Origin of the sequence: Fodinicola feengrottensis (assembly GCF_010993775.1) — a bacterium.
GTDB classification, from domain to species: Bacteria; Actinomycetota; Actinomycetes; order Mycobacteriales; family HKI-0501; genus Fodinicola; species Fodinicola feengrottensis.
In genome coordinates this window covers 1-54,283 of record NZ_WOTO01000009.1, presented here as the reverse complement: position 1 = coordinate 54,283, position 54,283 = coordinate 1, and the positions used below count along the sequence as shown (strand labels likewise).

Genomic DNA, 54,283 nt, shown 5'->3' with positions numbered 1-54,283 from the left:
CCCTCAGAGCCGCCCGAGGCAGGCTTCTCCTGCGCTTGTACGGGCTCCGGCTCAGCCTCAGCGGCGGGGGCCGCGGGTTCGGGCTCGGGTTCCGGCTCGGCGGCGGGCTGCTCGGCGGGAGCGGCCTCGCTCGTACCGGCGTCGTCCTCGCCAGCGTTACCGCCGTCGTTGATGATGGCCAGCTCGGCGCCGACCTCGACGGTCTCGTCCTCGGCGACCACGATCTTGCTCAGCGTGCCTGACACCGGGGACGGGATCTCGGTGTCGACCTTGTCGGTGGACACCTCCAGTAGAGGCTCGTCGGCCTCGACCTGATCGCCCTCCTGCTTCAGCCAGCGGGTGACGGTGCCCTCGGTCACGCTTTCGCCAAGCGCGGGCAGTTTGACGGAGACCGGCATGTCGGTTGCGACTCCCTTTGATTCCTACAGGTTTGTTTTAATTGTGGCTGCGTCTAATTGTGGAAATGTAGCGGTTTGCCGGCCAACGCCAGATGCGCTTCGCCGATGGCCTCGGACTGCGACGGGTGGCCGTGGATGAACTGCGCCACCTCGGCCGGGAAAGCTTCCCAGTTGTAGATCAGCTGGGCCTCGGCGAGCAGCTCACCGACCCGGGCACCGACCATGTGTACGCCGACGACCGGACCATCTTTCGCGGCGATCACCTTGACCGCGCCCTGCGTCTGCAGGATGAGCGACTTGCCGTTCGCGGCGAGGTTGTACGACACCTCTTTGATCTCGCCGTACTTCTCCGTCGCCTGCTCGGACGTGTAGCCGACGGAGGCGACCTCCGGGTCGGAGTACGTGATCCGTGGGATGCCGGCATAGTCGATCGGCATCACCTGCAGGCCGGCGAGCCGCTCGGCGACCAGGATGCCTTCCTGGAAGCCGACGTGCGCGAACTGCGGGGTGGCGATCAGGTCACCGACGGCGGAGATGGTCTCGACGGCGGTCTGGCAATACTCGTCGACCTTCACGAAACCGCGGTCGAGTTGGACGCCCTGCTGCTCGTACCCGAGGTCGGCGGACACCGGCCCGCGACCGACCGCCACCAGCATGATCTCGGCTTCGACCTCTTTGCCGTTCTCCAGCGACACCTTCACACCCGAGTCGGTCTTCTCGACCTTGGACGCCTTGGTGCCGGTGTGGAAAGCGATCTTGCGCTTACGGAACGCCCGCTCCAGCAGCTTGGAGGAGTCCTTGTCCTCCAGCGGTACGAGATTCGGCAACGCCTCGACAATCGTGACGTCCGCGCCAAAAGACCGCCAGATCGACGCGAACTCGACGCCGATCGCGCCGGCGCCGAGGATGACCACGCTGGCTGGTACGCGGTCGAGCTTGAGCGCGTGCTCGCTGGTGAGGATCCGCTCGCCGTCCGGCTCGAAACCGGGGAACCACTTGGGCTGCGACCCGGTCGCCAGGACGACGTGCCGGCCCTCGTACCGCTGGCCGTCGACCTCGACGGCGGTCGGCGAGACGAGCTTGCCGGCACCCTCCAGATACGTGACGCCACGCGACTTCAGGGTGCCCTGCAGGCCCTTGTAGAGGCGCCCGACGATGCCGTCCTTGTACGAGTGGACGCCACTCATGTCGATGCCCGAAAGTGTCGTCTTGATGCCGAACTGGATGCCGTCGCGGCTGAGGTCGGCGACCTCGCCGGCGTGCAGCAGAGCCTTCGTCGGAATGCAGCCGTAGTGCAGGCAGGTGCCGCCGGCCTTGTCTTTCTCGACCAGCAAAACGGACTTGCCCAGGTCGACCGCGCGCAATGCGCAGGCGTACCCACCGCTGCCGCCACCGAGGATGACGATGTCGTACACGGTGTTGCCGTCTGTCACGGGTTCTCCTGACGTTTGACGTGGGACGATCCCCATCTTGGCACTCCGTTCGGGCAAGCGCCCTCGCGAGGTCCCCGCGCGCTCGTTAGTGTTGCTCATCACCCGACTTTGACTGCCCAGTCAGGGAGCAGCGATGGCCAACGCGTCGACCGAAACCTTCCGTACCGCCCGCGATTTTCTCCTCGCCCACCGCGAGGACTACGACACCGCGTACGCCCAGTTCCGCTGGCCGGAGCTGACCGAGTTCAACTGGGCGCTCGACTGGCTCGACGTGGTCGCGAAGGACAACGACGGCATCGCGTTGTGGGTGGTCGAGGAGGACGGCTCGGAGCGCAAGCTCACGTTCGCGCAGATGTCCGAGCGGTCGAACCGGCTGGCGAACTGGCTGCGCGGCCACGGCGTGGGTCGTGGCGACCGGCTGATCCTGATGCTGGGCAACCAGATCGAGCTCTGGGAGACGATCCTCGCGTGCATCAAGCTCGGTGCCGTGCTGATCCCGGCCAGCACCCTGCTCGGGCCGGCGGACCTGCGTGACCGGGTCGACCGCGGCAACGCCCGCCATGTGGTGGTCGGATCCGTTGATGCCGCGAAGTTCGCGGAGGTGGCCGGTGACTACACCAGGATCGCGGTGGGGGAGCCGGTCGAGGGTTGGAGCTGAGCTACCGCGACGCGTACGACTCCTCGCCCGATTTCGAGCCCGATGGGCCGACGCAGGCGAGCGATCCTTTGTTGCTCTACTTCACTTCTGGTACGACCGCGAAGCCCAAGCTCGTCGAACACACACACGCGTCCTATCCGGTGGGGCATCTGTCGACGATGTTCTGGATCGGGCTGCAACCGGGAGACGTACACCTTAATATTTCGTCGCCAGGTTGGGCAAAACATGCTTGGAGCAACGTTTTCGCGCCGTGGAACGCGGAAGCGACCGTGCTGATCTACAACTACGCGCGCTTTGACGCCACCGCGTTGTTGGATCAGTTGGTACGGTGCAATGTGGCGAGTTTCTGTGCGCCGCCAACGGTGTGGCGGATGCTGATCCAGGCCGACCTGAGCAAGGTCAAGGTGCCGGTACGCGAAGTCGTCGGCGCCGGTGAGCCGCTGAACCCCGAAGTTATCGAGAAGGTCAAGCAACATTGGGGGCTGACGCTGCGGGATGGCTTCGGGCAGACCGAAACCACCGCGCAGATCGGTAATTCTCCTTCGCAGCAGGTGAAACCCGGCTCGATGGGCCGCCCGCTGCCCGGGTACGTCGTCGAACTGGTCGACCCGATCACCGGCCAGCCGGCTGAGGAAGGCGAGATTTGCCTGGATCTGGCCCATCGTCCGGTGGCATTGATGACTGGCTATCGCGATGACAACGAGCGGACCAGCGAGGCAATGCGCGGCGGCTACTACCACACCGGTGACGTGGGATCGCGTGATGCGGATGGTTACGTGACCTATGTGGGGCGTACGGACGACGTGTTCAAGGCTTCGGACTACCGGATTTCGCCCTTTGAGCTGGAAAGTGTGCTGATTGAGCATGAGGCCGTGGTGGAGGCCGCGGTGGTGCCTTCGCCGGACCCGATCCGGTTGGCTGTCCCCAAGGCGTACGTAGTGCTGGCGGCCGGATTTTCGCCGACCGCCGAGACCGCTGAGTCAATCATGCGATTCGCGCGGGAGCAGTTGGCTCCGTACAAGCGAATCCGGCGACTGGAGTTCGCCGAGCTGCCCAAGACGATTTCCGGCAAAATCCGCCGGGTAGAGCTGCGGGGGCGGGAACGGGACGTACACGGCGACTCCGACACGAAGGTCGACGGCGAGTTCACCGAGGACGACTTCCCGTCCCTCAAGTCCTGACCTACCACTCAGGATATACCCGGAGTGGCTGGTATATACTCGTCCTGTGAAGCATCTCGTGGATCTGGATGAAGGCGCTCTTGCCGCTGCTCAGGAGCATCTCGGCACCAAGACGATCAGGACACGGTGAACGCCGCTTTGAACCTCGCGACCGGGCGGACGCTCAGTGGCGACACGATCGATGCGGCTCTCGACGTCTGGTCGACGATGGACCTCCCTGACAGGGAGGACATGTGGCGCTGACGCACCTGGCAGACACCAGCGTGCTGGCTCGCATCGCCAAACACGATGGTGTTCGCGCGGCCGTACGTACGTCGGTTGATGACAACGTCGAGTCTGGCTCGGTGCACGCTCTCCGACCTCGAAGTCGGAGCTTCTGCTCGCAACGCCGACGCATGGGATGCGTTGCTGAGAGCGAATCGCACGCTCGTGGCCGTGGATGTGGAGCCAGGCGACCTGGCGCGAGCCGGGGGAGTGCAAAGAGCCTTGGCCGCTGCCGGCCGACGTGGTCGAAAGCTGCCAGACCTGCTGATCGCCGCCGCTGCCGAGCGCCGCGGACTGACGATTCTGCACTATGACCACGACTTCGACCTGATCGCGGATGTCACTGGCCAGCCGCATGAGTGGGTCGTCCCGCGCGGTTCCATGGACTGACCACTCGCCGGAGCCTGGATCCACCGCTGGGTGAAGGGCAAAGCTCTTCACCTCCACGCAGAACCGGTGGATCCAGGTCTCGTGCAAGCGAGTCGTTGCGGACGGACGGCGGTCAGCCGCTGCCGTTCGGGCAGTAGCTCACGTCACCGTTGGCGTGGGTGTAGGCGATGCTCGAATAGCCGCTTACACCTGTCGTGTTGTCGCGTAGCTGGTAGAAGTTGCCGTTCGCGTCGGCGTTGAACAAGCAGTAGACGGTCACCGAATGACCGCGGTAGCCGAGCCCCACCACGTTGTTTGGATCGAACGGGTTCGGCTGGGACCGGATGCGGACACCGTCGTCGGTGAAGTAGCCGGACACCGCGGCCGGCGCCGCGTAGCTCGCCGCAGGCGCCACCAGCGCACCGACTGCGCCGAGGAGAACCGCCGCGCGGGCGGTCGTACGGAACAGGCTCATGCGTTCCTTTCCGTTGCTCAACAGGGAAACAACGGCTCAGGTAAGCATGAGACCGGACATCTTGAGAAATGTCACGTAGGAAATGTCCGATTGTTGCGGCACTGAGCGCTAGTGCTGGTCAGCGGCACCCGACGTGCACAATCGGAATCCGATTGTGCACGCGGCCCTCAGCCGTTCTCGGCGATGTCGTCGAGCAGGTCCAGGATCGTACGCACCGGGACGCCGGTGCCGCCGCCGACGATGTGGCCGTACGCGCCGCCGGAGTGGTAGCTCGGGCCGGCGATGTCGATGTGCGCCCAGGGCAGACCTTCGGGCACGTACTCGGCCAGGAAAGCGCCGCCCTGCAGCATGTGGCCGGCCCGCTCGCCGCTGTGGTTGGTCTGCGAGAGGTCGGCGATCGGGGAGTCCATGCCGTGTCGTACGTCGTCGGGCAGCGGCATCGGCCACATGGCCTCGCCGACCCGGCCGCCGGCCTCCACGACCCGGGACCGCAGGTCCTCCGAACCCCATACGCCACTGGTCTGGTTGCCCAGCGCGACGACCTGGCCGCCAGTCAGCGTGGAGGTCTCGATCAGGTAGTCGGGGTCGTCCTCGGCGGCCCGCGCGATCGCGTCGCCGAGCACCATCCGGCCTTCGGCGTCGGTGTTGATGATCTCCACGGTTTTCCCGCCGTACATGGTGACCACGTCACCCGGCCGGTACGAGGCACCGGAGAGCATGTTCTCGGCCAGCGGCGCGTACGCGGTGATCTTCACCTTCACCTTGAGGGTGGCGGCGGCGATGATCGTGTTGACGATGGCGGCAGCGCCGGCCATGTCGCTCTTCATCTTGCCCATGCCGGCGACTGGTTTGATCGAGATGCCGCCGGTGTCGAAGGTGATGCCCTTGCCGACCAGCGCCACGTGTTTCTTGGCGCCGCGCGGTGAGTACGTGATCCGGACCATCCGGGCCGGCGCGTCACTGCCGTCGCCGACCGCGAGGATGCCGCCAAAGCCGGCTTTGCGCAGCGCGGCGTCGTCGAGCACCTCGACCTTGGCGCCGCTGCCGGCGACCGCGTCCCGCATCGCGTCGGCGAGCGACGGCGGCCGCATGTAGTTGCCCGGGGTGTTCACCCAGTCGCGGGTCCGCCGGACCGCCTCAGCCACCGTCTGTGCGCGCTTGACCTCGGATTTCAGGGCCTTGTCGGCCTTGTCCAGCGCGTCGCCGACGAGCAGGGTGAGCTGGGAGACCGGCTCCTTGCGGCCGTTCGCCGACGGCGTCTTGTACGCGATGAACTCGTACCCGCCGAGCAAAGCCCCTTCGAGCACCCCACGAACCGCGTCGAGGTCGCCCAGCGGCAGGCCGAGCGCGACCCGCTCGTTGCCCTTGAGCGCCCGTACGGCCACCCCTGCGGCCCGCCGCAGGGTGTCCTGGTCGATCGGTTCACCGTCCGCCGGTTCGCCGCCGAGCCCGACCGCCAGCACCACCGGGGCGGTAGTGGCGCCGAGGGTGGCCAGCTTGGTGACCTCACTGGCCGAGCCACTCGCGCCGAGCTGGCGCAAGGTCGCGGCGAGGGCGCCGTCGAGCGCCTTGTCGAGGCTCTCCGCACCGGCCGCGAGCACCGGTCCATCCTCGTCGGGGCTGCTGTGGATCCCGATGACGACCGCGTCCGCGACGGTCGTGGCGGCGGAGTCGGCGGAGAGGTCGAGTGTGATCACGTCAGTCAGCTTATGGTGTGTTGCCGCTGGCCGGGCCCCGGGTCGCAGACGTTAGGTTCCTGTTATGAGTGAGAACCCGCTGCGACGGTCCCCGCTACACGCCCGGCACGTTGAGGCCGGCGCCAAGATCGCCGATTTCGGCGGCTGGGAGATGCCCATCGAGTACGCCGGCGGTGGGGTCATCGCCGAACATACGGCCGTACGGGAAGCCGTCGGGATCTTCGACGTGTCCCATCTCGGCAAGGCGACCGTGCGCGGCCCCGGCGCCGCCGACTTCGTGAACAGCTGCCTCACCGCTGATCTCGGCAAGATCGCGCCGGGCCAGGCCCAGTACACGCTGTGCTGCGACGACGTTTCGGCGGGCGTGGTCGACGACCTGATCGCCTACCTCTACGGCCCGGACCACGTCTTCCTGGTCCCCAACGCGGCCAACACCGCCGAGGTGGTCCGCCGGCTCACAGCCGCCGCGCCGGCCGGCATCGAGGTCGTCGGTCGGCACGAGTCGTACGGCGTCGTGGCCGTGCAGGGACCGCGTTCGGCCGAGCTGCTCGACCGGCTCGACGTGCCGACCGACCACGACTACATGTCTTTCGTAGACACCCACGTGGCCGGCGCCGAGGTGGTGGCCTGCCGGACCGGCTACACCGGCGAGCACGGATACGAGCTGGTCATCCCGGTGGAGCACACCGTCCAGGTGTGGGACGCGCTGCTCGCGGCGGGCCAGGACCTGGGCGTACGCGCCGCCGGACTCGGTGCTCGCGACACGTTGCGTACCGAGATGGGCTATCCGCTGCACGGCCAGGACCTGTTGGACATCACTCCCGTCCAGGCCCGGTCGGCGTGGGCGGTCGGCTGGGACAAGCCGGCGTTCTGGGGTCGGGACGTGCTGGTCGCCGAGCGGCCGGCACCGCGCCGCCGGCTGACCGGGTTGAAGGCGACCGGCCGCGGCATCCCGCGGGGCGCACATGCAGGTGCTCGCCGGCGACACCGTGGTGGGCGAGGTCACCAGCGGAACCTTCTCGCCGACCCTGCGAACCGGGATCGGGCTGGCTTTGCTGGACACCGCCGCCGGGGTGAAACCAGGCGACGAGGTCGAGGTGGACGTACGCGGCCGCCGGCAGGCGATGATTGTCACCACGCCGCCTTTTGTGCCTTCACACGTACGCTAGTTTTTTCGGCCACCGGACGGCAAAAAGTGCCAGCCGGGAATGGCCGGGGTACGGTGCCGGTGGTGCGCTCACTCACATCCTGGAACACAGCGGGTGCTCCCGATCGATGAATGAAGAGAGAAGGGTCAAAGAAGACCGGAATTTCGACCTCGTAAGGACTAATGACCGCCCCGCATTCGCCTGACCGCGATGATGAAACCCAGCCGAAGCCGTCCATCAAGGCGCGGCTGGACCTGAGTTTCACCCAGGTCATCGCCGGAGCCCTCGCGGCGGTCACGTCGGCCGTCGCCGCGTCGTATTTCGGAGTCGCCGGCACCCTGATCGGCGCGGGCTTCGGTTCGGTGATCATCACCGTCGGCACCTCCGTCTACAAAGCCTCGCTGCGTCGTACGAACGAGACCCTGCGCAAGGTGATTCCGGTGCAGGCCATCTCGCAGCTGCGGGTAGTGCCCGACGACACCACCGTCGTACGGTCCGGCGGGCCGGAGCCGACTACTGATCCAGCCCGGCTCGGGCCGCCGCCTCCACGGCCTCCGCGGCCGAGCACGGTGCCGGGCGCGGGAGCGGCTCGACCAGCCGACGAGACAACGCTGATGAAGAAGGTCAGCGACTCGACGATCGGCTTCGGCCAAGGCGGGCGAGGGCACCGCCCAGCTGCGCCCCACCGCCGGGCCGATTCGGGCAACTGCCCGCGTCGAGGGTTCCGACCTGGCGCAACAGTCGACTCCTCAGGTCGAATCGGCTCCCGCCCGATGGTTGGACTTGTTGCGCCAGCTGCGCTGGGGCCGGGGTCGCCGTGCTGGCGGCGTTGGTGTTCGCGCTGGGCACTGGGGTAGTGGTCGGGGTCGAGTTGGTCGGCGGCGGTTCGCTGACCTCGATCCTGCATGGCAAGCCGGACGGCGGCACCAGCATCGGCGGTGGCAGCGGCACGCCCAAGCGCCCAAGCGCGGCAGCGACCGGGAGCCTGGTGGTGGCAGCTCTGGTACGCCTTCGCCGCATCCGTCGCCGAGCATCGGCCCGTCGTCGCCGGTCACGCCCTCGCCGTCCGCGAAGCCGACGCCCAGCCCGTCCCCGTCCGCGCCGCGCCGCCGACCAAGGAGCCGACCGCACCGCCGTCCAAGCCGGCGGACCAGTCCAGCGCGGAGCCGACGCCGCCAGCATAGGTTTTGTTCGAGCGCAAGGAATGTGGCATTTTCGGCAGTCCGGCGCGCGGTGCGTACGACGGACGCAGAATTGATTGATGGATGTGGCTGAAGAAGCGGTAGTTGACCTGCTTGTCTCCCACGGCGCTGACCGGATGGAGCACCCGGGTGGCACGCTGCTGGCCCATTTACGCCGGGTGTCGGAAGAACTGCGCGGCTGGGGTGCTCGGCCAGCGCTCCAGCTCGCCGGTCTGGCGCACGCTTTCTACGGCACCGACGGCTTCGCGGAGTCGCTGCTGCCGCTGGAGCGGCGGGAGCAGCTTCGTACGTTGACGGGCATCGAGGCGGAGGCGCTGGTCTACTTCTACGCGAGCTGCGACCGCGCCGCCACGTACCCGACCCTGTCCGCCGAGAAGGTGCTGTTCCGGGACCGCTTCACCGGCGAGACGTACCAGCCGCCGGCTGACCGGCTGCGTGACTTCGCCGAGCTGTCGGCCGCCAACGAACTGGACATTGCGCAGGTCAGCCCGGCTTTCCGAGTGGAGCACGAGGAGGCCCTCCGGCGCTTCTTCGGCCGCCTCCGGCCGTGGCTGAGCCCGCTCGCCTGGCAGGCCTGCGAGTCCCTCGACCTCGCCTGAAGCCCCTTTGGCCGCAACGCCGACTCCCCGTAACCACCCACGCCTGCCATTGCGGTCAACACCCACTCGCTGGGCGGTTACTGGGAGTGGGTACGGGCGGCGAGGCGGAGCATCGACTGGAAGAGCGGCAGCACCGCGAGAGCGCCGGCGCCGTCGCCGAGGCGGAGCCGGAGGCGGGCGGTGGGCGCGGTCAGGTGCAAGGCCTCGGCGGCCTTCAGCTCGGCCGGGTCGTCGCCGAGTTGCGGCGCCCACCACCAGTCGGTGCCCGCGTACGAGACCTCGGACGCCACCAGTGCCCCGGCCAGTACGGCCACGCCGTCCAGCAGCACCGGTGTGCGCCGGTTGGCGGCCTGCAACACCAGCCCGGTGACGACCGCGATGTCGACACCGCCGGCCGCCGAGAGGATGCCGGCCGGGTCGGCTGGCCGGGACCGGGCCCGGCGCAGGCCGTCCCGTACGGCGGCGCACTTGCGCATCCACGCGTTGTCGTCGATCCCGCTGCCGCGGCCGGTCATCGCGGCCGGCTCGTCGCCCAGCACCGCGGCGACCAGGGTGGCCGCCGGCGTGGAGGCGCCGACGCCGATGATGCACGGCACCAACAGGTCGGCACCGGCGTCCACGTACTCGTCGGCGAGAGAGCGGCCGAGCGCGATCGCCGCGGCCACCTCGCTGGCGGTGAGTACGTCCTCGGAGCCCAGCACACCGCTGCCGCGTCGGACCCGTCGCGCGGACGGCTCTCCCAGCGGCTCGGAGTCCAGCCCCACATCGATGACCGCCAGCTGCGCGCCGGCGGCCTCGGCGAGCAGGTTGAGCGTCGAAGCGCCGGACAGTGCTGCCTTGGCGCGTTCGGTCGATGCGCGGCCGGCTCGGCGGTGGACACTCGCTGCGCGGCGATGCCGTGGTCGGCGGCCAGCACGATCGCCTGGATCTGCTCGAAAGGCGCTCGGGCGCCGGATCGTACGGTGGCCACCCACCGCACACCGGCGGCCATCTCGCCGTACGGCCGGTCCGCTACGGACGCGGCGGCGGTCTGGCCCTGCAGCACCGCGAGATCCGGCAGGTCGATGGCGAGGTCGGCGAACGGGTTGTCCTGGATCTGATCAGCGCTCACCCGATCAACGTACTCACCTCACCGCCGCCCCAGACAGGACCTATGCTCGCCAAAGGACATGGTGGCGAGCTGGAGGGGTCGATGAACTGGACTTGGCGGTACGAGTCAGCCGACGGCACGGTGCTGGAAGGGCCGGAGGCCGGGCTGTTCACCAGCCAGTCCGACGCGGAGACCTGGCTCGGGCTGAATTGGAAGCAGCTGTCCGAAGCCGGGGTGACCCAGGTGTCACTGCTGGCCGACGACGACAAAGGTCGAATACACGATGCCGCTGACGGCTGAGGTGTAGCCGACTTAGAGCGGTGGGCTCCAGATCTGCTGGAGTAGTGAGAATGCTGGCCCACCCGCAAAGAGCGCGGGTGGGCCAGCATTCTGTTTTTCTGGCGCCGTCGAACTAGGGCCAAAGAAAGTCGGCTATGGGGGGCGTCGCGGAGGGGTCAGGGGCGGGTTTTGGGGGAGGCGTTGATGGACGGGTCGCCCTCGACCACGTCGCCGAGGGCCTCGTCGATGGCCTTGAGGAGGTCGTCGTCCAGGGTGACGCCGGAGGCCTTGACGTTGTCGGCGACCTGTTCGGGGCGGCTCGCGCCAATGATGGCGGAGGCGACGTTTTCATTCTGCAGCACCCAGGCGACCGCGAGTTGTGCCATGGACAGACCTGCTTCGGCCGCGAGCGGTTCGAGTTTTTCCACCCGTGTAAGGACGTCGTCGCGCGCATCCAGCGCGAGATCATGTTCGCGCCGCCCTTGTCGTCGGTGGCCCGCGAGCCGGCTGGTGGCGCCACGCCAGGCTTGTATTTGCCGGTCAGCACGCCCTGCGCGACCGGTGAGAACACGATCTGGCTGAGGCCGAGGTCGCGGCAGGTCGGGACGACCTCGGCCTCGATGACCCGCCACAGCATCGAATACTGCGGCTGGCTCGACACCAGCGGAATCCGCAGCTCCTGAGCCAGTTTGTGGGCCTCCCGGATCTGCCCGGCGGTCCATTCGGAGACACCGATGTAATGCGCGCGGCCGGAGTGCACGATGTCCGCGAACGCGCTCATCGTCTCCTCAAGCGGCGTCGCGAAGTCGTACCGATGTGCCTGATAAAGGTCGAGATGGTCGGTCTGCAGCCGGCGCAGCGAGGCGTCGATCGACTCCATGATGTGCTTGCGGGACAGGCCCCGGTCGTTCTTGCCCGGCCCGGTCGGCCAGTAGACCTTGGTGAACAGCTCGTACGACTCGCGGCGAACGCCGTTCAAGGCCTCGCCCAGCACTGACTCGGCCTTGGTGCCGGCGTAAACGTCGGCGGTGTCGAAGGTGGTGATGCCGGCGTCCAGAGCGGCGTGTACGCACGCGATCGCGGCGTCCTGCTCGACCTGGGAGCCGTGGGTCAGCCAGTTGCCGTACGAGATTTCACTGATCAGCAGGCCGGAACGGCCGAGGTGTCGAAATTCCATGATCCCGAACCTACTCGAAGGGTCAGAGCGCGCCAGCTGTGAAGGTCGGCACGGACCGCCGAGATGACATTTGCAACGTTGTATAGATTCCTGGGCTCGCGTAACGTGCTCCCGCGCGAGATGTCGCTTATTCGAGCTCAGGGAGGAAATCGGTGAGAATGAAACTCTTCGTCCGGGTCGCTGGCGTGGCCGCGCTGGTCGCCGGCTCGCTGACCGTCGCGGCGGCGCCGGCCGCCGCTGACTGCCAATACCCGTACTACTGCTCGTCCGCGGTCAGGGACACCACCCTTTACGCCACCTCCAACCCCAACGGACAGGTCTTCGACCACATCCAGCAGGGGTGGCATGTCGAGGTCACCATCGACTCATGCCAGAACAACATGGTCTGGGGCGACGTGATCGAGCTGAACCGGGCCGCCGGCTGGATGAAGAACGACGACCTCACCTTTAGCCCGTGCAACCTCAAAGCCTGACCTGACTGTCCACAGTGGATTCGAGCCCGCGGTATTCCAGGTGCCGGCCGGGCCGGTGCGCTGGTACGCTCGCCACATGATCTGAGCCGCTTCCGTTCTGTGAGCCTGCAAGCTGGACGTGCGTGTTTCGTACGTCCCACCAGCTGCATCCCAGCCCGTTCGGAGGAGAAAAACATGCCCGCCAACCCTGAATCCCAGCCCGACGAGACTCCGCAGGACGCCACCGCGCCCGAGGAGCCAATGAACCGGGCCGCCCGGCGTGCCCAGAAGAAGGGCAAGCAGATCACCCACACTCAGGTGCCCGGAAACATCCAGGCCCGGGGCTCGAAGAACACCGGTGGCGTGCCGCGCCAGTGGAGTTCGCGCCGAGCCGGCTAGGCAGAGTCAGCTAGCCCAGAGCCAGCCAGCCCTGAGTCAGCGCAGCAGGGCTGGACCCGTCCACGAGAGCCGCGACCCAGCCGGGTCGCGGCTCTTTCCGTACCAACTTAGCGATCGCTCATTCAGCTCGATCTCTTGACATCGGGAGGGCGGTTGTCAATGCTCGGCCCAGGAGACGCCCCGGATGCCGGGGTGCGACCGTTTTCGGGAGGCGCGGATGTCCATCCAGATGCTGGCCCCGGCACCGGCTGACAGCGAGCTGCGACCAGTCCCGGGCGACCCCGGCCTGCCGCTGCTTGGCAAGACGCTGCAGGTGCTGAAGGACCCGCTCGGTGCCAGCCGGCAGCGCTACGACCAGTACGGACCGGTGTCCTGGGCCAATCTGTTCGGCAAACCGACTGTTGTCCTGCTAGGGCCGGACGCGGTCGGGACCGTGCTGGCCAACCGGGACCGGGCGTTCGCGAACGGGCCCGGATGGGGCCGTTTCCTGGACAACTTCTTCTACCGCGGCATCATGCTGCTCGATTTCGAGGAGCACCTGCACCACCGGCGGATCATGCAGCAGGCCTTCACCCATGAGCGCCTGGCCACGTATTTGCGGGACATCAACCCGGCGGTCGCGGTCGGGCTGAGGCAGTGGCCGGCGCGCGGCGAGCTGAAGTTCTACCCGGCGGTCAAGCGGCTCACGCTGGACCTCGCGACCGACATCTTCATGGGCGAGGAGAACCTCGGGGCCCGCGCCGAGCACATCAACCGGGCCTTCATCGGCTGTGTCCAGGCTGGTACGTCCCTCGTCCGGTTCCCGGTGCCAGGCGGCCGGTGGCGCCGGGGTCTGGTAGGGCGCAAGGTCCTGGAGGATTTCCTGAAGGAGTATCTGCCGAAGAAACGGGCCGGTGACGGCAGCGACCTGTTCACCGCGCTGTGCCATTCCGAATCCGAGGACGGCCACCGGTTCAGCGACGCGACGTCATCAACCACATGATTTTCCTGTTGATGGCCGCACATGACACGACCACGATCACGCTGACCACGATGGTCCAGTATCTGGGCCAATATCCGCAGTGGCAGGACCGGTGTCGCGCCGAGGTGCTGGCGTTGGAGAGTGAGACGCTCGGGTACGAGGACCTGGACCGGCTGCCCTCGGTCGACCTGGTGATGAAGGAGGCGCTCCGGCTGGTCACCCCGGTGCCGGCGCTGCCCCGGCACGTGGTGAAGGACACCGAGGTGCTCGGTCATTTCCTGCCGGCCGGCACCGAGGCCAGTATCGGCCTGCATTTCACCCAGCACATGCCCGAGTCCTGGCCGGAGCCGGAGAAATTCGACCCGGGCCGGTTCGCTGAGGACCGGCGCGAGGACAAGATCCACCGGTACGCGTGGACCCCGTTCGGCGGCGGCGTCCACAAATGCATCGGCTTGTATTTCGCTGGTATGCAGGTGAAATCGGTCCTCAACCAGCTGCTGCGCCGCTACCGGTGGCACGTTGATCCGGCGTACGTGGCGCCGATGAACTTCATGGCTCTGCCGTATCCGACCGACGGGCTGCCCATTCGGCTGGAGCCGCTCGGCTAAGACAAATCGGGTGGAGTTTGGCCGGTGAGGTCAGGTACTGTCCCGTCAAATGAGCACGGGGACCCTGACCGCACCCAGTGGCGGCTCATTCGTGGCGGGCCTGCGATGCGCGGCGGCGCTGGTCGGCGCCGGGTTTCGGCGCTTCGCCACCTACCGGCAGGCCACCGTGGCCGCGCTTTTCACCAACTCGATTTTCGGTTTCATGCGTTGTTACGTGATGCTGGCCATCGCCGGCACCGCGGGCGCGGTGGCCGGCTACCGCGGCGAGCAGTTGGTTGGTTTCGTGTGGATCGGCCAGGGCCTGCTCGGAGTGGTCTCGATCTGGGGCTGGACGGACCTGGCCGATCGAGTACGCACGGGGGATGTCGCCGCCGATCTGCTGAGGCCGATCAATCCGCTCTGGTCGTATCTCTGCGCCGACATCGGCCGCGCCCTGCACGCGATGACGATTCGGATGATCGGGCCGATCATCATCGGCGCGCTGGTTTTTCACATGTACGTGCCGAAAAAACGTGTGGACGTATCCGGCTTTCCTGGTGAGCACGTTGCTGGGCGTGGTGGTCAGCTTCGGCTGCCGATATCTGGTGAACCTCACGTCTTTTTGGCTGCTCGACAACCGGGGCGTACAAACCGCGTGGTCACTGATGTCCGGACTGTTCTGCGGGTTGAGCATGCCGATCGGGTTTTTCCCGGTCTGGGCCCAACATGTGCTGTGGCTGACGCCGTTCCCGGCGATTATGCAGGTCTCGTTGGACACCGCCCTGGAGCGTCGTGGTGCGGTGGCGACTTTCGCGCTGCTCGGCGCCCAGGTTCTCTGGATCGTGTTCTTGCTGGCCCTGTGCGTTTTGGTGCAGCGGCGGGCCGTTCGCCGGCTGGTGGTGCAGGGCGGATGAATACGGTCGCGGTCTACGCCAAGTTGATCGGTGCCCAGATCCGGTCCCAGACGAGCTATCGCCGTTCATTCGTCATCGACATGATCTCGCAGGCCGCGGTCACGGTGTTCGAGGTCGTCGCGATCGTGGTGCTCTTCAACGTGACCCACTCGTTGGGCGGTTTTTCCTTCAAGCAGACCATTCTGATCAGCGGGCTGGCGCTGACGGGCTTTCGGATCGGGGATCTGGTGGCCGGCGGCCTCAACAGCCTGTCGTCGTACGTACGCCTCGGGCAGCTCGACGCGCTGCTGGTCCGGCCGCTGTCGTCGCTCGGCCAACTGATCGTCAACACCTTGGAGGTCAAGGTGATCGGCTCGCTGCTGCAGGCCGCGGTGGTGCTGGCGATCGCCCTGCGGATCAACGATATTTCGTGGACACCGCTCAAAGTCGTCGTGCTGATCGGGTCGATCGCCAGCGCTGGCGTCTCGATCTCCGCGGTTTTCGTGGCGGGCAGCAGTTTGACCTTCTGGTTCATCGACGCGCAGCAGGTGAGCAACGCCTTCACGTTCGGCGGCCGCGACTTCACGTCGTACCCGATCACCGTCTACGGCTCGGCGTTTCGGGTCGTTTTCGCGTACGTGGTGCCTTTCGCCTTTGTCGCGTACTACCCGGTCCTGACGCTGTTGGACCGGCCGGACCCGCTCGGCATGCCGTCGTGGTTCGGCTACTGCTCGCCGCTCGCGGCCGCCGTCCTGGCCACCGCGGCGGCGCTGCTGTGGCGGACCGGCATCCGGCACTACCGAGGAACGGGATCATGACTGTCATCGAGGCCCGCGGGCTGCGCAAGACGTTCTCCATCGCGAAGAAGGTCGGGCGGGTCCGGCGCAAGCGGGTGGACGTGCACGCTGTCGACGGCATCGACCTGACCGTCGAGACCGGTGACATGCTCGGATACATCGGGCCCAACGGTGCCGGGAAGTCGACCACGCTGAAGATGTTCACTGGCGTGCTGACGCCGCCAGCGGGCACGTACGAGTGTGTGGCCTGCGGCCGGTGCCGGACCGGGTGCGGCTGGCCCGCCGGATCGGCGTGGTGTTCGGGCAGCGCAGCCAGCTCTGGTGGGACCTGCCGCTGCGGGAGTCTTTCGCGCTGCTACGGCACATCTACCGGGTGCCGGCGGCCGAGCACGCCCAGCGGCTGAAGAACTACGTCGACCTGCTCGATGTCGGACCGCTGCTGGACACCCCGGTCCGGCAGCTGTCCCTCGGCCAGCGGATGCGCTCGGAGGTCACCGCGGCCCTGCTGCACGCCCCCGAGGTGCTTTTCCTCGACGAGCCGACGATCGGTCTCGACGTGGTCAGCAAGGAGGCGGTCCGGTCCGCGTTGGCAGCGTTGGCCGCGACCGGCGAGGTCACCGTGGTGTTGACGACCCACGACCTGGACGACATCGAGCGGCTGTGCCGCCGGCTGGTGGTGATCGACCACGGCAGGGTCATGCACGACGGCACGCTGGAGGAACTGCACCGCGCGTACGGATCGCGGCGCCGGGTGATCGTCGAGTTGGACGGCCCGTACGGGCGACTTGAGGTGCCTTCCGCGACGGTGGACCGGATCGAGGCCGAGGGCCGTCGGCAGACGCTGTCCTTCTCGCCGTCGGACACCACCGCGGCCGCGGTGATTGGCGCGGTCGCGGCCGCCGCACCGCTGCGCGACCTGCAGGTCGCCGAGCCGGACATCGACGAGGTCGTCCGCCGGCTCTACACAACCCCGAGCGGGGTGCCGTCCGGCACCCCGCTCGGTGAATCGCTGGAAGGTTAGGCCTTGTACAGGCAGTAGACCTTGTGCTGGCCGAGGTTCCACTGGGTCTCGGTGGGAGCGGCGTAGACGAAGTTGGTGGCGCCGGACGGGAGGCCGGGGGCCGCCTGGCAGAGCGACTGGGACAGCTGGGTGACCTTCGCGTCGCCGGGGAACTTGCCTTCCGGAAGTGCGGGGGTCGCGTACACCTTGCCGTCATTGTCTGACCGCAGTCGACGACCTTCGACAGGTGCGTCTCCGGGTCCTGCGAGAGACAGTCGCCGACCTTGACGTTGCTCAGGGTCAGCTTGTCCGAGCCCGCCTTGGCTAGGGTGTACCCGCCGATGCCGAGACCGACGGCCCACAGGAGCGCCAGCAGGATGCCGATGACGGCCAGTGGCTTGAGCTTCTGGTTGGAGCGAACCAGCGCGACGATGCCGAGCACGATGCTGATCGGAATGGTGACGACGAGGATGCCGAGCAGGCCCAGCACGAACGTGACGACGGACAGTACACCGGAACGCTGCGCGGTCGGCTGGATCGGCGCTGACCCGTACTGATCTGTGACTGACATTGCCTTACGTGTGCCCTTCGTTGGGTAATGCGCCTGCGTTGGCGCCGGGTGAGTATGCCTGACTTGACCCCGTCTTGACTGCCGTTCCGCTGCCGTCGGTGTTTGTGCTGCTCATAAGGGCAGCGGTAGACGGCGGTGGCGGTCGGGGTCGAGCACCGCGGCATGCAGGGTGCCGACCGAGATGACCGCCAGCCAGATCAGCATCGGCACCGGGTCGGGCAGCAGGGGTGTGTTTCCGTCACCGAGAGCGATAATCATGAAGGCCGCGCCGCCGACCAGATAGCCGCCGGCGGCCAGTGCCAGCGAGAGACTGCGGCGCCGGAAGGCGTAGTACGCGGGCACCGTCCACGCCGCCAGCCCGACACTCGCCAGCGGGACACTGGCCCGGAAGATCCGGAGTGCGATCGACAGCCAGCCGGACGCCGGTCGGGCCGGCGTGGTGGTTAACAGGGCCGCATGCACCACTCCTGCCAACTCGACGAAGATGGTCAGCACGAAGATCGGCGGGCCGATCCGGCCCGGACTCACCTTCACCGCGAAGACCATCACCACCAAGATCGCGCCGTAACCGACCGCGGCCAGCCCGTTGAGCCACCCGTACGGCCGGCCGCGCCGGACTTCGCGGAGCGTGAGAGCGCCGACCACCGCCCAGGTGGCCAGCCCGATCGTGAGCAACGGGATGGCGATCACCGCGATCCTGATCAGCCACTGCATCCAACCGGCGGCCTCGGGCGGTGGGGGTCGACGGCCGTGATCGCCAGTCGCGGCGGAGCCTCGGCGGTCTGCGCCAGTGGCTCCGGTCGTACGACCGTCGGTGCCGGCTGCGGGGCGGGATCGGCTCGCAGGATGCGCAGATGCAGGTCGCGTACGAGGTCGCCGGGCTCCACGCCGAGCTCGTCGACCAGCTGCCGCCGGTAGTCCTGGTAGGCGGTCAGGGCTTCGGGCCGGCGACGACCGGATTCGGACAGTGCGAGCATCAGCAGGTAGCGCGGCCGCTCCCGGAACGGAAAGTCGGCCACCAGCCGTACCAGCTCCGGCACCACCGTCCGGTGCCGGCCGGCGGCCACCTCGATCTCGGCCAGCGTTTCCTGCGCGGCGGCTTTCGTCTCGCCGAGCCGGATCCTGGCGGACTCGAAGACCGGACCGGTCAGCCCGGCCAGCACCTCGCCGCGCCACAGACCCAGCGCTTCGGCCAGCTGGTCGGTCGCCTCCGGCAGCTGGTCGTGCGCGTGTGCGGCCTGCGCCTGGTGTTCCAACGCGGTGAAAACCTCCGCGTCGAGACTGCCCGGCGCGACCCGCAGCAGGTAGCCGTCGCGGGTACGGGTCAGCAGCCGGCCAGGGGACCGCGGCTCGCGGTCCGGCTCCAGCACCCGGCGCAGTCCCGCGACATATTTCTGCACCACGTTCGCGCCGTTGTTCGGTGGCTCGCCGAGCCACACCGCTTCGACGATCTGGTCGGTGGAAACGGCGGTGTTGGCGTGTACCAGCAGAGTAGCCAGCACGGCTCGCTGCTTGTTGGGGCCGAGCGTCAGCTCCTGGTCGCCCCGCCAGGCCCGCAGCGGCCCGAGAATCTCGAACCGCAGTGCGGTGCCAGCCCCGTTCCCCGTGGTCACTGATAGCTCCCTTCCCCGGACCGGCTGAAGTCCAGGGGGAGATGGAGCGTACCCAATTCGGTAAGCCGTTTGTCTGCGTAAATCCAGGTGTGACCTAAAGGGCTGGCGGTTTCGTACGACTTAAAGCGGGCCGAAAACCCCATCGTCCTGGGGGTTGGCGCGGTTTTGGAGATGGTGCAGAGTGCGGGCCCGCTGCGGGCGAGCGGGTGCGGCGACGCCGCCGTAGGTCGGGTGCTCGGGTGCGCTGGCGAGGTGGTGCAGGGTAGCGATCGGCGCCAGCTCGGCCAGCGCGGACGTCCGGAGCTGGTCCTCCCAGTGCGCGGTGAGAGCGGCCGAGTCGACGCCCACCGCGTGCGCGCCGCGGTGGGAGCCGATAAAGCCGGCAGCATCGTCTCGTACGGACGCCCACAGGTAGCCCACGAGGGTGCCGTGGCGGGCCACCGGGACGGCGAACACAGCGCTCCTGCACGGCGTGTTCAGATAGCGCGAACCGCCGGGTTTTCCCACGCTGGCTAGACTTTGTCGCCCAGGCTGACCTGCGGCCGGGGGGCCCGCATCCGGCGGAACACGGTCGCCCGCATCGCGCCGTAGACGTAGAGGCCCATCATCCGCTCGTGGTAGTCCGGCAGCCGCTCGGCGACCAGCTTCTTGATCTTCCGGGCGATCAGCAAGGAGTCGATCAGCAGGACGATCAGCAACGCGGCCCACAGGAGGGTCGAGTAAAGCCGGAACACTGCCGGCAACTGGGCCGCCAGGAAGACGACCAGGGTGCCACCGAGGAAATACGCGCCTACCGTCCGCCGGGAGTCGACGATGTCGCGGACGAGTCTGCGGGCCGGTCCCTTGTCGCGTGGCAGCAGGTATCGCTCGTCGCCGTTCATCATGCCCTCGCGGGCTTCCGAGCGTTCGGTGCGCTGCCGGGCCTGCATCCGCTGCCGGGCTTCCTTCTGGTTCGCTGGCGGCGGCTCGGCGTTGCGCCGGCGCGCCTGAGCGTCCTTGCGCTTGGGCGTCGGACGCCCCTTGCCGCCGGGCTTCGCCGGCCGTACGACCTCAACCGGTGCGTCAGGCTCGGACTTACGGCGAAAAAGCGACTTCACGTCCACAGTCGGCAGCGTTCCTTCGAAGTAACGGATGGTGGTGCGGTCACCACCCAAGGCAACAGGCATCCACCACCAGACGGGGAATGCTCACACCCTAGTTGATGCGACGCCTACCTGGTCCCTCGCCAGCCACCCACGCGCCCAACGCACCTCTGTGTGTAGTCACCATGCACCCATCGCGCCTCTGTGTCTGGTCACCCACCCGCCTATCGCACCCAGGTGTCTGGTCACCTTCGCGCCTACCGCGCCCGGGTGTCTGGTCACCTAAGCGCGCCTCCCAGCCCCGCCAAGGCGCAGCCCGAAGGGCTCGGGGGTCCTGTGGCGGTGGGCTCGTCCCAGCGGTCTTCTGGGGCGAGCCTGGCGACGCGGGGTCCGGGCGCCGGCCGTGGCGGCGTAGGCCGTCCCCTACCGCGACGGTGGACCGCCCCGGTCTTGGGCGGTCCGGCGACGCGGCCGAGTCGCGGCCCCTGCGAGGAACTCGCAGCAGCTACGCAGCCTCTGCGACGCGTTCGGCCTGGGCGCCGAGGGCGGCGAGTTTGGTGTCGAAGTCGGAGTAGCCGCGGTCGATGAGGTCGACGCCGTACACCCGTGAGGTGCCCTCGGCGGCGAGTGCCGCGATCAGGTGGGAGAAGCCGCCCCGCAGGTCGGGGATCACCAGGTCGGCGGCGTGCAGCTTGGCGGGGCCGCTGATCACCGCGGAGTGCCGGAAGTTGCGCTGGCCGAACCGGCACGGGGTGCCGCCGAGGCAGTCTCGGTAGAGCTGGATGTGCGCGCCCATGCTGACCAGCGCGTCGGTGAATCCGAGCCGGTTTTCGTAGACGGTCTCGTGCACGATCGACAGGCCGGACGCCTGGGTCAGCGCGACGACGAGTGGCTGCTGCCAGTCGGTCTGGAAGCCGGGGTGTACGTCGGTTTCCAGCGCGATCGGTTTGAGGTCGCCCGCCAGGGTGCCAGAACCGGATGCCGCCGCCGGGGGAGTCGTCGATCTCGAATTCGCCGCCGACGGTGCGAAAGACGTTGAGGAACGTCATCATGTCGGCTTGCCGGGCGCCTCGCACGTACACGTCACCGCGGGTGGCGAGCGCTGCGCAGCCCCAACTGGCGGCCTCCAGCCGGTCCGGCAGCGCGGTGTGGTCGTAGCCGTAGAGCCGCTCGACGCCGGTGATCCGGAGCGTCCGGTCGGTCAGCACGCTGATCAGCGCGCCCATCTTCTGCAGCACCGCGATCAGGTCGATGATCTCCGGCTCGATGGCCGCGTTGCGCAGTTCGGTGACGCCGTTCGCGCGTACCGCGGTGAGCAGGATCTGCTCGGTGGCACCGACGCTGGGGTACGGCAGTTCCAGCTTGGTGCCGTGCAGACCGTCCGGCGCGGACAGGTGCAGGCCCTCGGGGTCCTTGTCGACGACCGCGCCGAACTGACGCAGTGCCTCCAGGTGGAAGTCGATGGGCCGGCCGCCGATGTTGCAGCCGCCGAGGTCCGGGATGAAGGCGTGGCCGAGCCGGTGCAGCAGCGGGCCACAGAACAGGATCGGGATCCGGCTGGAACCGGCGTGCACGTTGATCTCGTCGACGCTGGCGCGCTCGACCTGGCTCGGGTCCAGGACCAGCTCGCCGGGCATCCCGCTCGGGCGGACGCTGACGCCGTGCAGCTCGAGCAGGCCGGTGACGATCTCCACGTCCCGTACGGCCGGGATGTTCCGTAGCCGGCTGGGGGACTCACCCAGCAGCGCCGCCACCATTGCCTTGGGAACCAGGTTCTTCGCGCCCGGGATGCGGATTTCGCCGCGTAGCGGCAGGCCACCCCGCACGATCAGGACATCGTTGTCCATCGTGGTCCTCTCTATGCCGGCCGTACGTGCGGGCCGGATCGATGCCGTGCAGATCCAGTTCGTCAGGTTAACGACTGTCGACGCCGGGGCGACTGCCCGCCCCGGCGGCGGAAAATCAGTTGACTTGCCTTTCATCGTTGGTCAGAGTGTTGCCGTCACATCTGGCGTGCCGGGTCTGCTCCGGCACCGCACCTGGGAGGTGGGGTTCATGGCTGTCACCTGCGGCTTTCGCATGCCTGTAAGCAACCATCTCCCGGTGCCCGCGCGGACCTGACAGCGTCCGCAGCCCAAGGGTCCCGGTGATCCTTGAGGAGTTCTCTCCAGTGCCACGCGTTCCTTTTCGCTTTGAGTCGTCCGAAGACTGTGACGACGATCTCTACACACTTGACGCATTCGACGAGCCGCGGGTTGCACGTAAGGCTGCTCGTACGGTCCGCCGGCCAGATCCGGTCGAGCCGCCGGCCGGCATCGACGATCCCGGTGAGCCCGCTGACCTGGACGGGCCGCCCGCCGGCGACCGGTGGTCCACCTGGGACGGCGCCACCCACGGCCCCAAGCCGCGGCCGGACTGGGTCGTCACCGCGCTCGGCGCGGTCGACTATGAGCTGGGCGTACTCAAGACCGGCAAGGAGGCCGACGTCTTCCTGATCGATCGCCAGGTGCCTGACGGCGGTCCGCGCTGCCTGCTGGCGGCCAAGCGTTACCGCACTTCGGAGCACCGGTCTTTTCACCGGGACGCCGGCTATCTGGAGGGCCGCCGGGTCCGGCGCAGTCGCGAAAAAACCGCGCCATGGCGCGGCGGACCGACTTCGGCCGGGAGTTGCTGGCCGGGCAGTGGGCGGCTGCCGAGTTCGCGGTGCTCGGTGTACTCCGAGAGGCCGGCGTGGCGGTGCCTTATCCCGTTTCTCTCGACGGCACCGAGCTGCTGCAGGAGTTCATTGGGGACGCTTCAGGTACGGCCGCGCCACGGCTCGCGCAGTGCCGTCCGGGGGGCGCCGAACTGGGGTCGTTGTGGGACCAGTTGCTGGACGCGATGTCCACGATGGCCCGGCACGGCCTCGCGCACGGCGACCTGTCCCCGTACAACCTCTTGGTCCACGGTGGCCGGCTGGTGGCTGGTGATGATCGACCTCCCGCAGGCGGTCGACATCGTCGGCAACCCGCAGGGCGTCGGGTTCCTGCGGCGGGACGTGGTCAACGTCTGCGACTGGTTCGCCGCCCGTGGCCTGACCGCCGCCGACCCGGAGGCCATCTTCGAGATGCTGCTCTCCGAAGCCCACCTCGGGTGACGGCTCCTCGCGGAGGTAGTGAAGCGGTTCTGTCCCGTTTCACTACCTCCGCGGAGCCGACTGGGATCTGTCCGAATGTCACGGTGGAAGATGTTTGAGCAGGTCAACGCCACCCCGACTGCACAATCGGATTCCGAATGTCACAACGACGGCCCGCGGGTAGGGCAGGATGAGCCGGTGCGCGTACTCGTAGCTCCGGATTCCTTTGGCGGCACGATGACCGCCCGGCAGGCCGCCGAAGCGGTCGCGACCGGCTGGCGGCGGCAGGCGCCGGACGACGAGTTGGTGCTGCGGCCGCTCTCCGATGGTGGGCCGGGATTCCTGGATGTGCTCAACACCGCGATCGGCGGTGAGTACGTCAAGGTGGCCATCCCGGATCCGCTCGGGCGGGACACCACCGGCAGCGTGCTGCGCGTCGGCGGCGATGACGGCTATGTGGAGAGCGCCGACGCCACCGGCCTGCACCTGCTCACCAAGGCCGAACGCGATCCGAAGATCACCACTTCGTATGGCGTCGGCCTGCTGATCGCCGCCGCGGTCGACACCGGCGCCCACCGGGTCGTGGTCGGTCTCGGTGGTTCGGCCACCAACGACGGCGGCGCCGGCATGATGGCCGCTCTCGGCGCGGTAGCGCTCGACGGGGCCGGCGCCGCGCTTCCGTACGGCGGTGCCGCGTTGGTGTCCTGCGATCGGCTGGCCGGTGTGCCCGGCGCTGCGCGGTGCCGAGCTGGTGATCGCCAGCGATGTGGACAGCCCGCTGACCGGCCTGCATGGCGCGTCCTCGGTGTTCGGACCGCAGAAGGGCGCGACCCGAGAGGACGTGCTCCTGCTCGACGCGGCCCTCGCTCGCTGGGGGCGGAAGTGCTCGTACGAGACCTGCCTGGCTGCCCGCCGGACCTCGCCACCGCGCCAGGTGCCGGCGCGGCCGGCGGCCTCGGTGCGGCGCTGCTGGCGCTCGGCGCCCGCCGGGAATCCGGGATCGCGCTCGTACGCGACCTGATCGGCCTGGACGCCGCGTTGGACGCCACCGACCTGGTGGTCACCGGCGAAGGATCCTTCGACTTCCAATCGCTGCGCGGAAAAGTCGCCGCTGGCGTGGCCGCGGGCGCCGCAGAACGCGCGCTGCCGTGCCTGGTGATGGCCGGCCAGGTGTCGGTGGGCCGCCGGGAAGCGGCCGCCGCCGGCATCGAGGCCGCCTATTCGGTCGCCGACGAGCTCGGTTCCGCGCAGGCGGCCATCGACGCCGGCGCCAGCGGGCTGACCCGACTGGCCGAACGAGTGGCCCGCGAGTGGTCCCGCCGCTGACCGGAACGGGTCTTCCCGTCGTACGCTGGCCTTGATGGCAAATCCGACCTGCTGTGTCACCATGGGAACAGCACTGACTGTGCCGGTTGTTGCTTGGGTGACAGCTGTCGAACCGAGCGCCGACTTCTACGGGAGCAGAACGTGACCACTCCGACCACCGAAACGTCTGTCGTACTGAGCGACGTCGCCGCCCTCAAGGTGAAGAACCTGCTGGAGCAGGAAGGTCGCGACGACCTGCGGCTGCGCATCGCCGTCCAGCCCGGCGGCTGCTCGGGCCTGCGTTACCAGCTGTTCTTCGACGAGCGCTCGCTCGACGGCGACGCGGTGGAGGACTTCGGCGGGGTCCAGGTCGTCATCGACCGGATGAGCAAGCCTTATCTGGGCGGCGCGACGATCGACTTCGTCGACACCATCGAGAAGCAGGGCTTCACGATCGACAACCCGAACGCCACCGGCTCCTGCGCCTGCGGCGACTCGTTCCACTAGATCTTTCGTACGAGCAAAGGCCCGACCGCCCAGCGGTCGGGCCTTCGTCGTTACACCAGTTTCTGACGTCTTCTCGGTTCGAGCAGATCGAGCAGATCCACCGACATCGGAAACGGCACGTCGCTGTCCAACCGCCTCCCACCGGTCGATCGCTCGATCGGGTGGTAAAGGCCGTCCCGAAGCTCGCACAATTCCGCCGATACGGCGGGCAGTGACTTGGTGACTTCGATACGAAGGTAGAACGGAATGCCTGCTTTGGCCATCAGGGCGGGCTTGTCGATGCGGTCTCGGCGACGGGATGACGGCGAGACCAGCTCAATAGGCATGACAACCTCGTCCGCTGAAACCCAGGTGTCCAACTCGAGTGTGTCGCGAAGCAGGACAAGATCTGGCTGGATCCAGCTGTGGGCGGCAAACACGACGTTCAGGGTCATATACAGCGCGAAACCCGCGGCTTCGGCCATGTCGTCGAGTTGTCGGGCGAGGCGTTTGCTCGCCCAACTATTCCCACTGCCCTCGTAGGGGCTCATGACGAGCTTCCCGTCGGACTGCCTCGTAACGAGTCGCGAGCATCCCGTCGATGGGTAGATAGAGCTGGGCGAGGTCGTTGGTCCACATGCCAGCCAGGTCGACCAGCGGGTCGAAGTCGTCAACGCCCATGGGTAATGCTGACATAGCGAACCACCTCCTGCATGCGAGCGTACCGGCCGGACCGGCCGCGGTATCGGACAAAATTCGCGGATGGCCTGAAGCTAGGGGCTGGCACCGACAGAATTTCGCCGCCGCATAGCCGGAGGTGGCAGCGATCGTCGGGCCGATGACCAGGATGAAAATTCTCTCGTTGGTGGTGGGTCCCGGAACGTGGTGGTGCGGGTTAGGGTCGTTCGTCCGTGCTACCGACCGGGGCGGTGTACGCCCCAACGAGGCTGGGTAATGAAGATCGTCGTCACCGGATCCATCGCCACCGACCACCTGATGCATTTCAAGGGCCGGTTCGCCGAGCAGCTGCTGCCTGACCAGCTGCATCAGGTGTCCCTGTCGTTCCTGGTCGACAAGTTGGTGATCCGTCGCGGCGGAGTTGCCGCCAACATGGCGTACGGCATGGGCGTGCTGGGAGAGCACCCGACTCTGCTCGGCGCGGTCGGGCCGGACTTCGACGACTACCGGAAATGGCTGCAGGAGCACGGCGTCGACTGCGAGTCCGTACAGGTCTTCGACCACCTGCACACCGCTCGGTTCAACTGCACCACCGACGACGACATGGCGCAGATCGCATCCTTCTACACCGGTGCGATGGCCGAGGGCCGCAACATCTCGCTGCAGCCCACGGTGGACCGCCTCGGCGGCATCGACCTGCTGATCGTCGGCGCGCACGACCCGGAGGGCATGCTGCGCAACACCAGCGAGGCCACCAAGCTGGGCATCGCGCGGGCCGCCGACTTCTCCCAGCAGATCGCGTTGATGGATGGGGAGCAGATTCGTACGCTCACCGACGGCGCCGCCTACCTGCTGAGCAACGACTACGAGAAGAACCTGCTGGAGTCCAAGTCCGGCTGGTCCGACGCGGACGTGCTGGACCACGTCGGCATCCGGGTGACCACGCTGGGGGAGCGCGGCGTCGAGATCACCGGCAAGGACATCGAGCGGGTGTACGTACCGATCGCCCGCGAAGTCCGCAAGGTCGACCCGACCGGCGTCGGCGACGGCTTCCGGGCCGGGTTCTTCGCGGGCCTGTCGTGGGGCTTGTCCCTGGAACGGTCCGCGCAGGTCGGCAGCATGCTCGCGACCCTGGTGATCGAGACCGACGGCCCGCAGGAATACGCCCTGGACCGCGCCGACTTCATCAAGCGGCTCGGTGAGGCGTACGGCGACGACGCTGCCGCCGAGGTGACCACCCACCTCTCCTAACTCCGAGTAGCAGAGTTTTGCCCGCATCGACGCGATGCGTGCGCCCAGCGCACGCATCGCGTCGATGCGGACGTCCCACCCAGGGTGGGAGATCACGTTGGGTGAGTGGGCCAAAGAGCGGCGCGGTGGAGTGGGCGGCAAATGGGTGCCGGCGGGTCGGCGCCCCGGGACAGCCGGTGCCAACAAGGTCGGATAGTCTTCGGTTTGCTCGTTCTACGGCGTGTAGACCACGCCGGTTGGGTGATGGCTGAGCGGGAAGGGCCTGTCGGGTGGCAAGTCAGAAGCGGGATCGGGCCGGAGTGCCGGTTCGCCGTGGTCGTGCGGTCCTGAGCCTTGCCGGGCTGGGGTTGCTGGCGCTGGCGTTGGCTGGCTGCGATCAGGGCCAGGCGATGCGGTTCGGGTGGCCGGCGGGCGTCACCGTGCAGTCGCAGTGGATGCTGCGGCTCTGGGTCGACTCGACCATCGCGGCGCTGGCCGTCGGTGTTCTCGTGTGGGGCCTGATGTTCTGGGCGATCATCGCTTACCGGCGGCGTGCTGGTGACCCAGAGATCCCCGTCCAGACCAAGCTCAACCTGCCGATCGAGATCCTCTACACGATCGCGCCGCTGCTGATCGTGGTCGTTCTCTTCTACTACACGGCGGTCGTCGAGACTGACGTGAACAAGGAAGACGCGAACCCGGACGTGACCATCTCGGTGGTGGCGTTCAAGTGGAACTGGCGGTTCGGTTACAACGACCAGCGCGGCCAGGACGGCCACGACGTGGAGACCGTCGGCTCGTCCGACCAGATCCCGGTGCTGGTGCTCCCGACCGGCAAGACGGTCAAGTTCATCGAGACCTCCGAGGATGTCATCCACTCGTTCTGGGTGCCGGACTTCCTGTTCAAGCGGGACGTGATCCCGGGCCACCCGAACTCGTTCCAGGTGACCATCACCCAGACCGGCAACTTCGTCGGCCGCTGCGCCGAGCTGTGCGGCACCTACCACTCGAACATGAACTTCGAGGTCCGGGCGGTCAGCCCGACCATGTACCAGCAATACCTGACGCTGCGCGAGCAGGGCCTGTCCAACCCGACGCCCTGGAGAAGCTGCAGGGCAAGGCGATGCGGTACGCGGTCACCACCCACCCGTTCAACACCGACCGCCGCGACACGTCTGCCAGCTAGCCAGGCGAGTTGGTCCCTGCCCTATTCTGTGATCCACAGCAGTACCCGACAGGAGGATCGGTAGCGATGCGCACCGAGTCGAAAGTCTTCAACGGCTTGGCGCTGTTCGTGTTCGTGGCAGCAACCGTGTACGGGATCTGGACGAAGAACACCGTCGAGCACACCGAGTGGGTCGGTGTCGTCGGGCTGATCCTGACTGGCTGCCTCTGCGGCATGATCGGCCAGTACTTCTCCTTCGTGGCCCGCCGGATCGACGCTCGCCCGGAGGACCGCGAGAACGCCGACATCAGCGAGGGCGCCGGCGACCTGGGCTTCTTCTCACCCGGCAGCTACTGGCCGTTCATCCTGGCCGCCGCGGCCGCGATTGCCGGCATCGGGATCGTCTTCTGGGCCATCTGGCTGCTGGTCCTGGGCGGCGTCGCGCTGATCCTGTCCACCGGCGGACTGCTCTTCGAGTATTACGTCGGCAGCCGCGGCGAAGAGAGCTAATCCGTTCGTACGCACCGATTGTCGGCCCGTCGACGCCTGTCAGGCGTAGGCGGGCCGTTGTCGTACCAGCGAACTGCTGGCTGTCCCGACGAGGTTCCACCGGAGGTACGCGATGGCCAAGCTGCTCTACTCGGTCACCATGTCGCTCGACGGTTTCATCGCGGGCCTGGGCGGGGACATGTCCTGGCTCACCGAACACATCGCGCCCAACCCGGTCGTCAAGGACGTCGTCGTCAGCAAGATCGGCGCGTTGTTGGTTGGCAGCCGCACGTTCGGCGGCGACGATCCGCATCGGGGGACCGCCAAGGAGGGTAAGGCGTTCGGCGGGGGCTGGGACGGCCCGCAGTTCGTCCTCACCCATCACCCACCGGCGCGGCCAGTGCCCGGGGTGACTTTCGTCGGCGATCTCGGCAGCGCGATCGAGGCGGCGAAGACCGCGGCGGGGGAGCGGTACGTCAACGTGATGGGCGCCAGTGTCGCCCGACAATGCCTCGCGGCGGGTGAACTCGACGAGCTCCTGGTGATCATCGCGCCGGTGCTGCTCGGCGACGGCGTCCGGCTCTTGGACTGGCCGGGTGGTACGAACGTGAAGCTGGAACGTGTCGGCCTGACCAGCGCCGAGCTGGCAACCAATCTGTGGATGCGAGTAGTCAAATAAAAAGCGCCCACCGAGGTCGGTGGCCCGCGGTCACAAGGGCGTATTGACCGCGAACACCGACCTCGGCGTGGCGTGATGATCGCGCCCGACGACCGTCGCCACCACCGGCTGGCCCCATTCCTCATAGCCGCAGGTGGGCAGGTCGTACGTCGGCGAGGCTCTTCATACCCCCTTACGTGAGCCGCTCGGTTCATAAATCAGCTCGCCGATGGTGCGGACGCTCCAGATCGCTCCCGCCGACCACGTCGTCGTGGACCGGGGCGGTGTGGACGAGTCAACCCGGAGGGTGTGCCGGTGCCCGCTGACTCGTCCGGTGCCGTGCCGTCACGAACATCGGGTCTTCTTCGTGCCCAGTCTCCGTAACAATTCGGAGATTACCGGACATTCCTCCGGATTCCTAGAGTTAAATGCGAAGAAATTGTCCGTTCGTATGATATGTACGCTGGCCGTACGCGTGGCAGCGCAAAAGAAAGCCGCCCCACTCCGACAGGAATGGGGCGGCTTTCTGGGTCGTACGAGGGCTGAGAAGCTCTCAGTCGTCGCTGCGGGTCAGCTCTCGCTGATCTACCGGCGCCGGCGAGACGGGAGCCTCACCGGGCTTCTCCAGCGGCACGAAGAAGCCCTTGGCAGCGTTGCCTAGGGCACCGAGCCGGTTCATCTTCTTCGGCACCGCCCAGCCGCTGTATTCCAGCTCGCTGTGGCCGTGCGAGTCCGCCGGGCCCAGCGGCTGGTGGATCTCGATGAACTCACCGTTCGGAAGCCGCCGGATGATGCCGGTCTCGACACCGTGCGCCAGCGTGATCCGGTCGCCCTGCTGGGCGCCCAGGCACAGCCGGTAGGTGATGTAGTACGCGATGGGTGGCGCCAGCAGCAGCCCGATCCGACCGATCCACGTCATCGCGTTCAGCGAGATGTCGAACTTCTCGGCGATGATGTCGTTTCCGGCGGACATCAGCAGCACACGATGATGAAGGCGATCGCCATCGCGCCCAGCGCCGTCCGCGCGGGTGCGTCCCGGGGCCGCTGAAGCAGGTTGTGGTGGGCGGAGTCCCTTGGTGAGTCTGGCTTCCAGGAACGGATACCCGATCAGCATCGAGAAGACGGCGCCCATCAGGAACGCGGAAGGCCAGAACATCGCCGGGATCGTGTACGGACCGATGTAGATCTCCCAGTCCGGGAAGAGTCTCAGCGCCCCGTCGCTCCAGGCCACGTACCAGTCAGGCGTGGTGCCAGCGGAGACCACCGCGGCTGTGTACGGGCCGAAGATCCACACCGGGTTGATCTGGAAGACGCCACCCAGGAAGGCGATCATGCCGAAGACGACCATGAAGAACCCGCCGGCCTTGGCCGAGAAGTTCGGCACCATCCGTACGCCGACAACGTTCTTCTCGGTCCGGCCTGGCCCGGGATACTGGGTGTGTTTCTGCTTGACCAGCAGGCCCATATGGACAGCGATCAACCCCAGGATCAGACCGGGTAACAACAGCACGTGTGCGATGTAGAGCCGCGGCAGGATCTCCGTGCCCGGATATTCGCCGCCGAACACCGAGAAGGTGAACCACGTCCCGATCACCGGCGTGGACTGCATGATCGCGCTCATCACTCGAAGGCCGGTGCCGGAGATCGCGTCGTCTGGCAGCGAGTAACCCGCGAAGCCCTCGAAGAAGCCCATGATGAACAGCAGCGCGCCGACCACCCAGTTGATCTCCCGCGGCCGCCGGAAGGCGCCGGTGAAGAAGACCCGCAGCATGTGCACGACCATCGCGGCCATGAACAGCAGCGCCGCCCAGTGGTGGATCTGCCGCATGATCAAGCCGCCGCGCACGTCGAACGACAGGTTCAGGGTCGTCTCGTACGCACGGGACATCTCGATGCCGTAAAGCGGCGTGTACGAGCCGGCGTACTTGACTTCCAGCGCCGACGGCTCGAAATACAGGGCCAGGAAGGTGCCGGACAGCAGCAGCACGATGAACGAGTAGAGCGCGATCTCACCGAGCATGAACGACCAGTGGTCCGGGAAGACCTTGTTCATCAGCTTGCGGACCGGGCTGGCCGCGGCGAACCGGTCATCGGCCCAACTGGCCGCCTGCTCGGGGATTTCGGCCGGGTTGATTTTCGGCAGCGAGATCATGATGGATGCTCCCAATACGTGGGGCGGACGGTCGTCATCTCAGACAGCGCTGTCTCGGTCTCTCTCAGGTTACTTGTCATTGTCGGGGTGCTCCCACAATGCGGGACCGATCGGCACCCGATAGTCGCTCTGTGCCACGAAATATCCCGCCGAGTCCAACTTGATCGGCAGCTGCGGCAGCCGCCGGCTCGCCGGGCCGAAGACCGGCTTGCAGGACTCCAGCAGGTCGAACTGGCTCTGGTGGCACGGGCACAGCAGCCGCTGGGTCTGCTGCTCGTACAGGCTGGCCGGGCAGCCCGCGTGCGTGCAGATCTTCGAGTACGCGAAGTAGTCGCCGTAGTGCGCTGTCTCGTACCCGGGCTGCACCTTGACCTTCGCCGCGTCCTCCGGCCGCATGTGGATCAGCAGCGTGGGGGAGTCGGCGTATTTGTTGGTGTTGCCGTCCGGGATGCCCGGGAAGACGGTCTCGATGCTGCCCGTGTGCATGTCACCAGGCTGGATCGGCGTGCCATCGTCGCGGACCAGCCGGATGCCTTCCTTCCAGGCGGTGGTGATCGGGTCCTTGCCCGGGTTCGTGATCAGCGCGCCGACCAGCGGCGCGGCGATCGCGAGACCGAGCGGCGCGGCGCCGATCGCGATGGCCGCCTTCAGCATCGGGCGGCGCTTGATGCCGGTGTCGTCGAAGGTCTGCTGCAACAGCGTGGCGCCGGTCAGCCGGCGCTCGTCGTCCGGAGACGCACCGTCGTGCCGATCCTGGACCGCGACCTCTTCGGGCAGCAGCTTCTTCGCGAAGGTGATGACCGCGGCGCCGACGAAGAACAGCGCGCGAAGCCGAGCGTGATGCCCAGCATCGGCGTGTAGAGCTTCGCGATGTTGACGCCCAGCTGGTAGTCGTATGGCCACCAGATGTAGACGACCAGGAAAGCCAGCCCGAACAGGCCGGACAGGCCGAACATGAACGCGATGGTCCGCTCGACCCGCTTCTCCCGCTTGGTGCCCGGGACCGGGAAACGTGGCGCGTAATGCACCAGCTCCACGCCGTCCCGGCGGGCACCCTCGCGGACCAGGTCGAACTGGTCCGCCTCCGGGTCGTTGGCGTCGACATACGGGTCTTTGCCCGGCATCGGGTACGCCGGGGTCACCCCGTTGGCGGTGGCCGGCTCGTGGGCAGTGCTGTGGTCTTGTGTGGTCACGACTTTCCTGCAATCCAGAGCGTCACGAACAGCAGAGCGATAATGCCGATGACGAAGATCACCAGGCCCTCGGGCACCGGGCCGGACCGGCCGATCCCGAAGCCGCCCTGGTCCATGTCGGCCTTCTGGGCCTGCACGTACGACAGGATGGCCTTCTTCTCATCCGGGGTGAGCTGGTTGTTCGCGAACACCGGCATGTTCTCCGGGCCGGTCAGCATCGCCTCGTAAATCTGTTTGTCGGTCGCGTCGTTGAGGTTCGGCGCGGTCTTGCCGGACGACAGCGCGCCACCCTTGGTGCTGAAGGCGTGGCAGGCGGCGCAGTTCAGCCGGAACAGGCGGCCACCTTCGGCGATGGTGTCCTTGTCGGTGCTGGACAGCTGCCCGGTCGGCACTTCCGGTCCGCCGTACGACTGCACGTAGGCGACCAGCTGGGTGATCTGGTCGTCGGTGAACTTCGGGGGCTTGCGGGCCGCCTGCGCGGCCTGGCCGGCCAGTGGCCAGTGGCATCCGGCCCGAGGAGACCTGGAAGTCGACCGCGGCGCCACCCACCCCGACCAGGCTCGGTCCGCGGCCGGGGACGCCCTGCAGCGTACGGCCGTGGCAGCTGATGCAGCTGTCGTTGAACAGTCGCTGACCCTGCTGCGCCGCCCGCCGACGATTGGTCGTTCGGGGCCGCCGAGGTGCTCGGCGTGAACGCCGCGTAGCCAGCGCCGATCACGGCGAGCGCCGCTATCAGCAGCAGCACGCCCGACCGGCGCTTGGCCAGGTCCGCCGCCCGGCGGGAGGCCCGGCCTGCGAAGGAGGAAATCATCGCCTCACCTTGCGGTTGTCTACAGAACTAATGACGGGTTAGCTGCCGCGAACGTGACAGCGAGCTAGCGGAGCAGGTAGATCATCGCGAACAGGGCGATCCAGACCACGTCGACGAAGTGCCAGTAGTACGACACGACGATGGCCGAGGTCGCCTGCGCCGGGGTGAAGCGGCCCATCGTCGACCGGATCATCAGGAAGACGAAGGCGAGCAGGCCGCCGATCACGTGCAGGCCGTGGAAACCGGTGGTCAGGAAGAACATCGACCCGTACCCGTTGGCCGAGATGGTGATGCCGTCGTGAACCAGCTTGTAGTACTCACCGGCCTGGCCGCCGACGAAGATCGCGCCCATCACCAGGGTCAGCAGATACCAGCGACGCAGGCCGTACACGTCCCCGCGCTCGGCGCAGAAGACGCCCATCTGACAGGTCACCGAGGACAGCACGAGGATCACCGTGAACGGGGTGGAATACCAGAGCTCGAGGTTCTTCGTCATCTCCGGCCACAGGGCCGGCTGAGCGGCCCGGATGGAGAAATACATCGCGAACAGGGCCGCGAAGAACATCAGCTCGCTGGAGAGCCAGATGATCGTCCCGACGCTGACCATGTTCGGCCGGGTCAGCGAGTGAACCTGAGACTTCTCGAAAACGGCGGCGGAGGTCGTCACACAGGGCATTATGGCCCGCCGCCCCAGGCTCCCGCGCGCCGGGTACTACTGCGTGTCGAAGATGACCCTTGACCAGTGACATGACCGCTGTCGGTGGTGCCGGTGCGGGCGCCCGTACGTACGCGCGCGCGACCGTTGGCGAGATGCGATGAGTGTTCCGGGCCCAAAACCACGGGCGGACCGGCCGGTGGTTTACGCTTCGCAGCATGAGTGCAGTTCGCCGTCCTGCCGACAAGACGATCCTGGTGTTCAGCGACGACCCCGCGGTGCGTGAGCGGGTCCGGATGGCGATCGGTCGCCGTCCCGCGCCGGACGTGGGCAAGATCGTCTGGCTGGAGGCGTCCACCGGTGACGAGGTGGTGGACGCGGCGGACGCGGGCAAGGCCGACGTGCTGATCCTGGACGCGGAGGCGCAGCCAACCGGTGGGATGGGCATCAGCCGGCAGTTGCGCAACGAGCTCGACCACTGCCCGCCGGTCTGCCTGCTGCTGGCCCGGGACGCGGACCGATGGCTGGCGAAATGGTCGCAGGCCGAGGCGACCATCACGCATCCGATTGATCCGGTACGCGCCGCCGCGGTAGTCGCCGACCTGTTGCGTCGCGCGCCCGTGCCGGCGCGGAGCTGAGTCATGGCCGCGAGTGGGTCCGCAGAACGGGCCCCCGCGGTGCAGGCGTACAGCTGGCCCAAGCTCCTGACCACGCTGCTTGAGGGACAGTCGCTGTCTTCGGACGCGACCGCCTGGGCCATGCGCGAGATCATGGCCGGTGACGCCACGAACGCTCAGGTCGCCGGGTTCGCGACCGCTCTGCGGGCGAAGGGCGAGACCGCCGAAGAGGTGTCCGGCCTCGCGAAGGTGATGCTGGCCAACACCGCCAGGCTCGACCTCGGACCAGCGCCACTGGACGCCGTCGACGTGGTCGGCACCGGCGGGGATCGGGCCAACACCGTCAACATCTCCACCATGGCCGCCGTCGTGGTGGCGGCCGCGGGCGTAAGAGTGGTGAAGCACGGCAACCGCGCGGCTTCTTCCGCGTGTGGTGCGGCCGATTTGCTCGAAGCGCTCGGGGGTGGCGATCGAGCTGTCGCCGGCCCAGGTCTCCCGCTGCGTGACCGACGCCGGCATCGGCTTCTGTTTCGCCGCGTACTTCCACCAGGGCCTGCGGCACACCGGCGCGACCCGGCGCGAGCTGGGCATCCCGACGGTGTTCAACTTCCTTGGCCCGCTGACCAACCCGGGCCAGCCACGGGCCGCCACCATCGGCTGCTTCTCCGAGACGATGGCGCCGGTGATGGCCGGAGTCGTCGCTGGCCGCGGCCACTCCGCCCTGGTCGTGCGGGGCGAGGACGGCCTGGACGAGGTCACCACCACAGCTCCCACCCGGTTCTGGATCGTCGAGGGCGGAACGGTCACCGAGACGCTCTTCGACGTCGCCGACTGCGGCCTGCCCCGGGCAGTGCCCGCTGACCTGCGCGGCGGCGACGCCTCGGTCAACTCCGCGGTAGCGCGCGCGGTGTTCAGTGCGAACGCGGTCCCGTACGGGACGCTGTCCTTGTCAACGCCGCCGCCGCGCTCGCCGCGTACGACGGAGTGGGTGGGTCGTTGAAAGATTCGCTGGACGCTGGTCTGAAGCGGGTCGCGAAGGCAGTGGATTCCGGGGAAGCGGTGGCTGTGTTGGACCGCTGGGCTGCGGTTTCCCGGCTTTAGGCTGGCCGACTTCGGTGCCCTGTTGGAGTTGTTGATCTTGGTTAGTTAGCCCGTACATAACGGACATCGGTCCGGAATATCCTTTTCGTACGGGCCAACTAACCAAGATCAACAACGCAAGCTGAGCGGCAGGAGACAGTGCCCGAACGCTTACCCGGATGATCATCGGCGAGGTTGGCGTTTTCGAGCGATAATGGGCGGACTGGGGTCAAAGGATGGGGGACGGGTGTCCGACCGCACCAAGGGGACCCGCCACGCTGACCGTGACTCGGCGGCGCAGCAGGCCGCGTCCAGGTCGCAGTCGCAGTCTCGGTCGGTTGCCGGGGTGGGCTGAGTCGGTGCTGGCGCTGCAGCGGTCCGCGGGCAACGCGGCGGTGAGTGGGCTGATGGTGCAGCGACAGCATCTGGACACCAAATCCGGGCACTCGGTGGGCGACGCCACCGGGCCGATGGACAACACGCGCGAGGACGTTCTGGCGGTGCTCGCGCAGCTCAACGTGTTGCAGACGATGAGCAAGGGCGACTTCGCGGCGCAGCAGGCGTTGGCGTCGGCCGCGCCGAAGGGCACCAAGCTGTCGGCCGGGGATTTGGCGCCGACCATCGCGGCCATCGCAGCGAACGAGAAGCCGTACGTGTCGGCGAGCGTTGCGCAGAAGGTGCTGCACGCCAAGGTTTCCGCGGACGTCGGTACGGGCGGCGCCAACAAGAAGACGGATGTCACGGCCGTCGTCGAGGCGATGCACCACGCTGGGCACCTGTCCAATGACGACTACGCGACGGCTTTGCAGGAGCTGAGTGCCGCGACGGGTGCGACGGTGGCCGAGTCGTCGATGCCGACCGTGCTCAAGGGGCTCGCGCATGCCCGCTGGCAGGCGGCGATCATGACTACCCCGCAGACTCTCGATCCGATCGTCGCGACCAGCGACGCCGGTGCGGTGGGTACGGCCGGGGAGCGCGGAACGTCGACCGCCGCGGTGGGATCGGCGCCAAAGGGCAAGTCGCAGGACGCGTTCGACGCCAAGGCCCGCCAGTTGGGCGCGAAGGATTACCAGGACTACGGCCAGAACATGCTGGTGTCCGGCGGGTCGGTGGCCGGTCGTTCGGTCGACAGCAGCGCGCCGGTGCACCCCCTGTTCCTCACCAAGCTCGAGCAGGCGTCGGCGCACGCGAAAGAACTGCTCGGGGACCAGGATTTCGGGATCAAGTCGGTCGGTGGCTTCCGGCCGTACCAAGGCCCGCACGCCTGGGGACTCGCGGTCGACCTGGACGTCATCGAGAATCCGTACGTCGCCGGAGAGAGCGGCGAGAAGGCGCTCGACGCCGTCACAGGCGTTGTCTACCAGCGCATCGCCAGCACCCTGCTCGGGCGTGACTCAGTGGTCGCGAAGGGTCTCGGTGGCGCGAAAATACCAGGCGATCGCCGAGGAAAGCGACGCGATGGTGGCGTATTTCAGTGTCCTGGGCGGCGGTCCGAAGCGTGACGTGATGAGCCACCACGGTGCCTTCGACCCAGCCGTGCTGGCCGGGTTGGACCGTACCCAGGTCAAGTCCGACTACGACACGCTGATCGGCGCCGGCGTGCCGGCCGGCGGGGGCTACGGGGCGACTTCCCGTTCCGACCGAACTCGATGGGCGGCGGCAAGATCAGTGACCCCAAGGGCGGCTTCCTGACCATCCGCGAGGAGATCGTGACGGCCTTTCGGGCGGCCGGGTTCCGCTGGGGCGGCTCCGACTTCGGCGCCGATTCCGGCGACATCCAGCACTTCGACGAGTCGACCAGAAGTGGCGCGGTCAAGCAGGAATACTTCGACTACGGCAGCCAGCACGCAAGCGGGTCCTGACCAGTCAGGTCGCGTCCGGGAAGCCGATCGAGAACGTCTCCTCGAGGTCGTGCTTGGAGTACGCGCGGAAAGCGATGTGCGTGTCCGTGTGCACGACTCCGGGGACCTTGGCGATGCCGCCGGCGATGACCTTCTCCACGTCGTCGAACGCTCGCACCCGCACCATCGCGATCAGGTCCACGATGCCGGTGGTGGAGTAGACCTCGCTGACACCGGGAAGCTCCGCGATCTGGTACGCCACCTCCGAGATCGAGTCCGAATCGCAGGAGATCATGACGATCGAGGTGATCACGGCTGGTTCCTTTCGCTCTGACGCCCCCTTCAGTATGACGCCTTCACCGTTGGCCGATGAACCGACATTCGGGTAGGAGTCGCTCACCGACGGTCAGACATCCCAGTTCGTCAGACCGCTGCGGTCAGTGTGGCGCACTGCAACACAGGGCCGCGTGCTTCACGAAGTCCTCGGTATGCCACCAAAAAGCGGCCTGTGACGGATGTGCTGGCACCGCCGTGGGGGCGGCCGCGGTGGTCGGCGGGGTGGGCGGCACGTACGAGACGAGGTCGTCGACCGAGTGAGGAACCCCACCCAGCATGATCAGCCGTACGTTCGCGGCGTCCTCGATCCGGTCCAGCGGGTTCCCGTCCAGCACGGTCAGGTCGGCGAGCGCGCCGGGCGTGATTCGGCCGAGGTCCGGTACGGCAAGGTAGTCGGCGGCCTGACTGGTCGCGGTCCGTAGTGCCTCGGCCGGGGTGAGCCCGCCGGGATGGACCATCGCGCGCAGGTTCGTGTGCAGGCTGACACCGAAGTTGTCGATGGGCGAGTCAGTGCCGGCCACGATCCGGCCGCCGCCGCGCAGGATCGCGGTCACGGTGGCGGTCCAGCCGCGCAGCGCGGCGGTCGCGCCGTCCGCGTCGGCGGTCTTGGCCAGCGCGACCGCGGCGGCGAGTTTCGCGTACTCCCAAGGGGGATAGAGCGCGCGTACGCGACGGTCGGTGAACAGCGAGCTGTCGGTGGCGTAGAGCGCGTACGAATAGAAGAGCGTCGGCGTCATTGGCATCCCGGCCGCGGTGAACAGCGAGATCACGTCCTGATAGCTGATCCCGTTGCGGGACACCGTCTGGGAGTAGCCGAGCCGGTTGGTGGCGCCGACGTGCTCCATCCCGTCCACGCCGAGCGTGATGGCGGGGTGCAGGTAGTGCGAGCTGGCCCGGATGCCGCGCCGGTGAGCCCATTCGATGGTTTGCCGCTGGGACGCGACCGGCAGTCGTACGTAGTTCTTGATGAGGTCGTAGTCGAGCAGACGGGCGCGTTCAAGCTCGCGAAGCACGCCGGCGGTGTCTCGGGTCGGGGGCGCATGAAGTTGTAGTAGATCCGCCGGCCGTCGATCGCCTCGCCGGTGCCGACATACCGCGGCGCGAGCCGCCGGCCGGCGGTGGTGGCCTCACGTTCCTCGACCATGTCGTAGGCGGGGTCGCCAGGAGAGCGGGTGGTGGTGACGCCCAGCGACAGCCACAGCGGGCCCTGCCGAGAGCCGAGCAGCCGGCCGCCCAGATGCCGGTGGTTGTGCATGTCGATCAGTCCGGGCGCGACCGTGGCGTTCGAGGCGTCGATCCGGCGCTGCGCCGGTCGTCCCGGCTGGTGTGGTGCGACCGCGACGATCCGGTCGCCATCCACCACGACGTCGACGTTTTCCCGTACTGAGTCGGAAAGTCCGTCCCACACATCCGACCGGCGTGGATGACCGTACGCCCGGAGGGCTTGCCGGCCCGCCAGCGCAACGGTACGACGTACGACCGTCCACTGTGTCCGTCCACTGTGGTCAGTCGCAGCTCGCCGCCGACCAGGTACGAAATTGTCCTGGAGTCGCCGGCGAAACTCGGCGCGTCGGTGGGTTCATCGGTCAGCTGCCGGGCTGGTCCGGTCGGCGCGCCGGTCGCGTCGACCTGGCGTATCCAGAGCAATCCATCAACGACGAACGCGAAGAGTTTTCCGTCCGGCGACCACACCGGCCCGTCCACTCCGCGGGTAGCCAGCGATCGGTCCGGCATGATTTCCCGATAGGTGGTGGCCCCGGTGACCAGGTCGATGGTCAGCACCTGGCTGGCGCCCTCCCGGAACCGCTTCGCGTTTGGCCTGAGAGCGGCGATCGCGAGCGTACGACCGTCTTTCGAGAAAGCCGGCCGGCCCGGTGCGAACAGTGGTCCGAAGACTCTGGTGACCGCGCCCGTACGCGCGTCGGCGAGGTTGACCGTGCCGGTCTCATCGACGAAGGCCAACCGGCTGGCGTCGGGTGCCCAGGCGGGCAGGATGGCCGCGCCCGGCGCCTTGGTCAACTGCCGATGTTGCCCGTTTCCAGTGTCGTAGAGCCAAAGTTCTGGTTTTCCGGTTCGATCGCTGGCGTAGGCGATGGTTTTGCCGTCCGGCGACCAGGCCGGATCGGTGGTGAAGAAACGGTCGTTGGTGATGTTCTTGGGCTGGCACCCCAGGGCGCGACCCAGATGTCATTGAGCGCCCGGAAAGCCACCTGTTTCCCGTTCGGCGACAGCACGGGGCCGACGATCCCCTTGACCTGACGGGGAAATCCGTCGTCGCGCAGGGGGCGCCGGGCGTGATAGCTGGGTTTGGTGGCGTAAGCGGTCGCGGTGAAAGCGATCGTGTCGACGCCTGGGCCGGACAGTTTCCGGGTTTTGATGCTCCCGTCGGCGGTGTACGCGACTCGGCCGTCCGGGAAGAATCCTGGTCGCAGCGGGAAAACATCCTCGCCTGACGCGGAGACATCGGTGGGCGTCCCGCCGGCGGTCGGGATGGACCGCAGAGTGGTTTTCCCGGGAAGTGCCGACACGTAGACCAGAGTTTTGCCGTCTGGGCTGAAAGCCGGCGCGAACAGGACTTCGCCGGTCCCGCCGGTCACCACGGTGTGCCGGCCGCTGCCGTCGGCTGACACCACGTCGATTTTTTTGTTGCAGCGCTGACAAAGGCGATCAGGCTGCCGTCCGGCGCGATCGTCGGGTGGTATTCGTCCTGGTCGGCGGAGTTCACCACGACGGTGACCGCGCCGGTCGCGGGGGACAGGGAATAGATGCCGTACGTGCTGCCGTCCCGGTCCGAGGCCACCACCATCCGGCCGTCCGGACCGAAAACCGGTTCTCGGTGATCGTAGCGGCCGCTGGTCAGCTGCCGCGGTTGGCCGCCGGCCACCGGCACCACCCAGATCTGGAAACCGCCGTCCGCGTACGACTGAAACGCGAGCGTACGACCGTCCGGGGCGAAGGCCGGCCAGGTCGCGTCGGCGTCCGCGGGCAGGACGCGGGTGGCCGGGCCGCCGGCCGCGCCGAGCGTCCACAGGGTGGCCAACAGGTCGACCGCGACCGTCCGGCCGTCAGGGGAGACCGCCAGCGCCATGTCGGTGCCTTGGCGAACGGTGACCGGAAAGGTCGCCGGCTGGCCAACCGCGGTTGCCGGCGCCGGCAACAGGGCCGGCGCGACCGCCGCGGTGCCGGCGGCGGCCAGGAACCCGCGCCGGTCGAGCCGGAAGCGCCCGGGGTTTTCGGTGCTCATGCCATTTCCTCCCGTGGACAGTTCTGCCTACAGCCAACTCACCCGGCGGCGGCTGGGGCAAACCTTTTGCGGTGACCTGTCCGGAAGTGGCCGATACGCGAGCGCTGGCCGATCGGACCGTAAGCGGACAGAAAGCGTGCTTTTTTGCTGGCCAGCGGCTTACTTTGTGGTCGAAACTATCTCCGCCCGGCCGTTGGAGGACCCCCGTGTCGCGCAAACTCCACCTCGTCACGCTTGGCCGGATCGCCGCGATCGGCGTTCTGCTGGTTGGCGCGGCCGTTTCCGGGTCACCGGCGGTCGCCGCTGACCGGCCGTGGCTGGACGCCCGTCAGCCGATCGAGCAGCGCGTCGACAGCCTGATGACGCAGCTGACGATCGACGAGGAGGCGACCCTGCTGCAGGGCGTCGACGCGCGCCGGCCGGCACGCACGCGGTCGGATATGTGAACGGCATCCCGCGCCTGGGTATCCCGCCGCAGCTGCTTTCGGACGGGCCCGCCGGCGTACGGGACGGCACACCGGCCACCTCGCTGCCGGCGCCGGTGTCGCTCGCGGCGGCGAGTTTCGACCAGAACCTCGCCCACCAGTACGGCGCGGTGATGGGCGACGAGGCGGCCCGGCGCGGCTACGAGGCGCTCTATTCGCCGATGGTCAATATTGTCCGGATCCCGAACGGCGGGCGGAATTTCGAGACCCTGGGCGAGGATCCGGCGCTGGCCGGCAGCATCGGGACCGGCGAGGTGGCCGGCATTCAGTCCCAGCAAGTGGCCGCGCAGGTCAAGCACTTCGCGGCGAACAACCAGGAGGACGGCCGGACGACCACCTCGTCCGATGTGGACGAACGTACGTTGCACGAGATCTACCTGCCGGCTTTCGAGGACACCGTGAAAAACGGCAAGGCCTGGTCGTTGATGATGTGCGCGTACAACAAAGTCAACGGCACGTACGCGTGTGAGAACTACCCACTGCTGCACGACGTTCTCAAGGACGACTGGAATTTTGACGGAGTGGTGGGTTCGGACTACCCAGCGACCCACAGCACGGTCGCGAGCGCACAGGCCGGTCTTGACCAGGAATTCGGCGGATCCACTTACTATTCGCAGCTGGCCGCGGCCGTACGAGCCGGTCAGCTGGCGAAATCGGTGCTCGACGACCACGCTCGCCGGGTGGTGCGGATGATGTTCCGGGCCGGCCTTTTCGACAACACCCGGCCGACCGGCGCGCCGGACGTGAACGCGCATGCCGCCTTCGCTCGGCAAGCGGCGACCGATGGCAGTGTGTTGCTCAAAAACAACGGCGCATTACCTTTCTCGGCGGCGGCAACGAAATCCGTCGCGGTGATCGGTCCGTACGGCAACACCGTCCCGGCCGGCGGCGGCAGCTCGAGAGTGACGCCGTATCACACGGTCACCCCGGTTCAAGGCATCACGGATCGCCTCGGAGCCGGCGCGAAAGTCTCGTACACGCTGGGATCCAGCGGGTCGTCCGCCGCACCGCCCATTCCCGCATCGGCTTTCACCCACCTGTCTGGTGCCTATTTCGCCAACCAGACCTTGTCCGGCGATCCGGTGGTGACCCGCGACGATCCGCAGGTCGACTTCGACTGGGGCCAGGGCGCACCCGCCGATGGCCTGCCGGTCGACCATTTTTCGGCGCGCTGGACCGGAACCCTGACGGCGCCGAGCACTGGCGCGTACACGGTCGGCCTGACCAGCGATGACGGCAGTCGGCTGTATGTCGACGGCAAGCTGGTCATCGACAACTGGCGAGACCAGGCCGCCAACACCGAAACCGCGGTGCTGAATCTGACCGCGGGCGAAGCCCATCAGGTGAAGGTGGAGTATTACGAAAATGGCGGCGACGCCAGCGTTTCGCTCGGCTGGACGCTGCCCGGCGCGCAGGACCCGGAGATTCTCGCAGCCGTCGCGGCAGCGAAAGCCGCCGATGTGGCGGTCGTCGTGGTGGGCGAGATCTCGTCCGAGGGCAGCGACCGTACGACCCTTTCCTTGCCTGGCACGCAAGACGCGCTGGTGGACGCGGTGACCAAGGCGAACCCACGGACCGTGGTGGTGCTGAACAACGGCGGTCCGGTGCTGATGCCGTGGCTGACGTCCGCGCCCGCGGTGCTGGAAATGTGGTATCCGGGCGAGGAAGACGGCAACGCGCTGGCCGCCATGCTGTTCGGCGATCGCGAGCCAGGTGGCCGGCTGCCGGTGACTTTTCCCACCGATGCGGCACACACTCCGATCGCGGGCCCGCCGCAGTATCCGGCGCAGGATGGTCACTATGTCTACAGCGAGAAACTGAACGTCGGCTACCGCTGGTACGACGCGACCGGCACCGCGCCGTTGTTCCCGTTCGGGTTTGGGCTCGGCTACACGACTTTTGCCTACTCGGGCCTGCAAGTCAGTCCGGGCTGCTGCTGCCCGGCGGCTCGGCGCAGGTGAGCGTACGGGTGCGCAACACCGGGAAACGGGCCGGCACGGAGACTGTCCAGCTCTACCTCGGATCGCCGGCGGCCGCGGGTGAGCCGCCGCACGCGCTCAAGAAGTTCCAGAAGGTGACGGTGGCCGCCGGCGCCAGCCAGGTCGTACGTTTTACCTTGAAAGCCAGCGATCTGGCGGTCTGGGACACCGTCACGCATCAATCGTCCACAGTGGACGGCGTTTATCAGGTCTCGGTCGGATCGTCGTCGCGGGATATTCGGGCGACCGCGCCGCTGCGCGTACCACTGACGCTTGGCGCGCAGTCCATTGACGTGAGCGCGCCCGTGTTGGCCGCGGCCGGCACGACCGTGACCGTCACCGGAACCCTGCGCAACACCGGCGATCTGCCCTTGCTGGCCGCGACGGTCGCGCTGACCACGCCGGCTGGCTGGCCGTCGGTCGGGGCGCAGCAGGGGAAATTCGGTAGCACCACACGGAACCGCGACCGTCACCTGGCACGCACGGGTGCCCGCGGGCGCGCCGGCCGGGGCGTCGCGGCTCACCGCGACGGCACGGTGGGTCGGCGGCGCCCGCCAGTCGGCGACTGGCACGGCGACCGTGGGCATTCCGTACGCCTCCTTGGCGGCGGCGTACAACGGCACCGGCATCAGCGACGACACGAATCCGGCGGCTGGCAACTTCGACGGCTCCGGCTACAGTTTTTTCCGCGCAGTCGCTGGCAAGTGTCGGAGTGAGCCCGGGTGTTTCAATCGCCTATGGCGGTTTGGCGTACTCATGGCCGACCGCCGCCGCCGGTACGCCGGACATGGTCACCGCGCACGGGCAGGCGATCGCGTTGAGCGGCACCGGTACGACCCTGGGCCTGCTTGGATCTGCCAACAACGGCACCGATTCCGGGCCGGTCACCGTGACGTACACCGACGGCACCACCAACAGCGGCACGGTCACTTTCGCTGACTGGTACGCCAATGCCGCTGTGCCGGGCTGCGCTTTGGCCGTCACCACCCCGAACTGGAACCAGCCGCCGAACGGCATCGGCCCGCACGCCGTGTCGCTCTACACCAGCACGGTCGCGCTCACCCCGGGCAAAACGGTCGCCGCCGTCACCCTCCCGGACGAGAGCCGCCTGCACGTCTTCGCCGCCACCATCGGCTAGGGCGTGTCGCCTTGGCGCAGGGGGAGTGGGAGGCTGGTGGGCATGGCGCAGTTTGTGGCGGAGACCTCCAAGGCCGGCGCGTTCGTCCGGCAGCCCAACCACTTCACCGACCGGGTGACGGCGGACGGTTCGTCCGGTTATCCGGTCGAGTCCGGCTGTTACCGGCTTTTCGTCAGCCTGGCGTGCCCGTGGGCGCATCGGGCGATCATCGTGCGGCGGCTGCTCGGCCTCGACGAGCACATCTCGCTGGGCATCGTCGACCCGATCCGGGACGAGAAGGGCTGGCGGTTCACCCTCGACGAGGGCGGTCGTCGCGATCGATCCGGTGACTGGCGCGGCCTACCTTTCCGAGCTCTACTTGGCATCCGACCCGTCGTTCAGTGGCCGCTGGACCGTACCCACCTTCTACGACACCAAAACTCAGCGGATCGTCACCAACGACTACCCGCAGATCACGCTTGACTTCTCGACTCAGTGGCGGTCGCTGCACAAATCCGGCGCGCCGGACCTTTACCCGGCAACGCTGCGGGCCGACATCGACGCGGTCAACGCCGACGTGTACGCGGACGTCAACAACGGTGTTTACCGGTGCGGGTTCGCGGACAGCCAACAGGCGTACGAAGAGGCGTACGAACGACTTTTCCACCGCCTGGACGTGCCGTCCGAGCGGCTTTCTCATCAGCGCTATATCTGGTGGGCGACCAGCTCACCGAGGCCGACATCCGGTTTTTCACCACACTTGTACGCTTCGACGCAGTCTACCACGGCCATTTCAAGGCCAATCGGCAAAAACTCGCGGAGTTTCCGGTTTTGTGGGCGTACGCGAGAGATTTGTTCCAGACACCGGGCGTCGGGGAGACAGTCGATTTCGACCAGATCAAACGGCACTACTACGCGACGCACCTGAATATCAACCCGACCGGGATCGTGCCGGTTGGCCCCGACGTATCCGGTTGGCAGACTCCTCATGGACGTGTCTGATGGATCGACTCGTACGCATCGACAGGGGAACCGTCCGCGGCGATGAGGTGGACGGTGTCGTCGCCTTCAAAAGCATCCCGTACGCGGCAGCGCCGGTCGGGGCCGGTCGTTTCGCGCTCCCGCAGCCGCCGACCTGGTCAGGGGAGTGGGACGCTCGACAGTCAGGGCCCACCGCGCCGCAAGCCAGTGGGAGACTGCCGGGCCTGAACTTGACCAGCCTGCTCGATGTGGGCTGGGTAGCCGGGCCGGACTACCTCAGTGCGAGCGTGTGGACGCCGGGTGGCGGTGGGTTGCCGGTGCTGGTTTTCGTCCACGGCGGCGCTTTCGTCGGCGGTTCTGGCACGGCTTCGGGATATGGCGGAACGGCGTTCGCACGTGACGGTGTGGTGCTGGTCAGTATCAACTATCGACTCGGCGTGCCCGGCTTCGCGGCGATTCCGGGTGCACCGAACAATCGCGGACTCTACGACCAGAGATAGCCGCTTTGCAATGGGTACGGGAGAACATCGCGGCTTTCGGTGGCGATCCCGACAATGTCACGATTTTCGGCGAGTCGGCCGGCGGGATCTCGGTGGCGACCCTGGTGGCAGGTGCTCCGGAAGGGCTGTTTCGGCGAGCCATCTGCGAAAGCGGCGGCGGATCGCATGCACTGACTGAGCCGCAGGCTGCCGCGGTCACCGCGGCTTTGGTCGGACATTTGGGCGTACCAGCGGAAGATTTCGCCGAAGTGTCCGATGTGGACCTGGTGGCGGCGGTGGCCTGGTTGGGCACTCAACGGCTGGACCTGCGGGTGGACGGCGTCGCCGATCCGTTGATGGGCCTCGCGAAGTTCGGGCCGGTGATCGACGGGGACCTGCTGGACGGCCAGCCGGTTGGTGCTCTCGCGCCGGGCGTCGAGGTGATGGTGGGTAACAACGCCGACGAGATAAACCTCTATGCCGTCGCGCTGCCCGCGCCGCCGCTGGACGCGGACGCGCGCTGCGGCTTGCGGTTTCCCGGCTGCACCCCGATCCGGACGCCGTGGTCGAGGCGTACCGATCGGCAGGGCGAGGCGGCACGCTGGCCGAGCTGCTGGCCGCGATCGGCACCGACTACGTGTTCGGCATCCCGGCCCTGCGGATGGCCGACGCGCACGCCGCGCAGCCGGCCGGCACCTGGCGATACGAGTTCACCTGGCGGTCACCGGCGTACGAGGGCCGGCTCGGCGCCTGCCATGGGCTGGAGCTGCCATTCGTGTTCGACACCGTCAGCACTGTCGACCACGGCTCGTTGGGCGTCCCGGACAACGACGAAACCCGTGCGCTGGCAACGGAAATCCACGCCGCCTGGGTGGCTTTCGCGCTTACCGGAGACCCCGGCTGGCCGCGGTACACCCCGGCCGACCCTGTCGTGCGGCGCCTCGGTCCGGACCCGGGCACCGCGGTCGACGGCCCCGAACGCTCCCTCTGGTCCGGCATCCGCTAACCCAGCGAATGTGACGGCACGGTTCGCAAAATCGAGCCGTTACATTCGATGGGGCTACGACGTGATGCCGTAGTGGCCCAGGAGGTTGGCGGTGGGGCGGCTCAGCGGCGGGAGCTGGCCGATCCGATACCAGCCGGCCTCGATCACCTCGACCGGGTCCGGATCGACCTGGACGCTGCTGGACACCGTCGCGGTGAAGACGCAGTCGACCTGCTGGGTGCGCGGGTTCACCATCGCCGACGGCACCGCCTGGGTGAGCTGGTCGGGGCGCAGCCTCACGCCGGTCTCCTCCCGGAGCTCGCGGGCCGCCGCGTCCACCGGCGTCTCCCGTTTGTTGATCAGCCCGCCGGGCAGCGACCAGCCGCGGTTCGGCGGCTGCCGGAGCATCAGCAACCGGTCGTTTTCGTCCCGGAGCAACACCACCGAGCCGACCGTGTAGTTCGGGGTCACCGCCCGAACCAGGTGTTTCTTCATTTTCTTCGGCAGCTTGCCGAAAAGTGTGTACGCGTGGTGTTTGACTCGCTGCATCAGGCTTCCCGGCACCCGTCCAGGTTATTCCGCCGGCCGGATCACCAGACAGGGCGCAGGGGCGGAACCGCGTCGCCGGCCAGCTCACGGACCAGCCTGGCCAACTCGACCCGGAGAACGGCCAGGTCCGCGTCGCCGCCGGCCAGTTGCGCCTCCAGGCGATGCAGCACCTCGCCGGCGACGGCCAGGTGTTCGCGCGCCGTGTCGGTCAGTACGACCAAGCGGCGTCGGCCGCCTTCGGGATGCGGCTGCCGGCGTACGTAACCGCGGCTCTCCAGGTCGTCGACGATCTGCCCGGCGGCCTGCTTGGTCACCCCGAGCTGCTCGGCAAGCTCGGTCGAGTCGACCCGTTTGTCTTCAACGCCTGGAAAACCATGCCGTGGACGGGCCGCAGGTCCGGATATCCGGCGGCAGCTGTACGGCTGACAAACTCCTGCAGCACGACCTGGAAAGCCAGCCCGAGCAGGATCGTCAGCTCGGTGTGCGCCAACGGGTCATCTGTTCTCACCCGGCCATCTTGACACAGTCGAGTCAAGCGACTTTAATTCGATTCGAGTAAAGACACTTTACATAGGAGATTCGATGCGCGTGATCAGCGAGACCGAGGATCGTACGGTCACCACCCCGAACGCCGTGATGGCATCCCTGGCCGGCCCGAGCCAGGGCAGCGCGGCCCTGTCGACCTGGTCCGTACGGATGGCCGCGGGTGCCAGTGGGCCGGTGCACATCATCGACCGGGAGCAGGTGTGGATGCTGCTGTCGGGCGCGCTCGCCTTCACCGCGGACGGCGAAACCGGCACCGCGACAGCCGGGCAGGCGGTGGTCGTACCAGCCGGCGTGACCCGGCAGATCCGGGCCGGCGACACCCCGGCCGAGGCGCTGGTGTGCATGCCGGTCGGCGGCCAGGTCACCGTGCCGGGCGACGATTCGTGGCGCCCGTTGCCCTGGGGGCAATGAGGGAAATCCCGTTGGCTAGCCGAAAATCTTCCGGGTGGGGGACGGCCACGCGGTCTCGGCGGTGGCCGTCACCCGGACCCGGCCGCGGGTGTGTTCGGCGATCGCGGTCGCCGTCGCTTCGGTACGGGATGACAGGCACGGCACCAGCAGGTCCGCGCCGGCTATTTCCCGGAGCTCACGCAGGATTTTCCGCTGTTCCAAGGGAAGCGCTCGTACGTCCGCATCGGTCAGGCTGACGGTGAGCTTCAGGCACCGGAACGGCCAGCGAGTCAACGGCCCAGCTGGGCAGACGCCGAGCTGGGCGGCCTGCACGTACCCCCACGGCACCAACACGGTCGATATCGACGCGCCGACACCGATGTCCAGGCCGTACTGGCTGATGCCGGCGAGCCGCGGCATCAGACCGATGGCGTATCGAGGCGCCAGGAAGCCGAGCAGTACAGCCAGGGCCAGCAACGGCCCGGGCAAGGCCAGGTAGGTGAGCGTCCAGAGCGGCACCGCGCCGGTCCTGGCCGAGGTGTCTCCGAGCAGCACGGCCAGGAAGGTGGCCGCCAAAGCCAGCCACACGGCCATCACCCGGAGCCGCAGGGCCAGCGGGGCGATGACCGGCATCACGGCGCCGGCCTTGAACAGCACGGCCAACGGTGGCCCGGTGGTGCCGGGCGGGCAAGGCGGTGACCAATCCGAGCCGACCGCCGGTGAACTGGTGCAGCGCCTGGTCAATCTGCTTCGGCCCCGCCGGTTTCATCCGCACCGAGACGTACGTGCCGCCCTCATCGGCGCCGACGCTGACGATCGGGCCACGCCGTGGCGGGGTGCTCTCCAGTCCTGCGATGCGAAAACAGACCACGTGCCGGGTGGGTTTGCGGCGGCGACCCAACCTCGGTCACCGTGTCCCAGCCGAAAACTCGCGGCCGCTGGCCGGGCAGTCGCACCCAAAGGCCGGCTTCGGACATCCGCAGCGCGGTCGGCGCCAGCAGTACCGGGGCCGTACGGACCAGCAACAGCACAAAAAAAAACGCCAGTGTCACGGCCGGTCCGACGGCGGTGGCCAGCACGTACGGCAGCGGCCAGCGCTGACTCGCGGTGGTGGCGAAAGGGCCCAAACACCACAACCCGTACAAGACAAGCAGGACCGGCCCGAGCAGGAAACCGATCGGCTGGTGACGCAGGGTGTACGTGTTCGTGGTGTCCTCTTTTCCGCGCTGGCCGGCTGATCCTAGTGGTCTGTCTTTGATTTGGCACGGCGGTTCCGGCGCCCAGAAGCCGGCTGGGCACACCGGTGAACCGCCCCCATACGACCAGGTATGAGGGCGATCCCCCGGCGCACCCAGACCGACTTCTGGATCACCGGACCCGCCATCCAAATCAAATACAGACCACTAGCCAGCGTTAAGCGGACGCGCGGGCGGGGCGGTGTAGCGGGCGCAGGCCGCGGCGATCGGCGAAGGGATCGGCGCTGTCGCTGGCGGAGTCGACTCGGTCCAGCAGGCCGCGCCAGCGCTCGGCGGCGTGGCGTGGGGGCATCGCCCAGGTGCCGTCGATCGCCACCACCTTGACATCGGAAAGCAGTAACCAGGCCAAAATTCGCTCGGTCTCCTCGCCCGACGCGGACGGCGTCGGGCCGATGCCGGGCAGCACTGTCTCCGCGGTGGCGCGCAGCATGTCGACCACCGGCCAGGGCGGCGCCCCGCGGCCGGCCACCCCGGCGGCGGCCAGCCGGCCGTGTCGTACCAGCGAGATTTCCCAGCCACCGTTGCCATCCGGGCGGGCCGCCACCAGCTCCGGCACCGCCGCCGTGATGGCCCGCAGCCGTTGGGTCCGCAGAACGGCCCTCAGGAAGGCGGCCAGCCGGTCGCGGGCCGCGGGCGGCGTCCCTCGTACCGAAGGGCACCGCGCAGCGTTTCGATGCGTTTTAGTAGCCGGTGCACGATAATCCCGGGATCGTCGAGCACCGCCTGCCGGAAGATGTCCGCGTGAAATGCGTACGCCTCCACGGACTCGCGGTGCTCACAGGGCGCTCCGCAGCGGCCGATTTCGGCCAGTGCGCAGGCCGACGACGGCTTGCGGACGGACAGTTTTTTCGTACATTGCCGCAACGGGACGGCATCGTGGATGGCCGTCATGGCCGACTCGACCTGTCGGCGGGACGAGAACGGGCCGAGGCAGTCGGTGTCTCGCGGACTGCGCACAATGGACAGTCGCGGATACGCCTCATCGGTCAGAACCAGCCAAAAAGTGCGCTCGGGATATTTCGACCGGCGATTGTAGGGTGGCTTGTGGGCCGCGATGATCCGCAGCTCGCGCACCTCGGCTTCCAGCGAATGCGCACATTCCAACGCTTCCACGCGGTCGGCGGCCGCGATCATCTCGGCCATCCGGCTGCGTTGCTCGCTGGACACGAAATACTGCCGGACGCGGGCCCGCATGTGTTTGCTCGTACCAACATAGAGCGCGCGGTCGTTCGCGTCGCGGAACACATAAACCCCGGGGCCGTCCGGCACCCCGTCGGCCAGGTGCCGTTTTCGTCGCTGTGCCTCGGAAACCTGCTGGGTGAAGGTCTGCAGCTCGTCGAGCGTCTGGACGCCGACGTTGCCGATCCGCTCCAGCAGCCCGTGCAACACGTCGACGGTCGCCTGCGCGTCGGCCAACGCGCGGTGGCACGGCTCCACTTTGGTACGGAAAAACCGGGAAAGTGTGGAGAGTTTGCAGTTCGGCGTCTCGTCCCTGGTCAGCACCCGGCGGGCCAGCACGGCCGTGTCGACCTTGCGAAAACCCGGCCAGCGGATGCCGTGTGCGGCGCAGGCGGCCTGCAGGAAGCCGAGGTCGAACGGTGCGTTGTGGGCCACCAGCACGCTGCCGGCGGGCGAACTCCAGGAACGCCGGCAGCACCGTGTCGATGGTCGGCGCGGGCACCACCATCGCGTTGGTGATCCCGGTCAGCACGGTGATGAAGGGCGGAATCTCGTATCCAGGGTTGACCAGTGTCTGGAACTCGCCCAGCACCTCGCCGCCGCGGACTTTCACCGCGCCGATCTCGGTGATCTGACTGTCCACAGGGGACCCACCGGTGGTTTCCAGGTCGACGACCACAAAAGTGATGTCCCGCAGCGGCTCGCCGAGCGAGTCGAAGGTGTCCTGGACATATCGCGGTGCGGAACCGGCGCCAGGACGAGACATACCCAGACCGTAGGAGTCGGGTCCGACAAAACCGGTGGACCGACACGCGACAATCCGTAGCCGGATGCGACACTCGCTGGCATGTCGATGCCCACCGAGCACACCCGCTGGCGCTGCGGTCAGTGCGGAAACCTGACCCGATTCGACGTCACCAGGACGGTGCGGAGCAGGGAATACGTGCATGTCGACCTGGCCGGCGAGGGGTCCGTGCAAGAGCGCGAGGTGCTCGCCGAGACGGTCGAGCGAGTGGTCTGCCGGTGGTGCCAGGGAACGGACACGGTCGTCGTGGTGCCGCGTCCGGATGCCGAAGAGGCACCGTCTCAGTGACCGACCGGGCGCCCGTCGTCCTCCCGGAGGAGATCCGCCGCCGGGTCGTGTCGTACGCGTCGGACGCCCTCGGCCACCTGCCGCTCGACCAGATTCCCGGCCCGTTGCGGGCGATCGCCCGGTTCACCCCGAGCCGGCGGGTCCGGCATGCGGCCGCCGAGATTGTGTCGCTGCTGGCCACCGATGACGACTTCCGTGAGCGGATCGGTGAACTGATCGCGCAGGCCTCCGGCGAGCTGGGCAAGGCCGTGTCGGCCGGCGCCGTTCCGGCCGCGGCGGACCCGGTGGAAGTCGCCGCGCTGACCTACCTCGTACGCCCGGAGGGCTGGCACGACCAGCTGGAGGCGTTGCTCGCGGACGTAGAGGGCGCCAGGGCGAGGTCGCGCACGCCGGCCAGGCCGACGAGGTGAGTCGGCTCCGCGAACAGCTGGAGACGGCCCGTACGCAGCATCGCGCCGAGGTCGAGAAGCTCCGCGAGCAGGCCAGGTCGGCTCGCAAGGAGGCCGAGGAGGCGCAGTCCCGGATCCGGGAGCTGACCCGGGCAGCTCGGGCCGCGCAGACCGAGGCGGACAAGGCGAACGCGGCCGCTTCCACCGAGCGCGGCCGGCTGGCCGCCGCCCGCAGCGAGGGGGACGCGGAGGTGCGCCGGCTGCGGGCCCGGGTGGCCGAGGTGGAGGACGCGCTCCGGTCCGCCCGGCAGGCCACTCGGGAGGAGCGGTCCGTCGACGAGGCACGTCTCTGGCTGCTGTTGGAGACCATCAACCAAGCCTCCCGTGGCCTGCAGCGCGAGCTCGCCATCAACCGCCCCGACACGATGCCGGCCGACGCGGTCGCCAGCGAACAGCAGCTGGCCAGCGGCGGCGGCGCGGTGGGGGAGCCGGCCGTCCGTGGCCTCAACGCCGACGATCCCGCCTGGCTGGACCAGCTGCTGGCGCTGCCGACCGCGCACCTGATCGTGGACGGCTACAACGTCACCAAGACCGGCTTCGCGCAGCTCTCGCTGGAACGCCAGCGCGGCCGGCTGATTTCCGCGATGGGCGTGCTGGCGGCCCGTACCGGCGCGGAGACCACCATCGTCTTCGACGGCAACGGCGTGGCCGCTCCCACCGGTCCGCTGCCACGCCGCGTACGAGTCCTGTTCAGCCCCGCCGGCGTCACCGCCGACGAGGTGATCCGCCGACTGGCCCGAGCCGAACCCGCTGGCCGCCCAGTGATCGTCGTGTCGTCTGACCGCGAAGTCGCCGAGGGCGTACGCCGCGCCGGTGGGTACGTGGTGACGTCCGCGCTGCTCGTACGGCGAATGTCCCGCTCCTGAACAGTGTTGACGCAATCGGAATCCGATTGCGTCAACGGTGTTCAGGAGGCGGTTGGCCGAATGTGGCGGGACCTTCGCGAGGGTGACGCTCTGAGGTGACAATGTCGGCCCTGTTGCCAGTGGGGCTGGTGTGACGCCCGTCAATCAGCGTGACGATGGGGCGTACGAGAGAGAGCGGCCGGAATTGTCGTACCCCACCCCTAGCGTGGGTGTTGTCAAGGAACGACGCCAGTGCGGAGGGTGACATGCTGATCGACTGCGACACGTGCGTGGGCCGGGGGCGCAGCTGCGGAGAGTGCGTCGTGAGCATTCTGCTGGAGCAGGCGCCGATGGCTGGTCCGGGCCTGGCCCGGCGTCCGAGTGGGTTCCGCTCCGCCGAGCAGCGGCTGGACCCGGCGGCGATCGTCGAGGCGCCGGCCGGCGGGTTCGACGGGCAGATGCGGTTGGCGATCTCGCGTGCTGTTGGATGTCCGGCTAGTTGACGAAAAAGGGATGAAGAGAGCCGCTCCCGGGCGCGTACGAGGGGCCCCGGGTACCCTGTTCGGCATC

General features: G+C 67.7%; 61 protein-coding genes and 12 pseudogenes (1 of these 73 cut by a window edge). 40 read left to right on the top strand and 33 right to left on the bottom strand.

Annotated elements, in window-relative coordinates:
- Both sucB and lpdA read right to left on the bottom strand, forming a co-directional pair.
- A pseudogene (sucB, locus tag GNX96_RS10575) lies at positions 1 to 398 on the bottom strand (2-oxoglutarate dehydrogenase, E2 component, dihydrolipoamide succinyltransferase); it reaches 1,368 nt to the left of the window's first position.
- Positions 399 to 451: 53 nt separating this feature from the next.
- Complete coding sequence (gene lpdA, locus GNX96_RS10570) at positions 452 to 1,867, bottom strand: dihydrolipoyl dehydrogenase (RefSeq protein WP_163567948.1); 1,416 nt, start codon at positions 1,865 to 1,867, stop codon at positions 452 to 454.
- Between the two features lie 97 nt (positions 1,868 to 1,964).
- On the opposite strand from lpdA, the pseudogene GNX96_RS10565 reads away from it, so the two are divergent.
- Positions 1,965 to 3,670 (top strand): annotated as a pseudogene (locus GNX96_RS10565) (AMP-binding protein).
- Positions 3,671 to 3,958: 288 nt separating this feature from the next.
- Entirely contained in the window at positions 3,959 to 4,324 is a 366-nt protein-coding gene (locus tag GNX96_RS10560; RefSeq protein ID WP_313885621.1) for a PIN domain-containing protein, read from the top strand.
- Between the two features lie 112 nt (positions 4,325 to 4,436).
- Here GNX96_RS10560 and GNX96_RS10555 read toward each other — a convergent pair whose 3' ends face one another.
- On the bottom strand, positions 4,437 to 4,799 hold the full coding sequence (locus GNX96_RS10555) for a hypothetical protein (RefSeq protein WP_279579951.1): 363 nt from the start codon (positions 4,797 to 4,799) through the stop codon (positions 4,437 to 4,439).
- Between the two features lie 146 nt (positions 4,800 to 4,945).
- Positions 4,946 to 6,475 carry a leucyl aminopeptidase gene (locus tag GNX96_RS10550; RefSeq protein WP_279579950.1) on the bottom strand — a complete coding sequence of 510 codons (1,530 nt, stop codon included), beginning with the start codon at positions 6,473 to 6,475 and terminating at the stop codon, positions 4,946 to 4,948.
- Between the two features lie 64 nt (positions 6,476 to 6,539).
- Between GNX96_RS10550 and gcvT the strand changes: the two are divergent.
- The 4 genes and pseudogenes from gcvT to GNX96_RS10530 all read left to right on the top strand — a co-directional run bounded on the left by gcvT (position 6,540) and on the right by GNX96_RS10530 (position 9,424).
- A pseudogene (gene gcvT, locus GNX96_RS10545) lies at positions 6,540 to 7,644 on the top strand (glycine cleavage system aminomethyltransferase GcvT).
- Between the two features lie 161 nt (positions 7,645 to 7,805).
- The gene (locus GNX96_RS10540) at positions 7,806 to 8,480 is read left to right on the top strand and encodes a hypothetical protein (RefSeq protein WP_163567945.1); all 675 of its coding nucleotides are present in this window, start codon (positions 7,806 to 7,808) and stop codon (positions 8,478 to 8,480) included.
- Positions 8,441 to 8,881 (top strand): hypothetical protein, encoded by a 441-nt coding sequence (locus GNX96_RS10535; protein WP_163567944.1) that lies wholly within the window; start codon positions 8,441 to 8,443, stop codon positions 8,879 to 8,881. Before GNX96_RS10540 ends, GNX96_RS10535 begins: the two co-directional genes overlap by 40 nt.
- Before the next feature lie 3 nt (positions 8,882 to 8,884).
- Positions 8,885 to 9,424 (top strand): DUF6817 domain-containing protein, encoded by a 540-nt coding sequence (locus GNX96_RS10530; RefSeq protein ID WP_163567943.1) that lies wholly within the window; start codon positions 8,885 to 8,887, stop codon positions 9,422 to 9,424.
- Between the two features lie 77 nt (positions 9,425 to 9,501).
- Here the strand turns inward: GNX96_RS10530 and GNX96_RS10525 are convergent, their stop codons facing one another.
- Positions 9,502 to 10,230 (bottom strand): nicotinate-nucleotide--dimethylbenzimidazole phosphoribosyltransferase, encoded by a 729-nt coding sequence (locus tag GNX96_RS10525; protein ID WP_279580005.1) that lies wholly within the window; start codon positions 10,228 to 10,230, stop codon positions 9,502 to 9,504.
- A 23-nt stretch (positions 10,231 to 10,253) separates the two neighbouring features.
- On the opposite strand from GNX96_RS10525, the gene GNX96_RS50595 reads away from it, so the two are divergent.
- A complete protein-coding gene (locus tag GNX96_RS50595) occupies positions 10,254 to 10,814 on the top strand; it encodes a hypothetical protein (RefSeq protein ID WP_279580014.1) in 561 nt (186 codons plus the stop codon).
- 155 nt (positions 10,815 to 10,969) lie between these two features.
- Here the strand turns inward: GNX96_RS50595 and GNX96_RS50590 are convergent, their stop codons facing one another.
- The gene (locus GNX96_RS50590) at positions 10,970 to 11,221 is read right to left on the bottom strand and encodes an aldo/keto reductase (protein WP_279580004.1); all 252 of its coding nucleotides are present in this window, start codon (positions 11,219 to 11,221) and stop codon (positions 10,970 to 10,972) included.
- Between the two features lie 98 nt (positions 11,222 to 11,319).
- Positions 11,320 to 11,970: pseudogene (locus GNX96_RS10515) on the bottom strand (aldo/keto reductase); the annotation flags it as partial.
- 152 nt (positions 11,971 to 12,122) lie between these two features.
- Between GNX96_RS10515 and GNX96_RS10510 the strand changes: the two are divergent.
- From GNX96_RS10510 to GNX96_RS10500, 3 genes and pseudogenes are all read left to right on the top strand, one after another.
- Positions 12,123 to 12,443, top strand: a complete 321-nt coding sequence (locus GNX96_RS10510) for a hypothetical protein (protein ID WP_163567940.1) — start codon at positions 12,123 to 12,125, stop codon at positions 12,441 to 12,443.
- Positions 12,444 to 12,617: 174 nt separating this feature from the next.
- Positions 12,618 to 12,821, top strand: a complete 204-nt coding sequence (locus GNX96_RS10505; RefSeq protein ID WP_163567939.1) for a hypothetical protein — start codon at positions 12,618 to 12,620, stop codon at positions 12,819 to 12,821.
- A 217-nt stretch (positions 12,822 to 13,038) separates the two neighbouring features.
- Positions 13,039 to 14,390: pseudogene (locus tag GNX96_RS10500) on the top strand (cytochrome P450).
- 85 nt (positions 14,391 to 14,475) lie between these two features.
- Here the strand turns inward: GNX96_RS10500 and GNX96_RS50585 are convergent.
- Positions 14,476 to 14,934, bottom strand: coding sequence for a hypothetical protein (locus tag GNX96_RS50585; RefSeq protein ID WP_279579949.1), 459 nt, complete (start codon positions 14,932 to 14,934; stop codon positions 14,476 to 14,478).
- On the opposite strand from GNX96_RS50585, the gene GNX96_RS50580 reads away from it, so the two are divergent.
- From GNX96_RS50580 to GNX96_RS10485, 3 genes and pseudogenes are all read left to right on the top strand, one after another.
- Positions 14,927 to 15,283, top strand: coding sequence for an ABC-2 family transporter protein (locus tag GNX96_RS50580; RefSeq protein WP_279579948.1), 357 nt, complete (start codon positions 14,927 to 14,929; stop codon positions 15,281 to 15,283). The two genes, GNX96_RS50585 and GNX96_RS50580, sit on opposite strands and share 8 nt — an antisense overlap.
- Positions 15,280 to 16,080 (top strand): ABC transporter permease, encoded by an 801-nt coding sequence (locus tag GNX96_RS10490; RefSeq protein WP_163567938.1) that lies wholly within the window; start codon positions 15,280 to 15,282, stop codon positions 16,078 to 16,080. The genes GNX96_RS50580 and GNX96_RS10490 overlap by 4 nt, the downstream gene beginning before the upstream one ends.
- A pseudogene (locus GNX96_RS10485) lies at positions 16,077 to 17,080 on the top strand (ABC transporter ATP-binding protein). Before GNX96_RS10490 ends, GNX96_RS10485 begins: the two are co-directional and overlap by 4 nt.
- Here GNX96_RS10485 and GNX96_RS10480 read toward each other — a convergent pair.
- Positions 17,077 to 17,265: a hypothetical protein gene (locus GNX96_RS10480; RefSeq protein ID WP_163567937.1), complete on the bottom strand. Its 189-nt coding sequence runs from the start codon at positions 17,263 to 17,265 to the stop codon at positions 17,077 to 17,079. The pseudogene GNX96_RS10485 and the gene GNX96_RS10480 overlap by 4 nt on opposite strands.
- A 177-nt stretch (positions 17,266 to 17,442) precedes the next feature.
- On the opposite strand from GNX96_RS10480, the gene GNX96_RS10475 reads away from it, so the two are divergent.
- Positions 17,443 to 17,616 (top strand): hypothetical protein, encoded by a 174-nt coding sequence (locus tag GNX96_RS10475; protein WP_163567936.1) that lies wholly within the window; start codon positions 17,443 to 17,445, stop codon positions 17,614 to 17,616.
- Between the two features lie 125 nt (positions 17,617 to 17,741).
- On the opposite strand, the gene GNX96_RS10470 is transcribed toward GNX96_RS10475, so the two are convergent.
- The 6 genes and pseudogenes from GNX96_RS10470 to GNX96_RS50565 form a co-directional block, all read right to left on the bottom strand.
- On the bottom strand, positions 17,742 to 18,344 hold the full coding sequence (locus GNX96_RS10470; protein ID WP_163567935.1) for a hypothetical protein: 603 nt from the start codon (positions 18,342 to 18,344) through the stop codon (positions 17,742 to 17,744).
- The gene (locus GNX96_RS10465) at positions 18,332 to 19,243 is read right to left on the bottom strand and encodes an AfsR/SARP family transcriptional regulator (RefSeq protein ID WP_163567934.1); all 912 of its coding nucleotides are present in this window, start codon (positions 19,241 to 19,243) and stop codon (positions 18,332 to 18,334) included. The genes GNX96_RS10470 and GNX96_RS10465 overlap by 13 nt, the downstream gene beginning before the upstream one ends.
- 120 nt (positions 19,244 to 19,363) lie before the next feature.
- A complete protein-coding gene (locus GNX96_RS10460) occupies positions 19,364 to 19,699 on the bottom strand; it encodes a hypothetical protein (RefSeq protein WP_163567933.1) in 336 nt (111 codons plus the stop codon).
- Between the two features lie 56 nt (positions 19,700 to 19,755).
- The gene (locus GNX96_RS10455) at positions 19,756 to 20,409 is read right to left on the bottom strand and encodes a DUF3043 domain-containing protein (protein ID WP_279579945.1); all 654 of its coding nucleotides are present in this window, start codon (positions 20,407 to 20,409) and stop codon (positions 19,756 to 19,758) included.
- Positions 20,410 to 20,830: 421 nt separating this feature from the next.
- On the bottom strand, positions 20,831 to 21,262 hold the full coding sequence (locus GNX96_RS50570; protein WP_279580003.1) for a hypothetical protein: 432 nt from the start codon (positions 21,260 to 21,262) through the stop codon (positions 20,831 to 20,833).
- A 37-nt stretch (positions 21,263 to 21,299) separates the two neighbouring features.
- A pseudogene (locus tag GNX96_RS50565) lies at positions 21,300 to 22,172 on the bottom strand (UDP-N-acetylglucosamine 1-carboxyvinyltransferase); the annotation flags it as partial.
- A 790-nt stretch (positions 22,173 to 22,962) separates the two neighbouring features.
- Here GNX96_RS50565 and GNX96_RS63075 point away from each other — a divergent pair.
- The 4 genes and pseudogenes from GNX96_RS63075 to GNX96_RS10435 all read left to right on the top strand — a co-directional run.
- Positions 22,963 to 23,226 (top strand): annotated as a pseudogene (locus tag GNX96_RS63075) (RIO1 family regulatory kinase/ATPase domain-containing protein); the annotation flags it as partial.
- Positions 23,227 to 23,293: 67 nt separating this feature from the next.
- Positions 23,294 to 23,461, top strand: a complete 168-nt coding sequence (locus GNX96_RS63070; RefSeq protein WP_390623970.1) for an RIO1 family regulatory kinase/ATPase domain-containing protein — start codon at positions 23,294 to 23,296, stop codon at positions 23,459 to 23,461.
- Positions 23,462 to 23,638: 177 nt separating this feature from the next.
- The gene (locus GNX96_RS67130; RefSeq protein WP_452124469.1) at positions 23,639 to 24,766 is read left to right on the top strand and encodes a glycerate kinase family protein; all 1,128 of its coding nucleotides are present in this window, start codon (positions 23,639 to 23,641) and stop codon (positions 24,764 to 24,766) included.
- Positions 24,767 to 24,907: 141 nt separating this feature from the next.
- Positions 24,908 to 25,252, top strand: coding sequence for a HesB/IscA family protein (locus tag GNX96_RS10435; RefSeq protein WP_163567932.1), 345 nt, complete (start codon positions 24,908 to 24,910; stop codon positions 25,250 to 25,252).
- Between the two features lie 50 nt (positions 25,253 to 25,302).
- On the opposite strand, the gene GNX96_RS10430 is transcribed toward GNX96_RS10435, so the two are convergent.
- Together GNX96_RS10430 and GNX96_RS10425 are read right to left on the bottom strand one after the other, a co-directional pair.
- Positions 25,303 to 25,782 carry a Uma2 family endonuclease gene (locus tag GNX96_RS10430; RefSeq protein ID WP_163567931.1) on the bottom strand — a complete coding sequence of 160 codons (480 nt, stop codon included), beginning with the start codon at positions 25,780 to 25,782 and terminating at the stop codon, positions 25,303 to 25,305.
- Positions 25,754 to 25,927: a hypothetical protein gene (locus GNX96_RS10425; RefSeq protein WP_163567930.1), complete on the bottom strand. Its 174-nt coding sequence runs from the start codon at positions 25,925 to 25,927 to the stop codon at positions 25,754 to 25,756. Before GNX96_RS10425 ends, GNX96_RS10430 begins: the two co-directional genes overlap by 29 nt.
- A gap of 258 nt (positions 25,928 to 26,185) precedes the next feature.
- Between GNX96_RS10425 and GNX96_RS10420 the strand changes: the two genes are divergently transcribed.
- The 4 genes from GNX96_RS10420 (at position 26,186) to GNX96_RS10405 (ending at position 29,472) form a co-directional block, all read left to right on the top strand.
- Positions 26,186 to 27,160: a carbohydrate kinase family protein gene (locus GNX96_RS10420; RefSeq protein WP_163567929.1), complete on the top strand. Its 975-nt coding sequence runs from the start codon at positions 26,186 to 26,188 to the stop codon at positions 27,158 to 27,160.
- Positions 27,161 to 27,429: 269 nt separating this feature from the next.
- Positions 27,430 to 28,389: an aa3-type cytochrome oxidase subunit II gene (gene ctaC, locus GNX96_RS10415; RefSeq protein WP_279579943.1), complete on the top strand. Its 960-nt coding sequence runs from the start codon at positions 27,430 to 27,432 to the stop codon at positions 28,387 to 28,389.
- Positions 28,390 to 28,391: 2 nt separating this feature from the next.
- On the top strand, positions 28,392 to 28,814 hold the full coding sequence (locus tag GNX96_RS10410) for a cytochrome c oxidase subunit 4 (RefSeq protein WP_163567928.1): 423 nt from the start codon (positions 28,392 to 28,394) through the stop codon (positions 28,812 to 28,814).
- A 112-nt stretch (positions 28,815 to 28,926) separates the two neighbouring features.
- Positions 28,927 to 29,472: a dihydrofolate reductase family protein gene (locus tag GNX96_RS10405; RefSeq protein WP_163567927.1), complete on the top strand. Its 546-nt coding sequence runs from the start codon at positions 28,927 to 28,929 to the stop codon at positions 29,470 to 29,472.
- Positions 29,473 to 30,004: 532 nt separating this feature from the next.
- Here GNX96_RS10405 and qcrB read toward each other — a convergent pair.
- From qcrB to ctaE, 5 genes are all read right to left on the bottom strand, one after another.
- Positions 30,005 to 31,603, bottom strand: coding sequence for a cytochrome bc1 complex cytochrome b subunit (gene qcrB, locus GNX96_RS10400; protein ID WP_452124468.1), 1,599 nt, complete (start codon positions 31,601 to 31,603; stop codon positions 30,005 to 30,007).
- Between the two features lie 69 nt (positions 31,604 to 31,672).
- Positions 31,673 to 32,380: a cytochrome bc1 complex Rieske iron-sulfur subunit gene (gene qcrA / locus GNX96_RS10395; protein WP_279580001.1), complete on the bottom strand. Its 708-nt coding sequence runs from the start codon at positions 32,378 to 32,380 to the stop codon at positions 31,673 to 31,675.
- Positions 32,314 to 32,796, bottom strand: coding sequence for a hypothetical protein (locus GNX96_RS50545; protein ID WP_279579942.1), 483 nt, complete (start codon positions 32,794 to 32,796; stop codon positions 32,314 to 32,316). Before GNX96_RS50545 ends, qcrA begins: the two co-directional genes overlap by 67 nt.
- A complete protein-coding gene (gene qcrC, locus GNX96_RS10390) occupies positions 32,793 to 33,341 on the bottom strand; it encodes a cytochrome bc1 complex diheme cytochrome c subunit (RefSeq protein WP_279579941.1) in 549 nt (182 codons plus the stop codon). The genes GNX96_RS50545 and qcrC overlap by 4 nt, the downstream gene beginning before the upstream one ends.
- A gap of 330 nt (positions 33,342 to 33,671) precedes the next feature.
- Positions 33,672 to 34,283 carry an aa3-type cytochrome oxidase subunit III gene (gene ctaE, locus GNX96_RS10385; RefSeq protein WP_163567926.1) on the bottom strand — a complete coding sequence of 204 codons (612 nt, stop codon included), beginning with the start codon at positions 34,281 to 34,283 and terminating at the stop codon, positions 33,672 to 33,674.
- 197 nt (positions 34,284 to 34,480) lie between these two features.
- Between ctaE and GNX96_RS10380 the strand changes: the two genes are divergently transcribed.
- The 5 genes and pseudogenes from GNX96_RS10380 (at position 34,481) to GNX96_RS10360 (ending at position 37,821) form a co-directional block, all read left to right on the top strand.
- A complete protein-coding gene (locus GNX96_RS10380) occupies positions 34,481 to 34,900 on the top strand; it encodes a response regulator (protein ID WP_163567925.1) in 420 nt (139 codons plus the stop codon).
- Between the two features lie 3 nt (positions 34,901 to 34,903).
- Positions 34,904 to 35,980, top strand: a pseudogene (gene trpD, locus GNX96_RS10375) (anthranilate phosphoribosyltransferase).
- Between the two features lie 338 nt (positions 35,981 to 36,318).
- Positions 36,319 to 37,461 (top strand): M15 family metallopeptidase, encoded by a 1,143-nt coding sequence (locus GNX96_RS10370; protein WP_163567924.1) that lies wholly within the window; start codon positions 36,319 to 36,321, stop codon positions 37,459 to 37,461.
- A gap of 4 nt (positions 37,462 to 37,465) precedes the next feature.
- Positions 37,466 to 37,651 carry a hypothetical protein gene (locus GNX96_RS10365; RefSeq protein ID WP_163567923.1) on the top strand — a complete coding sequence of 62 codons (186 nt, stop codon included), beginning with the start codon at positions 37,466 to 37,468 and terminating at the stop codon, positions 37,649 to 37,651.
- On the top strand, positions 37,609 to 37,821 hold the full coding sequence (locus GNX96_RS10360) for a M15 family metallopeptidase (protein ID WP_163567922.1): 213 nt from the start codon (positions 37,609 to 37,611) through the stop codon (positions 37,819 to 37,821). Before GNX96_RS10365 ends, GNX96_RS10360 begins: the two co-directional genes overlap by 43 nt.
- A 4-nt stretch (positions 37,822 to 37,825) precedes the next feature.
- Here the strand turns inward: GNX96_RS10360 and GNX96_RS10355 are convergent, their stop codons facing one another.
- From GNX96_RS10355 to GNX96_RS10335, 5 genes are all read right to left on the bottom strand, one after another.
- Complete coding sequence (locus GNX96_RS10355) at positions 37,826 to 38,113, bottom strand: Lrp/AsnC family transcriptional regulator (protein ID WP_163567921.1); 288 nt, start codon at positions 38,111 to 38,113, stop codon at positions 37,826 to 37,828.
- 124 nt (positions 38,114 to 38,237) lie between these two features.
- Complete coding sequence (locus GNX96_RS10350) at positions 38,238 to 39,149, bottom strand: amidohydrolase family protein (RefSeq protein WP_163567920.1); 912 nt, start codon at positions 39,147 to 39,149, stop codon at positions 38,238 to 38,240.
- Between the two features lie 247 nt (positions 39,150 to 39,396).
- Complete coding sequence (locus GNX96_RS10345) at positions 39,397 to 40,155, bottom strand: PD40 domain-containing protein (RefSeq protein ID WP_163567919.1); 759 nt, start codon at positions 40,153 to 40,155, stop codon at positions 39,397 to 39,399.
- A complete protein-coding gene (locus GNX96_RS10340; protein ID WP_163567918.1) occupies positions 40,152 to 40,766 on the bottom strand; it encodes a TolB family protein in 615 nt (204 codons plus the stop codon). The genes GNX96_RS10345 and GNX96_RS10340 overlap by 4 nt, the downstream gene beginning before the upstream one ends.
- A complete protein-coding gene (locus GNX96_RS10335; protein WP_163567917.1) occupies positions 40,730 to 41,380 on the bottom strand; it encodes a TolB family protein in 651 nt (216 codons plus the stop codon). Before GNX96_RS10335 ends, GNX96_RS10340 begins: the two co-directional genes overlap by 37 nt.
- 206 nt (positions 41,381 to 41,586) lie before the next feature.
- Here GNX96_RS10335 and GNX96_RS10330 point away from each other — a divergent pair, with 206 nt between their 5' ends.
- From GNX96_RS10330 to GNX96_RS10295, 8 genes and pseudogenes are all read left to right on the top strand, one after another.
- Entirely contained in the window at positions 41,587 to 41,826 is a 240-nt protein-coding gene (locus GNX96_RS10330) for a hypothetical protein (RefSeq protein ID WP_163567916.1), read from the top strand.
- Positions 41,823 to 43,826 carry a glycoside hydrolase family 3 C-terminal domain-containing protein gene (locus tag GNX96_RS10325; protein WP_163567915.1) on the top strand — a complete coding sequence of 668 codons (2,004 nt, stop codon included), beginning with the start codon at positions 41,823 to 41,825 and terminating at the stop codon, positions 43,824 to 43,826. Before GNX96_RS10330 ends, GNX96_RS10325 begins: the two co-directional genes overlap by 4 nt.
- Positions 43,823 to 44,560, top strand: a complete 738-nt coding sequence (locus tag GNX96_RS10320) for a fibronectin type III-like domain-contianing protein (RefSeq protein WP_163567914.1) — start codon at positions 43,823 to 43,825, stop codon at positions 44,558 to 44,560. Before GNX96_RS10325 ends, GNX96_RS10320 begins: the two co-directional genes overlap by 4 nt.
- Complete coding sequence (locus tag GNX96_RS10315; RefSeq protein WP_163567913.1) at positions 44,557 to 44,982, top strand: hypothetical protein; 426 nt, start codon at positions 44,557 to 44,559, stop codon at positions 44,980 to 44,982. Before GNX96_RS10320 ends, GNX96_RS10315 begins: the two co-directional genes overlap by 4 nt.
- A 42-nt stretch (positions 44,983 to 45,024) precedes the next feature.
- Positions 45,025 to 45,957, top strand: a pseudogene (locus GNX96_RS10310) (glutathione S-transferase family protein); the annotation flags it as partial.
- A 5-nt stretch (positions 45,958 to 45,962) separates the two neighbouring features.
- Entirely contained in the window at positions 45,963 to 46,442 is a 480-nt protein-coding gene (locus GNX96_RS10305) for a carboxylesterase family protein (protein ID WP_163567912.1), read from the top strand.
- 5 nt (positions 46,443 to 46,447) lie between these two features.
- Positions 46,448 to 46,846 (top strand): annotated as a pseudogene (locus GNX96_RS63065) (carboxylesterase family protein); the annotation flags it as partial.
- A gap of 137 nt (positions 46,847 to 46,983) precedes the next feature.
- Positions 46,984 to 47,427, top strand: a complete 444-nt coding sequence (locus GNX96_RS10295; protein WP_163567911.1) for a carboxylesterase family protein — start codon at positions 46,984 to 46,986, stop codon at positions 47,425 to 47,427.
- A 54-nt stretch (positions 47,428 to 47,481) separates the two neighbouring features.
- Here GNX96_RS10295 and GNX96_RS10290 read toward each other — a convergent pair whose 3' ends face one another.
- From GNX96_RS10290 to GNX96_RS50535, 3 genes are read right to left on the bottom strand one after another with little or no spacing between them, the layout of a single operon-like run.
- A complete protein-coding gene (locus tag GNX96_RS10290) occupies positions 47,482 to 47,955 on the bottom strand; it encodes an NUDIX hydrolase (RefSeq protein WP_163567910.1) in 474 nt (157 codons plus the stop codon).
- A gap of 41 nt (positions 47,956 to 47,996) precedes the next feature.
- Positions 47,997 to 48,269, bottom strand: a complete 273-nt coding sequence (locus GNX96_RS50540; protein ID WP_279579939.1) for a MarR family winged helix-turn-helix transcriptional regulator — start codon at positions 48,267 to 48,269, stop codon at positions 47,997 to 47,999.
- Positions 48,266 to 48,463: a hypothetical protein gene (locus tag GNX96_RS50535; protein ID WP_279579938.1), complete on the bottom strand. Its 198-nt coding sequence runs from the start codon at positions 48,461 to 48,463 to the stop codon at positions 48,266 to 48,268. The genes GNX96_RS50540 and GNX96_RS50535 overlap by 4 nt, the downstream gene beginning before the upstream one ends.
- Before the next feature lie 74 nt (positions 48,464 to 48,537).
- Here GNX96_RS50535 and GNX96_RS10280 point away from each other — a divergent pair, with 74 nt between their 5' ends.
- Positions 48,538 to 48,912 carry a cupin domain-containing protein gene (locus GNX96_RS10280; protein WP_163567909.1) on the top strand — a complete coding sequence of 125 codons (375 nt, stop codon included), beginning with the start codon at positions 48,538 to 48,540 and terminating at the stop codon, positions 48,910 to 48,912.
- 15 nt (positions 48,913 to 48,927) lie between these two features.
- On the opposite strand, the gene GNX96_RS10275 is transcribed toward GNX96_RS10280, so the two are convergent.
- From GNX96_RS10275 to GNX96_RS10265, 3 genes and pseudogenes are all read right to left on the bottom strand, one after another.
- On the bottom strand, positions 48,928 to 49,554 hold the full coding sequence (locus GNX96_RS10275) for a hypothetical protein (protein ID WP_279579937.1): 627 nt from the start codon (positions 49,552 to 49,554) through the stop codon (positions 48,928 to 48,930).
- 131 nt (positions 49,555 to 49,685) lie between these two features.
- Entirely contained in the window at positions 49,686 to 50,192 is a 507-nt protein-coding gene (locus tag GNX96_RS10270) for a hypothetical protein (RefSeq protein ID WP_163567907.1), read from the bottom strand.
- Between the two features lie 112 nt (positions 50,193 to 50,304).
- A pseudogene (locus GNX96_RS10265) lies at positions 50,305 to 52,092 on the bottom strand (DEDD exonuclease domain-containing protein).
- A gap of 87 nt (positions 52,093 to 52,179) precedes the next feature.
- Between GNX96_RS10265 and GNX96_RS10260 the strand changes: the two are divergent.
- The 4 genes from GNX96_RS10260 to GNX96_RS10245 all read left to right on the top strand — a co-directional run bounded on the left by GNX96_RS10260 (position 52,180) and on the right by GNX96_RS10245 (position 54,216).
- Positions 52,180 to 52,419: a hypothetical protein gene (locus tag GNX96_RS10260; RefSeq protein ID WP_279579935.1), complete on the top strand. Its 240-nt coding sequence runs from the start codon at positions 52,180 to 52,182 to the stop codon at positions 52,417 to 52,419.
- Positions 52,416 to 52,829, top strand: a complete 414-nt coding sequence (locus GNX96_RS10255) for a hypothetical protein (RefSeq protein WP_163567905.1) — start codon at positions 52,416 to 52,418, stop codon at positions 52,827 to 52,829. The genes GNX96_RS10260 and GNX96_RS10255 overlap by 4 nt, the downstream gene beginning before the upstream one ends.
- Entirely contained in the window at positions 52,826 to 53,734 is a 909-nt protein-coding gene (locus GNX96_RS10250; protein WP_163567904.1) for an NYN domain-containing protein, read from the top strand. The genes GNX96_RS10255 and GNX96_RS10250 overlap by 4 nt, the downstream gene beginning before the upstream one ends.
- Before the next feature lie 302 nt (positions 53,735 to 54,036).
- Entirely contained in the window at positions 54,037 to 54,216 is a 180-nt protein-coding gene (locus GNX96_RS10245; protein WP_163567903.1) for a hypothetical protein, read from the top strand.
- Positions 54,217 to 54,283 lie beyond the last annotated feature (67 nt).

Coding starts and splice junctions, on each gene's coding strand:
- lpdA (WP_163567948.1), bottom strand. CDS start 1,867: ATGGGGATCGTCCCACGTCAAACGTCAGGAGAACCCGTGACAGACGGC.
- GNX96_RS10560 (WP_313885621.1), top strand. CDS start 3,959: ATGGTGTTCGCGCGGCCGTACGTACGTCGGTTGATGACAACGTCGAGT.
- GNX96_RS10540 (WP_163567945.1), top strand. CDS start 7,806: ATGACCGCCCCGCATTCGCCTGACCGCGATGATGAAACCCAGCCGAAG.
- GNX96_RS10530 (WP_163567943.1), top strand. CDS start 8,885: ATGGATGTGGCTGAAGAAGCGGTAGTTGACCTGCTTGTCTCCCACGGC.
- GNX96_RS10505 (WP_163567939.1), top strand. CDS start 12,618: ATGCCCGCCAACCCTGAATCCCAGCCCGACGAGACTCCGCAGGACGCC.
- GNX96_RS10490 (WP_163567938.1), top strand. CDS start 15,280: ATGAATACGGTCGCGGTCTACGCCAAGTTGATCGGTGCCCAGATCCGG.
- GNX96_RS10475 (WP_163567936.1), top strand. CDS start 17,443: ATGACGGCCAGTGGCTTGAGCTTCTGGTTGGAGCGAACCAGCGCGACG.
- GNX96_RS10470 (WP_163567935.1), bottom strand. CDS start 18,344: ATGCAGTGGCTGATCAGGATCGCGGTGATCGCCATCCCGTTGCTCACG.
- GNX96_RS10455 (WP_279579945.1), bottom strand. CDS start 20,409: ATGCCTGTTGCCTTGGGTGGTGACCGCACCACCATCCGTTACTTCGAA.
- GNX96_RS63070 (WP_390623970.1), top strand. CDS start 23,294: ATGATCGACCTCCCGCAGGCGGTCGACATCGTCGGCAACCCGCAGGGC.
- GNX96_RS10430 (WP_163567931.1), bottom strand. CDS start 25,782: ATGAGCCCCTACGAGGGCAGTGGGAATAGTTGGGCGAGCAAACGCCTC.
- GNX96_RS10425 (WP_163567930.1), bottom strand. CDS start 25,927: ATGTCAGCATTACCCATGGGCGTTGACGACTTCGACCCGCTGGTCGAC.
- GNX96_RS10420 (WP_163567929.1), top strand. CDS start 26,186: ATGAAGATCGTCGTCACCGGATCCATCGCCACCGACCACCTGATGCAT.
- GNX96_RS10410 (WP_163567928.1), top strand. CDS start 28,392: ATGCGCACCGAGTCGAAAGTCTTCAACGGCTTGGCGCTGTTCGTGTTC.
- GNX96_RS10405 (WP_163567927.1), top strand. CDS start 28,927: ATGGCCAAGCTGCTCTACTCGGTCACCATGTCGCTCGACGGTTTCATC.
- qcrB (WP_452124468.1), bottom strand. CDS start 31,603: ATGATCTCGCTGCCGAAAATCAACCCGGCCGAAATCCCCGAGCAGGCG.
- ctaE (WP_163567926.1), bottom strand. CDS start 34,283: ATGCCCTGTGTGACGACCTCCGCCGCCGTTTTCGAGAAGTCTCAGGTT.
- GNX96_RS10380 (WP_163567925.1), top strand. CDS start 34,481: ATGAGTGCAGTTCGCCGTCCTGCCGACAAGACGATCCTGGTGTTCAGC.
- GNX96_RS10365 (WP_163567923.1), top strand. CDS start 37,466: ATGAGCCACCACGGTGCCTTCGACCCAGCCGTGCTGGCCGGGTTGGAC.
- GNX96_RS10360 (WP_163567922.1), top strand. CDS start 37,609: ATGGGCGGCGGCAAGATCAGTGACCCCAAGGGCGGCTTCCTGACCATC.
- GNX96_RS10335 (WP_163567917.1), bottom strand. CDS start 41,380: ATGAGCACCGAAAACCCCGGGCGCTTCCGGCTCGACCGGCGCGGGTTC.
- GNX96_RS10305 (WP_163567912.1), top strand. CDS start 45,963: ATGGATCGACTCGTACGCATCGACAGGGGAACCGTCCGCGGCGATGAG.
- GNX96_RS10290 (WP_163567910.1), bottom strand. CDS start 47,955: ATGCAGCGAGTCAAACACCACGCGTACACACTTTTCGGCAAGCTGCCG.
- GNX96_RS10280 (WP_163567909.1), top strand. CDS start 48,538: ATGCGCGTGATCAGCGAGACCGAGGATCGTACGGTCACCACCCCGAAC.
- GNX96_RS10260 (WP_279579935.1), top strand. CDS start 52,180: ATGCCCACCGAGCACACCCGCTGGCGCTGCGGTCAGTGCGGAAACCTG.